This is a genomic window from Streptomyces sp. NPDC046465 (genome assembly GCF_040646035.1).
Taxonomy (GTDB): Bacteria; Actinomycetota; Actinomycetes; order Streptomycetales; family Streptomycetaceae; genus Streptomyces.
Genome location: NZ_JBEYZK010000022.1, coordinates 57,672 through 112,477 on the forward strand (window position 1 = coordinate 57,672; position 54,806 = coordinate 112,477).

At 69.6% G+C, this 54,806-nt stretch carries 56 protein-coding genes and 7 pseudogenes (2 of these 63 cut by a window edge); 38 read left to right on the forward strand and 25 right to left on the reverse strand.

Going from position 1 to position 54,806, the window contains the following annotated elements:
• Positions 1-966 carry the 5' portion of a helix-turn-helix domain-containing protein gene (locus ABZ953_RS30195; protein ID WP_361730308.1) on the reverse strand. 762 nt of this gene lie to the left of the window's left edge, so 966 of the gene's 1,728 nt are visible here — the first part of the coding sequence; it begins with the start codon at positions 964-966; its stop codon lies off the left edge, out of view.
• A gap of 388 nt (positions 967-1,354) precedes the next feature.
• On the opposite strand from ABZ953_RS30195, the gene dnaK reads away from it, so the two are divergent.
• The 9 genes from dnaK to ABZ953_RS30240 all read left to right on the forward strand — a co-directional run bounded on the left by dnaK (position 1,355) and on the right by ABZ953_RS30240 (position 11,801).
• The gene (dnaK, locus tag ABZ953_RS30200; RefSeq protein ID WP_361730310.1) at positions 1,355-3,253 is read left to right on the forward strand and encodes a molecular chaperone DnaK; all 1,899 of its coding nucleotides are present in this window, start codon (positions 1,355-1,357) and stop codon (positions 3,251-3,253) included.
• A 7-nt stretch (positions 3,254-3,260) separates the two neighbouring features.
• A complete protein-coding gene (gene grpE, locus ABZ953_RS30205; RefSeq protein WP_361730312.1) occupies positions 3,261-3,902 on the forward strand; it encodes a nucleotide exchange factor GrpE in 642 nt (213 codons plus the stop codon).
• A 6-nt stretch (positions 3,903-3,908) separates the two neighbouring features.
• Positions 3,909-4,886, forward strand: coding sequence for a J domain-containing protein (locus ABZ953_RS30210; RefSeq protein ID WP_361730314.1), 978 nt, complete (start codon positions 3,909-3,911; stop codon positions 4,884-4,886).
• A complete protein-coding gene (locus ABZ953_RS30215) occupies positions 4,883-5,293 on the forward strand; it encodes a chaperone modulator CbpM (protein ID WP_361730316.1) in 411 nt (136 codons plus the stop codon). The genes ABZ953_RS30210 and ABZ953_RS30215 overlap by 4 nt, the downstream gene beginning before the upstream one ends.
• Positions 5,284-7,923 (forward strand): ATP-dependent chaperone ClpB, encoded by a 2,640-nt coding sequence (gene clpB, locus ABZ953_RS30220; protein ID WP_361730319.1) that lies wholly within the window; start codon positions 5,284-5,286, stop codon positions 7,921-7,923. Before ABZ953_RS30215 ends, clpB begins: the two co-directional genes overlap by 10 nt.
• On the forward strand, positions 7,920-8,366 hold the full coding sequence (gene trxA / locus ABZ953_RS30225) for a thioredoxin (RefSeq protein ID WP_361730322.1): 447 nt from the start codon (positions 7,920-7,922) through the stop codon (positions 8,364-8,366). Before clpB ends, trxA begins: the two co-directional genes overlap by 4 nt.
• Positions 8,367-8,394: 28 nt before the next feature.
• Entirely contained in the window at positions 8,395-8,658 is a 264-nt protein-coding gene (locus ABZ953_RS30230) for a UBP-type zinc finger domain-containing protein (RefSeq protein WP_361730325.1), read from the forward strand.
• Complete coding sequence (locus ABZ953_RS30235; protein ID WP_361730328.1) at positions 8,658-10,379, forward strand: FAD-dependent oxidoreductase; 1,722 nt, start codon at positions 8,658-8,660, stop codon at positions 10,377-10,379. Before ABZ953_RS30230 ends, ABZ953_RS30235 begins: the two co-directional genes overlap by 1 nt.
• A 300-nt stretch (positions 10,380-10,679) precedes the next feature.
• Positions 10,680-11,801, forward strand: coding sequence for a hypothetical protein (locus ABZ953_RS30240; protein WP_361730331.1), 1,122 nt, complete (start codon positions 10,680-10,682; stop codon positions 11,799-11,801).
• 672 nt (positions 11,802-12,473) lie between these two features.
• Here the strand turns inward: ABZ953_RS30240 and ABZ953_RS30245 are convergent.
• Both ABZ953_RS30245 and ABZ953_RS30250 read right to left on the reverse strand, forming a co-directional pair.
• A pseudogene (locus ABZ953_RS30245) lies at positions 12,474-12,719 on the reverse strand (IS701 family transposase); the annotation flags it as partial.
• A 116-nt stretch (positions 12,720-12,835) separates the two neighbouring features.
• A complete protein-coding gene (locus tag ABZ953_RS30250; protein WP_361730334.1) occupies positions 12,836-13,333 on the reverse strand; it encodes a hypothetical protein in 498 nt (165 codons plus the stop codon).
• 770 nt (positions 13,334-14,103) lie between these two features.
• Between ABZ953_RS30250 and ABZ953_RS30255 the strand changes: the two genes are divergently transcribed.
• Positions 14,104-15,645, forward strand: coding sequence for an MFS transporter (locus tag ABZ953_RS30255; protein ID WP_361730337.1), 1,542 nt, complete (start codon positions 14,104-14,106; stop codon positions 15,643-15,645).
• Positions 15,646-15,869: 224 nt separating this feature from the next.
• Here ABZ953_RS30255 and ABZ953_RS30260 read toward each other — a convergent pair whose 3' ends face one another.
• The 5 genes from ABZ953_RS30260 to ABZ953_RS30280 are packed head-to-tail and all read right to left on the reverse strand — an operon-like array spanning position 15,870 to position 21,301.
• Positions 15,870-16,598, reverse strand: coding sequence for a response regulator transcription factor (locus ABZ953_RS30260; RefSeq protein ID WP_361730340.1), 729 nt, complete (start codon positions 16,596-16,598; stop codon positions 15,870-15,872).
• A gap of 28 nt (positions 16,599-16,626) precedes the next feature.
• Positions 16,627-19,269, reverse strand: coding sequence for an ABC transporter permease (locus ABZ953_RS30265; RefSeq protein ID WP_361730342.1), 2,643 nt, complete (start codon positions 19,267-19,269; stop codon positions 16,627-16,629).
• Positions 19,266-19,952, reverse strand: a complete 687-nt coding sequence (locus ABZ953_RS30270) for an ATP-binding cassette domain-containing protein (protein ID WP_361730345.1) — start codon at positions 19,950-19,952, stop codon at positions 19,266-19,268. Before ABZ953_RS30270 ends, ABZ953_RS30265 begins: the two co-directional genes overlap by 4 nt.
• Entirely contained in the window at positions 19,939-20,652 is a 714-nt protein-coding gene (locus tag ABZ953_RS30275) for an ABC transporter ATP-binding protein (protein WP_361730348.1), read from the reverse strand. The genes ABZ953_RS30270 and ABZ953_RS30275 overlap by 14 nt, the downstream gene beginning before the upstream one ends.
• A gap of 4 nt (positions 20,653-20,656) precedes the next feature.
• Entirely contained in the window at positions 20,657-21,301 is a 645-nt protein-coding gene (locus ABZ953_RS30280) for a hypothetical protein (protein ID WP_361730351.1), read from the reverse strand.
• 170 nt (positions 21,302-21,471) lie between these two features.
• Between ABZ953_RS30280 and ABZ953_RS30285 the strand changes: the two genes are divergently transcribed.
• Entirely contained in the window at positions 21,472-22,800 is a 1,329-nt protein-coding gene (locus ABZ953_RS30285; protein WP_361730354.1) for a HAMP domain-containing sensor histidine kinase, read from the forward strand.
• Here ABZ953_RS30285 and ABZ953_RS30290 read toward each other — a convergent pair.
• The 4 genes and pseudogenes from ABZ953_RS30290 to ABZ953_RS30305 form a co-directional block, all read right to left on the reverse strand.
• Positions 22,766-23,662 (reverse strand): M48 family metalloprotease, encoded by an 897-nt coding sequence (locus tag ABZ953_RS30290; protein ID WP_361730357.1) that lies wholly within the window; start codon positions 23,660-23,662, stop codon positions 22,766-22,768. The genes ABZ953_RS30285 and ABZ953_RS30290 overlap by 35 nt on opposite strands.
• Positions 23,659-24,042, reverse strand: coding sequence for a BlaI/MecI/CopY family transcriptional regulator (locus ABZ953_RS30295; RefSeq protein WP_361730360.1), 384 nt, complete (start codon positions 24,040-24,042; stop codon positions 23,659-23,661). Before ABZ953_RS30295 ends, ABZ953_RS30290 begins: the two co-directional genes overlap by 4 nt.
• A gap of 4 nt (positions 24,043-24,046) precedes the next feature.
• The gene (locus tag ABZ953_RS30300) at positions 24,047-24,211 is read right to left on the reverse strand and encodes a hypothetical protein (protein ID WP_361730563.1); all 165 of its coding nucleotides are present in this window, start codon (positions 24,209-24,211) and stop codon (positions 24,047-24,049) included.
• Between the two features lie 118 nt (positions 24,212-24,329).
• Positions 24,330-25,001 (reverse strand): annotated as a pseudogene (locus ABZ953_RS30305) (glycosyltransferase); the annotation flags it as partial.
• A 434-nt stretch (positions 25,002-25,435) separates the two neighbouring features.
• On the opposite strand from ABZ953_RS30305, the gene ABZ953_RS30310 reads away from it, so the two are divergent.
• Positions 25,436-26,845 carry a hypothetical protein gene (locus ABZ953_RS30310; protein ID WP_361730549.1) on the forward strand — a complete coding sequence of 470 codons (1,410 nt, stop codon included), beginning with the start codon at positions 25,436-25,438 and terminating at the stop codon, positions 26,843-26,845.
• A gap of 3 nt (positions 26,846-26,848) precedes the next feature.
• On the opposite strand, the gene ABZ953_RS30315 is transcribed toward ABZ953_RS30310, so the two are convergent.
• The gene (locus ABZ953_RS30315; protein ID WP_361730362.1) at positions 26,849-27,925 is read right to left on the reverse strand and encodes a sodium-dependent transporter; all 1,077 of its coding nucleotides are present in this window, start codon (positions 27,923-27,925) and stop codon (positions 26,849-26,851) included.
• A gap of 274 nt (positions 27,926-28,199) precedes the next feature.
• Here ABZ953_RS30315 and ABZ953_RS30320 point away from each other — a divergent pair, with 274 nt between their 5' ends.
• Positions 28,200-29,063, forward strand: coding sequence for a hypothetical protein (locus ABZ953_RS30320; protein WP_361730365.1), 864 nt, complete (start codon positions 28,200-28,202; stop codon positions 29,061-29,063).
• Positions 29,064-29,279: 216 nt separating this feature from the next.
• Positions 29,280-29,474 carry a hypothetical protein gene (locus ABZ953_RS30325; protein WP_361730367.1) on the forward strand — a complete coding sequence of 65 codons (195 nt, stop codon included), beginning with the start codon at positions 29,280-29,282 and terminating at the stop codon, positions 29,472-29,474.
• Here ABZ953_RS30325 and ABZ953_RS30330 read toward each other — a convergent pair.
• Genes ABZ953_RS30330 through ABZ953_RS30350 form a run of 5 tightly spaced genes read right to left on the reverse strand, consistent with a single transcriptional unit; the run spans position 29,455 to position 33,554 of the window.
• Positions 29,455-30,828 carry a HAMP domain-containing sensor histidine kinase gene (locus tag ABZ953_RS30330; RefSeq protein ID WP_361730370.1) on the reverse strand — a complete coding sequence of 458 codons (1,374 nt, stop codon included), beginning with the start codon at positions 30,826-30,828 and terminating at the stop codon, positions 29,455-29,457. The genes ABZ953_RS30325 and ABZ953_RS30330 overlap by 20 nt on opposite strands.
• Positions 30,825-31,496: a response regulator transcription factor gene (locus tag ABZ953_RS30335; protein ID WP_361730372.1), complete on the reverse strand. Its 672-nt coding sequence runs from the start codon at positions 31,494-31,496 to the stop codon at positions 30,825-30,827. Before ABZ953_RS30335 ends, ABZ953_RS30330 begins: the two co-directional genes overlap by 4 nt.
• Complete coding sequence (locus ABZ953_RS30340; RefSeq protein ID WP_361730375.1) at positions 31,450-32,244, reverse strand: phosphatase PAP2 family protein; 795 nt, start codon at positions 32,242-32,244, stop codon at positions 31,450-31,452. The genes ABZ953_RS30335 and ABZ953_RS30340 overlap by 47 nt, the downstream gene beginning before the upstream one ends.
• 21 nt (positions 32,245-32,265) lie before the next feature.
• Complete coding sequence (locus tag ABZ953_RS30345; RefSeq protein WP_361730378.1) at positions 32,266-32,880, reverse strand: phosphatase PAP2 family protein; 615 nt, start codon at positions 32,878-32,880, stop codon at positions 32,266-32,268.
• Positions 32,877-33,554, reverse strand: a complete 678-nt coding sequence (locus ABZ953_RS30350; protein ID WP_361730381.1) for a DedA family protein — start codon at positions 33,552-33,554, stop codon at positions 32,877-32,879. The genes ABZ953_RS30345 and ABZ953_RS30350 overlap by 4 nt, the downstream gene beginning before the upstream one ends.
• Before the next feature lie 130 nt (positions 33,555-33,684).
• Here ABZ953_RS30350 and ABZ953_RS30355 point away from each other — a divergent pair, with 130 nt between their 5' ends.
• Complete coding sequence (locus ABZ953_RS30355; RefSeq protein ID WP_361730384.1) at positions 33,685-34,056, forward strand: BlaI/MecI/CopY family transcriptional regulator; 372 nt, start codon at positions 33,685-33,687, stop codon at positions 34,054-34,056.
• Positions 34,053-34,994, forward strand: coding sequence for a M56 family metallopeptidase (locus ABZ953_RS30360; protein WP_361730387.1), 942 nt, complete (start codon positions 34,053-34,055; stop codon positions 34,992-34,994). The genes ABZ953_RS30355 and ABZ953_RS30360 overlap by 4 nt, the downstream gene beginning before the upstream one ends.
• A 585-nt stretch (positions 34,995-35,579) precedes the next feature.
• On the opposite strand, the gene ABZ953_RS30365 is transcribed toward ABZ953_RS30360, so the two are convergent.
• Positions 35,580-36,455, reverse strand: coding sequence for a LysR family transcriptional regulator (locus tag ABZ953_RS30365; RefSeq protein WP_361730390.1), 876 nt, complete (start codon positions 36,453-36,455; stop codon positions 35,580-35,582).
• 94 nt (positions 36,456-36,549) lie between these two features.
• On the opposite strand from ABZ953_RS30365, the gene ABZ953_RS30370 reads away from it, so the two are divergent.
• The 5 genes from ABZ953_RS30370 to ABZ953_RS30390 all read left to right on the forward strand — a co-directional run bounded on the left by ABZ953_RS30370 (position 36,550) and on the right by ABZ953_RS30390 (position 39,052).
• Positions 36,550-36,867: a hypothetical protein gene (locus ABZ953_RS30370; protein WP_328328241.1), complete on the forward strand. Its 318-nt coding sequence runs from the start codon at positions 36,550-36,552 to the stop codon at positions 36,865-36,867.
• Positions 36,864-37,628, forward strand: coding sequence for an SDR family oxidoreductase (locus ABZ953_RS30375; protein ID WP_361730394.1), 765 nt, complete (start codon positions 36,864-36,866; stop codon positions 37,626-37,628). The genes ABZ953_RS30370 and ABZ953_RS30375 overlap by 4 nt, the downstream gene beginning before the upstream one ends.
• 150 nt (positions 37,629-37,778) lie before the next feature.
• Positions 37,779-37,925: a hypothetical protein gene (locus ABZ953_RS30380; RefSeq protein WP_361730397.1), complete on the forward strand. Its 147-nt coding sequence runs from the start codon at positions 37,779-37,781 to the stop codon at positions 37,923-37,925.
• Complete coding sequence (locus ABZ953_RS30385; RefSeq protein ID WP_361730552.1) at positions 37,919-38,395, forward strand: amidohydrolase family protein; 477 nt, start codon at positions 37,919-37,921, stop codon at positions 38,393-38,395. Before ABZ953_RS30380 ends, ABZ953_RS30385 begins: the two co-directional genes overlap by 7 nt.
• Positions 38,396-38,608: 213 nt before the next feature.
• Positions 38,609-39,052 (forward strand): hypothetical protein, encoded by a 444-nt coding sequence (locus ABZ953_RS30390; RefSeq protein ID WP_361730400.1) that lies wholly within the window; start codon positions 38,609-38,611, stop codon positions 39,050-39,052.
• Between the two features lie 894 nt (positions 39,053-39,946).
• Here ABZ953_RS30390 and ABZ953_RS30395 read toward each other — a convergent pair.
• Positions 39,947-40,605, reverse strand: a pseudogene (locus tag ABZ953_RS30395) (transposase).
• Between the two features lie 172 nt (positions 40,606-40,777).
• Here ABZ953_RS30395 and ABZ953_RS30400 point away from each other — a divergent pair.
• From ABZ953_RS30400 to ABZ953_RS30420, 5 genes and pseudogenes are all read left to right on the forward strand, one after another.
• A complete protein-coding gene (locus ABZ953_RS30400) occupies positions 40,778-41,626 on the forward strand; it encodes an oxidoreductase (protein WP_361730403.1) in 849 nt (282 codons plus the stop codon).
• Positions 41,626-42,240, forward strand: a complete 615-nt coding sequence (locus tag ABZ953_RS30405) for a TetR/AcrR family transcriptional regulator (RefSeq protein WP_361730406.1) — start codon at positions 41,626-41,628, stop codon at positions 42,238-42,240. Before ABZ953_RS30400 ends, ABZ953_RS30405 begins: the two co-directional genes overlap by 1 nt.
• Positions 42,241-42,536: 296 nt before the next feature.
• Positions 42,537-42,862, forward strand: a pseudogene (locus tag ABZ953_RS30410) (transposase domain-containing protein).
• A 26-nt stretch (positions 42,863-42,888) separates the two neighbouring features.
• Complete coding sequence (locus ABZ953_RS30415) at positions 42,889-43,164, forward strand: hypothetical protein (protein WP_361730409.1); 276 nt, start codon at positions 42,889-42,891, stop codon at positions 43,162-43,164.
• Between the two features lie 151 nt (positions 43,165-43,315).
• A pseudogene (locus tag ABZ953_RS30420) lies at positions 43,316-43,450 on the forward strand (DDE endonuclease); the annotation flags it as partial.
• Positions 43,451-43,626: 176 nt separating this feature from the next.
• Here the strand turns inward: ABZ953_RS30420 and ABZ953_RS30425 are convergent.
• The gene (locus tag ABZ953_RS30425) at positions 43,627-43,965 is read right to left on the reverse strand and encodes a MerR family transcriptional regulator (RefSeq protein WP_361730411.1); all 339 of its coding nucleotides are present in this window, start codon (positions 43,963-43,965) and stop codon (positions 43,627-43,629) included.
• Positions 43,966-44,973: 1,008 nt separating this feature from the next.
• On the opposite strand from ABZ953_RS30425, the gene ABZ953_RS30430 reads away from it, so the two are divergent.
• The 6 genes from ABZ953_RS30430 (at position 44,974) to ABZ953_RS30455 (ending at position 49,182) form a co-directional block, all read left to right on the forward strand.
• On the forward strand, positions 44,974-45,183 hold the full coding sequence (locus ABZ953_RS30430; RefSeq protein ID WP_361730414.1) for an ATP-binding protein: 210 nt from the start codon (positions 44,974-44,976) through the stop codon (positions 45,181-45,183).
• A gap of 257 nt (positions 45,184-45,440) precedes the next feature.
• On the forward strand, positions 45,441-45,719 hold the full coding sequence (locus ABZ953_RS30435; RefSeq protein WP_361730417.1) for a hypothetical protein: 279 nt from the start codon (positions 45,441-45,443) through the stop codon (positions 45,717-45,719).
• A 1,163-nt stretch (positions 45,720-46,882) separates the two neighbouring features.
• Positions 46,883-47,257: a DUF3662 domain-containing protein gene (locus ABZ953_RS30440; protein ID WP_361730420.1), complete on the forward strand. Its 375-nt coding sequence runs from the start codon at positions 46,883-46,885 to the stop codon at positions 47,255-47,257.
• A 198-nt stretch (positions 47,258-47,455) separates the two neighbouring features.
• A complete protein-coding gene (locus ABZ953_RS30445) occupies positions 47,456-47,626 on the forward strand; it encodes a hypothetical protein (RefSeq protein WP_361730423.1) in 171 nt (56 codons plus the stop codon).
• A gap of 166 nt (positions 47,627-47,792) precedes the next feature.
• On the forward strand, positions 47,793-48,380 hold the full coding sequence (locus ABZ953_RS30450) for an ANTAR domain-containing protein (protein WP_361730426.1): 588 nt from the start codon (positions 47,793-47,795) through the stop codon (positions 48,378-48,380).
• A 52-nt stretch (positions 48,381-48,432) separates the two neighbouring features.
• On the forward strand, positions 48,433-49,182 hold the full coding sequence (locus tag ABZ953_RS30455) for an ANTAR domain-containing protein (RefSeq protein WP_361730429.1): 750 nt from the start codon (positions 48,433-48,435) through the stop codon (positions 49,180-49,182).
• Between the two features lie 29 nt (positions 49,183-49,211).
• Here ABZ953_RS30455 and ABZ953_RS30460 read toward each other — a convergent pair.
• Positions 49,212-49,364, reverse strand: a pseudogene (locus ABZ953_RS30460) (ATP-binding protein); the annotation flags it as partial.
• 254 nt (positions 49,365-49,618) lie between these two features.
• Positions 49,619-49,765 (reverse strand): hypothetical protein, encoded by a 147-nt coding sequence (locus tag ABZ953_RS30465; RefSeq protein WP_361730565.1) that lies wholly within the window; start codon positions 49,763-49,765, stop codon positions 49,619-49,621.
• Here ABZ953_RS30465 and ABZ953_RS30470 point away from each other — a divergent pair.
• The 5 genes and pseudogenes from ABZ953_RS30470 to ABZ953_RS30490 all read left to right on the forward strand — a co-directional run bounded on the left by ABZ953_RS30470 (position 49,715) and on the right by ABZ953_RS30490 (position 53,322).
• A complete protein-coding gene (locus ABZ953_RS30470) occupies positions 49,715-50,359 on the forward strand; it encodes a hemolysin III family protein (RefSeq protein WP_361730432.1) in 645 nt (214 codons plus the stop codon). The two genes, ABZ953_RS30465 and ABZ953_RS30470, sit on opposite strands and share 51 nt — an antisense overlap.
• Positions 50,360-50,718: 359 nt before the next feature.
• Entirely contained in the window at positions 50,719-50,922 is a 204-nt protein-coding gene (locus ABZ953_RS30475) for a cold-shock protein (RefSeq protein ID WP_361730435.1), read from the forward strand.
• A 194-nt stretch (positions 50,923-51,116) separates the two neighbouring features.
• Positions 51,117-52,598: a DEAD/DEAH box helicase gene (locus ABZ953_RS30480; RefSeq protein ID WP_361730438.1), complete on the forward strand. Its 1,482-nt coding sequence runs from the start codon at positions 51,117-51,119 to the stop codon at positions 52,596-52,598.
• Positions 52,599-52,688: 90 nt separating this feature from the next.
• Positions 52,689-52,946: pseudogene (locus ABZ953_RS30485) on the forward strand (CBS domain-containing protein); the annotation flags it as partial.
• A gap of 64 nt (positions 52,947-53,010) precedes the next feature.
• Positions 53,011-53,322 carry an SCO5918 family protein gene (locus tag ABZ953_RS30490; protein ID WP_361730441.1) on the forward strand — a complete coding sequence of 104 codons (312 nt, stop codon included), beginning with the start codon at positions 53,011-53,013 and terminating at the stop codon, positions 53,320-53,322.
• A gap of 119 nt (positions 53,323-53,441) precedes the next feature.
• Here the strand turns inward: ABZ953_RS30490 and ABZ953_RS30495 are convergent, their stop codons facing one another.
• Together ABZ953_RS30495 and ABZ953_RS30500 are read right to left on the reverse strand one after the other, a co-directional pair.
• Positions 53,442-53,582 (reverse strand): hypothetical protein, encoded by a 141-nt coding sequence (locus ABZ953_RS30495; protein WP_361730568.1) that lies wholly within the window; start codon positions 53,580-53,582, stop codon positions 53,442-53,444.
• Between the two features lie 115 nt (positions 53,583-53,697).
• Positions 53,698-54,441 (reverse strand): SDR family oxidoreductase, encoded by a 744-nt coding sequence (locus ABZ953_RS30500; protein WP_361730555.1) that lies wholly within the window; start codon positions 54,439-54,441, stop codon positions 53,698-53,700.
• A 156-nt stretch (positions 54,442-54,597) separates the two neighbouring features.
• On the opposite strand from ABZ953_RS30500, the gene ABZ953_RS30505 reads away from it, so the two are divergent.
• Positions 54,598-54,806 carry the beginning of a LysR family transcriptional regulator gene (locus ABZ953_RS30505; protein WP_361730444.1) on the forward strand. It continues 736 nt past the right edge of the window, so only the first 209 of its 945 coding nucleotides appear in the window; its start codon is at positions 54,598-54,600; its stop codon lies off the right edge, out of view.

Here is a 54,806-nt window from a genome sequence, read left to right on the forward strand (position 1 = left end):
ATTGCGCAAGTGCGCCAGCTCCAGGGCGAGCAGCTTGGCGGCCTGTTCCAGCGCGAGCACGGTGTGCTCGTCTGCCGCGCCCTGGGGATCGAGCAGAGCCAGCATGCCCAGGATCTCGCCGTGCGGGCGGACCAGAGTGATCAGCCGGTCCTGGATCCGCGCCGGCCCGGCCTCCCGGGCGACGGCGTGCAGCAGGTCGTCCTGGCGCACGGGGTCCGGTTCTGGATAAGGGTCGGGTCGGCCGGGGCCGGTCCAGGACCTCAGCCGACCGAAGCGGTCCTCGACCAGTGCGGGGAGTCCGGTCAGCTCGTGCAGTGCGCGGGTGATGGCTTCCTCGCCGCTGCCCGCGGCGGCAACGTCGGCCATGAGTGCGTGAAGGGCCCGCTGGTACGCCAGCTCGGCCACGACGGCGATCAGCTGTCGCTGGAGGGCTGCGCGTTCCCCCCTGAGCCGGTCCAGCTCCAGGGCCTCCTTGCGTCGGCGACGGTGTGCGACCGCGACCGACAGCGCAGCGGCGGTGTGCCGGACGAGTGTGGCGAGCAGGGACCGGTGGGCTTCGGTGGGCCGGGAGCGGGACGTCACTACGAGGTAACCGTGGAGCCCCTCAAGTCCGCGCAGTGCCAGGGCCTGGCCCCGGGGCCAGCCGGGCACGGTCACAGAACCGTCCTGTCCGGCCAGCTCCCGCACCCTCCGGCCCACGGCCAGGGCATGATTCTTCCGGTTTCTCGGGCTGGGGACGAGGTCACCGTCCGCTTCGAGGTAACCGGCCTCGGCGCTGTACGGCCCGATGGCGGCTATGTGGTCCATGGCCAGGCGCAGGATCTCGCTTTCGTCCGGCGTGTCGAACAGGGTGCGGGACAGCAGCGTGAGTGCGTGGAGGGCATGGTCGGCGGGGGGCTGAGCAGGGCGGTGGGGCTCTCCGCGATCGGAGCGGCGGTACAGGTCGTGCGGCCGATTCCTGGCCATCGGATCACTCCCGAGCCCTCACAGGGCGAGACGAGCGGTGTTTCGGCCCCCCGCTCACGAACCACCCAGTACGTACGAAATATCCGCATTTACACACTAGTGCTCGCAGGGTGATCGGGCTCGTGCATTTCTGGCCGGTCAGGCTCAGGTGTGGGATCACGCGGTTCGCCATGCTGGGACGCGCTCGACGTCCTCCGCGTGCAAACCGGCACGAGGGACAGGGCGACACCGGAGCAGCATTGCAGGTCAGCTGCCGTGTCGAGACGTACCGTCCGGCTGTTCGGGCCTTGAACCGGCTCGGCAGCGGGCGACTCGCGGAGGTCCTGTCCGTACCTGAACGACATGAACCGGGAATCGGCGCAGGCCGCAGCACCGGGAGGAGATCCTCATGGCCAGGGCAGTAGGTATCGACCTGGGTACCACCAACTCGGTGATCGCCGTGTGGGAGGGCGGCGAGCCGTCCGTTGTGCCCAACACCGAGGGCAACCGGACGACGCCGTCCGTAGTCGCCTTCACCGACACCGGGGAGCGCCTGGTGGGCCAGATGGCCCGGCGCCAGGCGATCCTCAACCCCAAGGGCACCATCTACTCGGCCAAGCGATTCATCGGCCGGCACTTCGACGAGATCTCCGACGAGGCGAAAGCGGTGGCGTACGACGTCGTCGAGGGCGACGGCGGGGCGGCCCGCTTCGAGGTGCGCGACAAGCTGTACGCGCCTGAGGAGATCAGCGCACAGGTGCTGCGCAAGCTCACTGACGACGCCTCCAAGCAGCTGGGGGAGCGCGTCACGGAGGCGGTCATCACGGTGCCCGCCTACTTCAACGATGCCCAGCGCACCGCCACCAAGGATGCCGGTCGGATCGCGGGTCTGGAAGTGCTGCGGATCATCAACGAGCCGACGGCGGCCGCTCTGGCGTACGGCATGGACAAGAAGGAGCACGAGACCGTCCTCGTCTTCGACCTGGGCGGCGGCACGTTCGACGTGAGCATCCTCGATGTCGGCGACGGCGTGGTGGAGGTGCGCTCCACCGCCGGGGACAGCCATCTGGGCGGCGACGACTTCGACCGGCGCCTGGTGGACCATCTCGCGGACGGCTTCCAGAAGGAGAACGGCATCGACCTGCGGAACGACCCGCAGGCGCTGCAACGGCTGTTCGAGGCGGCGGAGAAGGCCAAGACCGAGCTCAGTTCGGTGACGCAGACGCAGGTCAGCCTGCCCTTCATCACCGCCGACGCCGCGGGCCCCAAACACCTCACCGACTCCGTCATGCGGTCCACATTCGAGCAGATCACCGGCGACCTCGTGGAACGGTGCCTGGAGCCGGTCAAGCAGGCGATGGCCGACGCCAAGGTCGGTGAGAGCGACATCGACGAGGTCATCCTCGTAGGCGGCTCCACCCGCATACCAGCGGTTCAGGCCCTGGTCCGCCGGCTGACCGGCGGCAAGGACCCCAACATGAGCGTCAACCCCGACGAGGTCGTGGCGCTGGGCGCCGCGATCCAGGCCGGGGTGCTCAAGGGCGAGGTCAAGGACGTCCTGCTGCTCGATGTCACGCCCCTGTCGCTGGGTGTCGAGACGCGCGGCGGAGTCATGACGAAGATCATCGAGCGGAACACGACCATCCCGGTGCGGCGTACCGAGACGTTCTCCACCGCCGAGGACAACCAGCCGGCCGTCGATGTGGTGGTCCTCCAGGGTGAGCGCGAGCGTGCTGCCGACAACCGGGTGCTCGGCCGGTTCCAGCTCACCGACATCCGGCCGGCGCCGCGAGGCGAACCCCAGATCGAGGTCACCTTCGACATCGACGCCAACGGCATCCTCAATGTCAAGGCGCGCGACGGGGACACCGGCAAGGAACAGGGCATCACCATCAGCGAAAGCTCCAACCTGGACCGCGGTGAGGTCGAGCGCATGGTCCAGGAGGCCGAACGAAACCAGGGCCAGGACCGGGAGCTCCGCGAGGCCGTCGACGCACGCAACGAGCTGGACGCCGTCGCGTACCAGGTCGAGAAGCGCCTGGCCGAACTGGGCGACGCGGCCCCCGCGCACGAGAAGGCACGCGCCGAGATGCTCGTCTCCGATGCCCGGGCGGCGGTCAAGGAAGAGGCAGGCGTGGAGCGTGTGCGGCCACTGGCCTCCGAACTCCAGCAGGTCCTCGCCGGACTGGCTGCCCAGCAGGGTGCCACCGCCACGGGAGACCCGGGCCAGGACACCGCCACCGGCGCTCCCCCGAGTGGCGGCAACGGTGATGACGATGTCATCGACGCCGAGTTCGACAAGAGCTGACGCCGCCATGTCCCTACACCCCCAAGAACCCGACCGGGCCACGCCGGCCGAACCGGCCCCGGAAGGCGCCGTACGTCCTCCCCGCGAGGACTCGCGTCAGCCCGGCCCGCCTCCTTGGCCGCAAACGGCAAACGACGCAACGGGCCCCGACGCCGTCGGCCCCACACCCGCCGTCGGCCCCACACCAGCCGTCGGCCCCGCACCCGCGCAGGACGAGGACACAGCCGCGATGCAGGAACTGGAGGACCGCTGGCGGCGCGCGCTCGCCGACCTCGACAACCTGCGCAAGCGTCACGCCAGGGAACTGGAGCGGGAGCGGAGGGTCGAGCGTTCCCGTACCGCTGCTGCCTTCCTGCCCGTCCTGGACAACCTCGAACTCGCCCTGTCCCACGCCGACGCCGATTCGGATGCGGTCGTGGAAGGCATCCGGGCAGTCCGCGACCAGGCGGTGAACGTCCTCGAACTGCTGGGCTACCCGCGGCACGCGGAGACCGGCGTCGCCTTCGACCCGGCCCGGCACGAGGTGGTCAGCGTGGTCGATGACCCCGGCGTCGAGCCGGGCACCGTCGTGCAGGTGCTGCGTCCGGGCTACGGCGACGGCGATCGGCAGCTCAGACCCGCCACGGTGACTGTCGCGAAGCGGGAGTGATCTGTCATGGCACGGGACCTCTACGAAGTGCTGGGAGTGTCGCGGACCGCGAGCCAGGACGAGATCCAGCAGGCCTATCGCAAGCTCGCCCGCAAACACCATCCCGACGTCAACAAGGACCCGGCGGCGGAGGAACGCTTCAAGGACCTCAACGAGGCATACAGCGTCCTGTCCGACCCGAAGACCCGGGCACGCTACGACCGCTTCGGCGAAGACTTCCGCAAGATCCCCGAAGACTTCGACGACCGGGTCGCGGCCGGAGCGGGCGGCGGATTCCATGGCCGGCGGACCGCAGGCGGGGGCGGCCCCCGCGTCCGGTACACCACCGGCTTCGGCGATGACTTCGCAGCCGAGGACGTGGACATCGAGGACCTGCTCGGCTCGCTCTTCGGCGCAGGCGCAGGCGCAGGCGCAGGCTCAGGCGCCCGCTCCGCAGGCGTACCAGGAGGCGACCAGGAGGCCGAACTGCCGCTCACCGTCGAGGAGGCCTACAAGGGCGGCCGCCGCACCGTCACACTCGCCGGGCCCACCGGGCAACCGCGGCGCTACGAGGTCGAGGTCCCGCCGGGCGTCACCGACGGGCAGCGGATCCGGCTGGCGGGCGAGGGCGGGCGAGGCAGTGGTGCCGCGCCCGCGGGCGACCTGCACCTGCGAGTGCGTATCCAGGCCCACCCCCGCTTCCGGCTGGACGGCCGCGACGTCCACGTGCAGCTGCCGGTCACCCCCTGGGAGGCGGCCTTGGGAGCGACCGTGCCGGTGCCCACCCCCGGCGGTGGCACAGCCAAGGTCACCGTGCCTGCCGGCTCGTCCAGCGGCCGGCGGCTGCGGCTGCGCGGCGAGGGCATGCCGAACCCGCGCGGTGCCAACGGCGACCTGTACGCCGAACTGCGCGTCATGGTGCCACCCACCCTTGGCGACCGGGAGCGCGAACTGTTCGAGGAGCTCGCCGCGACCTCCTCGTTCGACCCCAGGAGGACGCCATGAACGACCGACCCACAGGAGCGGCAGGCATCGGCCGGTCCAGTGCAGGCGACCGCCCGGTACAGCCGGTCACCTATGTCGCCGCCGCCTCGACAGCCGCCCGGTATGCGCTCGTTCCCGCAGCGAGGCTTTCCCTGGAGACCGTGGCCCGTCGATCGGGTCTCCATCCTGAGCTGGTCCGCCGGTTCGTCGCCCTCGGTCTTGTCGACGCCGAACGTGACGCCTCGGGCCACCTGGTTTTCGACCGCGATGCCCCAGCGGTACTTGCCCGCATCCAGCGGCTGCGCTCCGGGCTCTGCCTCAATTACGCATCCATCGGCCTGGTGCTCGACCTGCTCGACCGCATCAGTCTGCTCGAAGCCGCCCTGCGCGGCCGCGGCATGAGGAGTGACACACCCCCATGGACATGAACCGTCTCACACAGAAATCCCAGGAAGCCCTCCAGGAGGCCCAGTCCGCGGCCGGCCGCATGGGGCAGACCGAAGTGGACGGAGAACACCTCCTGCTCGCACTCCTCGATCAGGAGGACGGTCTGATCCCACGGCTGCTGCAAACGGCCGGAACCGAGCCGAAGGAACTGCTTGCGGCCGTGCGCGAGGAACTCTCCCGCCGCCCGAAGGTCACCGGCCCCGGTGCGGCACCCGGCCAGGTCTTCGTCACTCAGCGCCTCTCCGGCCTGCTCGACGCCGCTGAGCGGGAGGCCAAACGCCTCAAGGACGAGTACGTGTCCGTGGAGCACCTCCTGCTCGCCCTGGCTGAAGAGGGGACCTCAACAGCCGCCGGGCGACTGCTCAACCAGGCCGGGATCACGAAAGACTCGTTCCTGGGCGCGCTCACCCAGGTCCGCGGCAACCAGCGCGTCACCTCCGCCAACCCCGAAGTGGCCTACGAGGCTCTGGAGAAGTACGGCCGCGATCTCGTCGCCGAAGCCAAGGAAGGCAGGCTCGACCCGGTCATCGGCCGGGACGCCGAGATCCGCCGCGTCACCCAGATCCTGAGCCGCAAAACCAAGAACAACCCCGTCCTCATCGGCGACCCCGGCGTCGGCAAGACCGCCATCATCGAGGGCCTCGCCCAGCGCATCGTCCGCGGCGACGTCCCCGAAGGACTCCGCGACAAGATCGTTTTCGCCCTCGACATGGGATCCCTGGTCGCCGGCGCCAAGTACCGAGGCGAGTTCGAGGAACGGCTCAAGGCCGTGCTCAGCGAAGTCAAGGCCGCACAAGGCGGCATCCTGCTCTTCGTCGACGAACTGCACACCGTCGTCGGTGCGGGCGCCGCCGAAGGGGCCATGGACGCGGGGAACATGCTCAAGCCGATGCTCGCCCGCGGCGAACTCCACATGATCGGCGCCACCACACTCGACGAGTACCGCAAACACATCGAGAAGGACGCAGCCCTCGAACGACGATTCCAGCAGGTCCTGGTCGACGAGCCCAGCCTGGAGGACACCATCTCCATCCTGCGTGGACTGCGTGAGCGCCTGGAAGTCTTCCACGGCGTCAAGATCCAGGACACCGCGCTGGTCTCCGCCGCCACCCTCAGCCACCGCTACATCACCGATCGGTTCCTGCCCGACAAGGCCATCGACCTCGTCGACGAAGCGTGTGCCCGGCTGCGTACCGAGATCGACTCCATGCCCGCCGAACTCGACGAGATCACCCGCCGCGTCACCCGCCTGGAGATCGAGGAAGCCGCCCTCTCCAAAGAGACCGACCCCGCCAGCCAGACCCGCCTGGAGGAGCTGCGCAGGGAACTGGCCGACCTGCGCGGTGAAGCCGACGCCAAACACGCACAGTGGGAGGCCGAACGGCAGGCGATCCGGCGTGTGCAGGAACTGCGCCAGGAACTGGAGCAGGTCCGCCACGACGCGGAGGAGGCCGAACGCGCCTACGACCTCAACCGCGCCGCCGAACTCCGATACGGCCGCCTCCAGGACCTGGAGCGCCGACTCGCGGCGGAGGAGGAGCAGCTGGCCACCAGGCAGGGCCAGAACCGGTTGCTGCGCGAGGTGGTCACCGAAGAGGAGATCTCCGAGATCGTCGCCGCCTGGACCGGCATCCCGGTCGCCCGCCTCCAGGAGGGCGAACGCGACAAGCTGCTGCGCCTCGACGAGATCCTTCGCGAGCGCGTCGTCGGCCAGGACGAGGCCGTCCAGCTCGTCGCCGACGCCATCATCCGCGCCCGCTCCGGCATCCGCGACCCTCGCCGCCCCATCGGCTCCTTCATCTTCCTCGGCCCCACCGGCGTAGGAAAGACCGAGCTGACCAAGACCCTCGCCCGGGCACTGTTCGACTCCGAGGAGAACATGGTCCGCCTCGACATGAGTGAGTACCAGGAGCGGCACACCGTCAGCAGGCTCATGGGCGCACCTCCCGGATACGTCGGTTACGAGGAAGGCGGCCAGCTCACCGAGGCCGTACGCCGCAAGCCGTACTCGGTCGTACTGTTCGACGAGATCGAGAAGGCACACAGCGACGTCTTCAACACCCTGCTGCAAATCCTCGATGACGGCCGCATCACCGATGCACAGGGCCGCACCGTCGACTTCCGCAACACCGTGATCATCATGACGTCCAACATCGGCTCCGAGCACCTCCTCGACGGCGCCACCGCCGAGGGCGAGCTCAAGCCTGACGCCCGCGCCCTGGTGATGGGCGAGCTGCGCGGACACTTCCGTCCGGAGTTCCTCAACCGCGTCGACGACATCGTGCTGTTCAAGCCGCTCGGCGAGCGGCAGATCGAACGCATCGTGGAGCTGCAGTTCGACGAACTGCGCCAGCGGCTCGCGGAACGCCGCATCGACGTAGAACTCACCGATGCGGCCCGAGAGCTGATCTCCCACCAGGGTTACGACCCGGTGTACGGGGCCCGGCCACTGCGGCGCTACATCTCCCACGAGGTCGAGACACTGGTCGGGCGCGCCCTTCTGCGCGGCGACGTCCAGGACGGCGGGACGGTCCGCGTCGACGCCGAACACGGAGAGCTGGTGGTCACCTACGACCGGCAGGAAGAGGCGCCGGAAGCGAGGGCGGCGTGAACACCCCCCGTACGACGACGGTGACCTGCCCGCACTGCGGGCGCGACAACCGCATTCCCGTCGCCGCCGAGGGACGCCCCAAATGCGGCCACTGCAAGCAGCCGCTGCCCTGGGTCGTCGATGCGAGTGACGACGACTTCGCCGAAGTCGCCGACAAGGCCGTTCAACCTGTCGTCGTCGACCTCTGGGCCACCTGGTGCGGCCCCTGCCGCATGGTCAGCCCCGCCCTCGAACAGGTCGCCCGCGACCTCGCCGGGCGGATCAAGCTCGTCAAGGTCGACATCGACAAGAACCCAGGACTCAGCCGGCGGTTCGAGGTCCAAGCAGTGCCCACGCTGCTGGTTCAGGACCAGGGCGAGACGATCGCCCGACAGGCCGGTGCGGCACCCGCGCCCGTCTTGCGTGAGTGGGTCGAGCAGGCCCTGAAAGGGACTTCCGCGTGATCGCCTGAGACCGCGAGAGGAGAACGTCATGGCCACGATTCCGGATCCGCACCTGGCAATGGTGCGGCCAGTGACGCCGCGTACCCCGCAGGGCTGCGAGGAGTGCCTCAAGGAGCATTCCCCCTGGGTTCACCTGCGGCTCTGCCTCACCTGCGGGCACGTCGGCTGCTGCGACTCCTCACCCCTCAAACACGCCCGACGGCACGCGGGCAGCGCCGGTCACCCCATCGTGCAGTCCTTCCAACCGGGAGAGGACTGGCGCTGGTGCTACGTCCACGAGGCCATGGTCTGATGAGTGCCGCCCAGCACAAGAAGGGTGCGGTCCACGAGACACCGGACCGATACGGGGCATTCCCACGCCTGACACCGGAACAGCTCCAGGACCTGACCGCGCACGGTGAGCGCCGCAGGACCACGGAAGGTGAGGTGCTGTACCGCGAGGGCGAGCCGTTCCGGGAGTTCCTCGCCATCCTCAGCGGGACCGTCGAGATCCTTCAGGACCACGGCACGCCCGAAGAGCGCACGGTGGCGGTACACGGGCCCGGCAGGTTCCTGGGTGAACTGGGGATGCTGGAAGGGCAGGCAGCGTTCGACACCGCCGTGGTGCGTGAGGCGGGCGAGATCCTGGCGGTACCGGTGGAGCGCCAACGCGCCCTGGTCGGCCGCGACCCCGTACTGGGTGACCTGATCCTCCGCGCTTGCCTGGGCCGACGGTATCTGCTCATCGGCCTCGGCGCAGGCTTCCGCATCCTGGGCTCGTGCTATTCGCGGGACACACTGCGGCTGCGTGAGTTCGCTGCCCGCAACCGGCTTCCCCACCGCTGGCTGGATCTGGAAAGGGACAAGGAGGCTGAGGCGCTGCTGCGTCGCTTCTCCATCCGCCCCGAGGAAACTCCGGTGGTCCTGTGGAAGGGCGAGCGGGTGCTGCGCAATCCGAGCAACGCCGAACTCGCCAGGCTCATCGGGCTGCCCGCCCCCACGCCGAAGGCCGCGCAGTGCGACGTGCTGGTGGTCGGCGCCGGCCCGGCGGGACTCGCCGCCGCCGTGTACGGCGCCTCCGACGGCCTCACTACGGTCTCCGTCGATGCTGTGGCCACTGGGGGCCAGGCCGGCACCTCGTCACGCATCGAGAACTACCTCGGCTTCCCGTCGGGCATCTCCGGAGGCGAGCTCATCGAACGCGCGGTGCTCCAGGCCCACAAATTCGGTGCCCGCCTCATGGTGCCGGCCCAGGTCAACAAGCTCATCCCGCAGGATGACGAGTACGTAGTCGCCTTCACCGACGGGTCCCAGATCCGGGCCGGTGCCGTCGTACTCGCCTCAGGTGTCTGGTACCGCAGGCTCGAGGTGCCCGGCATCGACCGGCTGGAAGGCATCAGTGTCTACTACGCGGCGACCGTGCACGAGGCCAGTCTCTGCCAGGCGGACCCGGTCGCCGTGGTCGGCGGGGGCAACTCCGCTGGACAGGCGGCGCTGTTCCTGGCCCATCACGCATCCAGAGTTCACCTCCTCGTCCGGGGCAGCGACCTCAACGCGGACATGTCGCGTTACCTGGTGGACCAGGTGGAACGGCACCCGAAGATCGAGGTACTTCTCCACACCGAGGTCCGAGGCGTTTCCGGGAAGGAGAAGCTGGAGTCGCTGAGCGTCGAGCACAACGCAAACGGTGAGCGCCGCGCGCTGCGGGCCGCCGCGCTGTTCGTATTCATCGGGGCCCGCCCGTGCACGGAATGGCTGAGGGGCGTGCTCGCCCTGGACGAGAAGGGCTTCGTCCTGACGGGGGCGGATGCCCGGGCTGCTGCCGAGACGACGCGGTGGGACTCGCTCGGCCGTGGTCCATTGCTGCTGGAAACCAGCCTCCCCGGGGTCTTCGCAGCCGGCGACGTCAGGAGTGGCTCGGTCAAACGAGTCGCCTCGGCCACCGGTGAAGGTGCCATGGCGATCCGCCTCGTGCACGAGCACCGGGAAAAGGCCGGCAACCTGGTCCGCCCCGAAGGGCGCCTCGGCCGGTGACAGGCCGGTCTGTGGCCCGGCGCTGATTTGTCTCCGCCGGACTCTCCAGGTGGGCGGTTCAGCAACCAGCACAACAGGTGCGAATGACGCCATCCGCGGTGCCGGGCAGATGATCAGCCGACCGGTGCGGAGTACCCGAGCGAAGTCTGCCCGTAAGGGGTGCGGCTGCGGGGCGGAACGCCGCCGTGGCGAACACGCCGCCGTGCACACGGGACAGCGTGTCGTCGAAGCGTCGACTTTGCCCGGGGGCATCCTGTGAGCCCTTGTCATCGCGGAGACAGCCGGCCAGAAGGGTCCACCATGCAAGCGTCGTCCCAAAGCGTGATGGTCGTGGCTCTCCTGGCGGATCCGGACGCACCGACCGAGATTGCGAAGCGCATGGCTCGGGCCCTTCCTGCCCGGCTCGCCGACAAGTCCGGCCAGGGGCAACGGTTCCACCTCGAAGTGATCAGTGAGCCCTTCACCTCAGGGACCGAGGACCCGCCCACTTTGATGCGCCGGATCATTGACCGTGGCAGTGCGGAGAATTGGGACATCGTCGTCGCCCTCACCGACCTTCCGTTGTACTCACACGGCCGCAAGCTCGTCGCGACCATGAGCCACGAACACGGGTTGCTCTTGTTGTCACTGCCTTCGCTGGGGGGCTTCCGGCTACAGACGAGGGCCCGCCGGGCCGTGGAAGAAGCCGTGCTTGGCTTGGCGGGCGCGCAGCCCGCCGGGCCTGAGGGGCCTCCACGAAGCCAGCCGCATCTGGAATCCGTCGATGGACGTCTCACACCCCTTCATCCGAGCCCGGTCGGCAAGGAGGAGAGCGCTGATCTCCGCTACGTCATCAGCGGGCCGCGCGGCCATCTACGGGTACTCCTCGGTATGGTTCGCGCCAACCGGCCGTGGCGGTTGGTGCCGGGCCTTTCGAAAGCCCTGGCGGCCGCACTCGCCACGGGAGCCGTCGCCACTGTGAACTCCACCGTCTGGAGCTTGGCCGAATCTCTGAGCGTGCCACGTCTCGTCATCGCCACGGTCGGGTCCGTCGCGCTCATGATCGGCTGGCTGATCGTAGACGCGCAGCTTTGGCATCGCTCAGCACAGCGCTCGCCGGAGGCGAGGCAGAGGGCGAGACTCTACAACGGCTCGACTGTCCTGACCGTGGGTATCGGGGTGCTCGTCTGCTACGTGGGCTTGATGGTCATCAACTTTGTGTGGGCGCTGTTCATCCTCAACGACCAAGTGTTCGCTTCCATGACACGAAATCCGTTGACCACAACGGACTACTGGACGTTGTCATGGTTCGTGGCTTCGACTGCCACAGTGGGTGGCGCGCTGGGATCAGGCTTGGAGAGCGACGAAGCAATCCGAGCGGCCGCCTACTCCAAGCGCGAACAGGAACGTCGCCACATGCTCCAAGACGAGCACGACGGCTAGCTGTATGAGGATGCACAGGAGCCGATGGCGATGGACTACGGCGCATCACGCCCGTCTCGTCTTCGTGGGGCTGTGATGAGCGTGACGTGATGGTGCGGTCGGCGACCACAGTGAAGGAGGGCGGATCGGTTGTTCCGTGGGCGATCGGCTCGTCGACTTTCCGGACGATCGCATGGCCAAGATCAATGAGCTGCTGACCGGTTTCGAGGCAGGCTGGCGTCGCCGCCCCAGAACGTTCAGGCGGGAAGGGAGGTGGCTCACGCGGTGACTCCGGGGCTGGTTGCGCGGCTCTACCTCCCCGACGTTGTCGATCTCCTAGTACTCCAGCCGTAGATCGTGATCTTGCTGATTTGGTCGCGGCGGATGGTGGCCGGGGGCGAGCGCCTGGCGGACGGCCTTGTCGGCGGCGGTGCGGAGGTGGTTGGCGAGGGTCTTGCCGGCGGCTTCGGCGGTGGCGACGCCTTCCTTGGTGTTCTCCGAGATCATGTCGCGCTGGAACTCCAGCACCCCGGCGAGCATGGAGCTCATGGCACTGCGCGCACCGGCGCCCCCGTCCGGCCATACCTCCACCGTAGGCCGGGACGGTGGTCTCGGCGGCGGAACGAAGACGACGTTTGGTCTTCGCGGCTGAGCGGCTGCCTGCCGTCGGTAGTGCGCGAGGTCGCGGGCGGGGCTGATGAGCGCGGCGAACAGGTGCTGAACCTCGTTGCCGGGCAGGGGGATCAGGCCGTCGGGCGCGGGATGGTCGCAGCGTTCGGCGGCCGCGGTGACGGCCGGGAAGGCGTGGGCGAGCATCGCGAGGGTGACCCAGCGGTGCCAGGAAGTCCATCGGCGGACCTGGTGCTCGTCCAGGCCCGCCAGCCCTTGCCGCCGCTGGAAGGACTCCTCGACCGTCCAGCGACGTCCGGCCGCCCGCACCGGCTCGGGCCCACCAGCTTCCGACAAGGCCCGCCCGCTACACCCGCAGGAACGAAGTGGCACGACTGATCGGGAAGTTGAAGATCAACCGGGCAGTTGCCACGAGGTTCAAGCAGTCACGTGGTGATGTCAAGCATGTAGTTATTGGTGATGACGAACGTCACCAGGTTCGTCCCCGTACCGAACGTGCCGGTCCCGGAGTCCCGTGCTTGGCCGCTGGCGCCGCGTTCGGTGGCGTTGCCGGATGCCGCGGTGGTGTCCCGGTCGAAGCGGCGGTCGATCGTGAACTGGAGGGCTTGTCCCGTGTCCGTCCGCTTGAGGCTGTCAGTGGTCCTCGTCTCGAAAAAGAGACCACCGCTGCCCGTCACCGAGCCGGAGATGGTCAGCTGGGCCGGGAAGGACTCGTCCGGCGTCGCACAACGGAAGTTGCCGGCGCTCTTACCGTCGACGGCGCCGTTGACGGGGTGGACGTTCACGTTGATCGAGCCGGCGCAATTGAAGGTCGCCAGTGGCCCGCGGGCGGCGTCGGCGATGGCAACCGGTGCCATGGCGGACGCGGTCAGGAGCAGGGTCGCCATAGAGGCGGTAACGGCGACGGCTTGACGTGGACGCATGACGCGCTCCTTCGCTCAAGGGATGGGGTGGTACGTCACCCGACCTCCCCGGTCGCACGCGCAGGACACATCCCAACCCTCCAATCACCCGAGCGAGCGATCGTATTCCCGCCAGGGCCAAGACCGACCGTGCCCCAGATCCTCACTGACTCGTCAGACACGCCCTAGGACGCACGGCCGTTGCGCGAGCATGCGCGGCACAGGCGTGTCCACGAACCACCGCATGCGCAGGGCCCGGCGGGGCCGGAGGGCCGCTTGCCCGCGACGAACCCCGCCGGGCCCCCACCCCCCGGGCAGCCTGTTCCACGCCTGTGCGAACCACCCAGCTGCCATGGCCGGGTCACCGCCTGGATGCGCCGGTTCGGCCGCTCGGCCGATCGGCGCGGATGGCCGAGGGAAGGGCTGACCTGCGTCTCGGCCGAAAGGGCCATTGGCGCCGAGGCGAACATGAGGCTATGGTTATTTGCGTACGTTAGATCGCATACCGGATGTGCCTTAGTTCCGTCCGGTCTCTGGGCCTCGCGCCCTAGAAAAGAGTGTTTTGATGACCCCGGCCCGCGCCGAGCGAGCCTCGCTGCGCACCGTGTAAGCATCCCCTCTGCTTTCGCCGCGCTATCTGCGCGCGCCTGCCGGATGCCATTACCGGTGCCCCAGTCCATACCCCGCGCCCGCTTCCTCGTGAAGGCGTGGTGCGCCCGTGTGGGCTCTCGCTCGTCGAGGCCGCTCGGCCTGCTTGCTGTCATGTTGACGCCTCAGCAAGGAGCACCCGCGTGTCCATCAACAACGCCTCTACACCCAACAACACCTCCACCACCAACAAAGCGGATCCCAACCGCTGGTGGGGCCTGGTCTTCATCGCCCTGGCCCAACTCATGGTCGTCCTCGACGCGACGGTCGTGAACATCGCCCTCCCGTCCGCCCAGGCCGACCTCGGCATGTCCGACGGCAACCGGCAATGGGTGATCACCGCCTACACGCTGGCCTTCGGCGGACTGCTGCTGCTCGGCGGCCGCATGGCGGACCTGATCGGCCGCAAACGGGCCCTCCTCATCGGCCTGGTCGGCTTCGCCGCCGCCTCCGCGCTCGGCGGCGCGGCCACCAGCTCCGGCACGCTGTTCGCGGCCCGCGCCCTGCAGGGCGTGTTCGCCGCGCTCCTCGCGCCGTCCGCACTCGCGCTCCTGACGACGACCTTCACGGACCCCAAGGAACGCGGCAAAGCCTTCGGCGTCTTCGGCGCGATCGGGGCCGGCGGCAGCGCGATCGGCCTGATCGGCGGCGGCCTGCTCACCGAGTACCTGAACTGGCGCTGGTGCCTGTACGTGAACATCCCCATCGCCGCGATCGCGGTGGCCGGGGCTCTGAAGTTCCTGCACGACAAGGCGGGCCACCGCGCCTCCAGGCTCGACGTGCCCGGCGTACTGCTCGGCTGCGGCGGAATCGTCGCGATCGTCTACGGCTGCAGCGAGGCGGAACAGCGAGGCTGGAGCGACGGCCTGGTCCTCGGCCTGCTCGTGGGCGGCGCGGTGCTGCTCGCGGCCTTCGTGTGGTGGCAGGCCAGGGCCGAACACCCCCTGCTGCCCCTGCGCATCCTCAAGGACCGCAACCGCGCCGGCTGCTTCCTGACGATGAGCCTCGCGGCCATGGGCATGTTCGCGCTGTTCCTGTTCCTGACGTACTACATGCAGGGCATCCTCGGCTATTCACCGGTCAAGACCGGCCTGGCGTTCCTGCCGCTGACCATCATGGTCATCATCGGCTCCACCCAGATCGCCGCCCGCCTGCTGCACCACACCGCACCGCGCAACCTGCTGGTGCCCGGCGCGCTTCTCATGGCGGGCGGTATGTACGTCCTGACCCACCTGACAGTGGAGTCCGAGTACGCCACCCACGTCCTGCCCGCACTGCTGCTCATGGGCCTCGGCATGGGCCTCACCTTCATGCCGGTCTTCGCCACCGCCACGGTCGGCGTCGCACCGAAGGACGCGGGCGTGACCTCCGCGACGGTCAACACCTCCCAGCAGGTGGGCGGTTCGATCGGCACAGCCCTGCTCAACACCCTGGCAACCACCTCGGCGGCGACGTACATCACGTCCCGTCAGACCGGCCGCCCGGCCTCCGACCAGGCCAAGCAGTTCACCGAACACGGCCAGGTCCACGGCTACACCGCGGCCTACTGGTGGGCAGTCGGCCTCACCCTCCTGGCCGCACTGGTCGCGGGCCTCATGGTCACAGCCAAGGCACCTAAGCACCAGACCCCGACCGAGACCGAGGTCGAAGCAGAGGTCGAAGCGGGCGCCGTCGCACCACACTGACCGAAAGAGAGGTACCGACCTATCCGAGGGCGGCGGGCACAGGACGGTGCCCGCCGCTCCCGGCTGTGGTCCACCCCGGAGCGCAGGACGGTCTTCCGCATACCGAAAGGAGCTATCGAGCCTGGGCGAGACGGTACGTGCCCGCGGCCGGATGCCGACCCACTGAATTCGGCGTAGTCAGCCTTCCTCTTGACATTCAACTTAGTCGCCGCAGGCAGTTGTCTTCAGTTTTGCTCCAGCCGATAGCCGTGTCCGCGCAGTGTGGTGATGTGCGGCAGCCGGGCCGAGCCCGCGGTGGAGTCGGCGGCGTCGAGGAGCCGGCGGCGCAGCGCGGCCATCGTGACATCGAGCGTTTTGGTGGAGCCGAACCAATTCTCGTCCCAGACCTCGGCCATCAGCGTCTCGCGGGATACGGCGTCCCCTTGGTGCCGGGCAAGGAGGGCGAGGAGTTCGAACTCTTTGGGGCGCAGGGCGATTTCGTGCTCATGCAGGGTGCAGCGGCGGGCGGTGATGTCGAGGACGAGATCACCGAGGTGGCGGGGCTGTTCGGACACTGTGGTGGGGGTGCGGCGGCGCAAGTGTGCGCGGAGGCGGGCGAGCAGGACGCTCATGGTGAAGGGCTTGACGAGGTAGTCGTCGGCTCCGGCGTCGAGGCCCGCGATGATGTCGATGTCTTCGGTGCGGGCGGTGAGGACGACGATGAGCAGGCCCGGGTGGCGGGCGCGCAGGGTGCGGGCGACGTCGAGGCCGTCCATGTCGGGCAGGCCCAGGTCCAGGAGCAGGACGTCGTACGTCGACTCTGCTGCCTCGGTGAGGGCGGCGGTGCCGGTGCGGATCCAGGTGGGGGTGTATCCGGTGCCGTGCAGTCCGGTTTCGAGGTGGCGGCCGATGGTGTCGTCGTCCTCGACGACCAGGATGCGGGCGGCGCTCGGGGCGGCTGCGGGTGGGCGCATGGTAGGCAGCGTAGGTGTGGGGCCGGGGTCACAGGTCGCGTAGTTCCTCGACGGCGGGTCGCGAGGTGCGGCGCACCGCGCCCAGGGCCGCGGCGAGCACGGCTGCCAGGGCCGTGCAGGTGGTGAGCGCCAGGTAGGCGCCGGGGATCGACAGCGTGGCGGGTGGTGGGTCGAAGACGCCGGTGAGGACCTTGACCAGCATTTCCGACAGGGGCAAGGCGATCAGGGCGCCGCCGCCGAGTCCGGCCACGGCAAGGAGGGCGGCTTCGGTGAGAACCATGCCGCGCAGGTGGCGGGGTGTGGCGCCGAGCACGCCGGCGATGGCGAAGGTGCGGCGGCGTTCGGCGAGTCCGAGGGCGAGGACCAGGCCGCCCGCCCCGGCGGCCAGGAGCACCGCGAAGGCCAGCTCGATGCGGGTGAGTCCGGAGAGGTCGACGGAGGTCAGGCTGGTGCCGACGGCGCCCCGGGTCTGAGTGAGGTCGGTGACGGTGGCCGCCGTTCCCAGCCGGTGGCGCAGTCGCGTGGCGATGTGTTGCTGGTGGGTGCCGCCGGTGTCGAGGAGGAACGCGCCGATGGTGTCGCTGCCCGTCGCGCGGGCGATGTATGAGGCGTTGGCGACGAAGAAGCTGTCCTTGGGCGCGGTGGGGAACTCCTTGGCGATGCCCGCGTAGTGGAACGGGACCGTGCGCAGTGTCTTGGTGCGGGCGTCTTGGATGCGGAGGTTGATCCTGTCGCCGGGGTTGAGCTGGAAGTCGCTCACGGTCTCGGCGCTGACCAGCAACGCATCGGGGCGGCGGGCGAGTTGGGACATCAGGGCCTGGGCCGTGCCGCCCGCGAAGTAGGCGTCCTGGAGCGAGGTGGCGGAGGCGATGGTGTCGGGGCGGACGCCGTAGAGGTCTTGGAGGTCGGAGCCGACGTAGGCGAACCGGTGCTGTAGCGGCTCGACGTGCCGTACGCCAGAGACCTTCAGGGACGCCGCCGTACTGGGTGGTATGTGTGCGCCGGGGGGTTCGGTGACGGTGACGTCGGCGCCGTTGGTGAGGCGGGCGTCGACCTCGGCCTGCTGCTGGTACGTCGCGTTGAACGTGGCGGTGGACACGGCGAAGGAGACAGCGAGGGCCAGCAGCACGACCGAGCGGGCCAGCGGGCGCCTGCGGCGGGAGAGGACGGCGGCCGTGGTGCCCGCGAGGTGCGCGGTGAGCGGGCGCGACAGGTGTGCCAGGGCGCGACGGCCGTGAGCGAGTGCGAGCAGTGTGAGGCGCCACAGCAGCAGCGCGGCTCCGGCCCACAGCAGGGCGGGGCCAAGGAACGCCCAGTACGACACGGAGATGTTCGGCACGCCCTCGGGGGCGAGGACGAGCGCGTACTGGTTGGTGGCGGAGGCCCGGAAGATGAGCCAAGAGCCGAGCAGGAGGAGCACGTCGAGGCCGCAGCGCTGCCACCAGGAGGCACGGGGGCGTAGACCTGGTGTGCGGCGGGTGTCGGCGATCGTGACCGCGCGCAGATCGCGCAACGCCAGAACGAGGACGGTGCCCGCCGCGACGCCTGCGCCGAGCACGAAGGCCAGGGCGTACCAGACGGCCCAGGTGCCCGCCTCCGCTTCGAATGAGGCGGAACCGAATGCGAGTCGGCCCGTGAGCGCCGCGACGCCGAGTCCGGTGAGCGCGCCGGTGAGGCCCACGAGGGCCGCTTCGAGTCCGGCGAGCGTGGTGATCTGGCGGGGCCGCAGTCCGCGCAGCCGCAGCAACCCCTGTTCCTGGCGGCGTCGTTCGCCGCCGGAGGACGCCACGGCCGCTGTCAGGGCGGCCGCGAGGGCGGCGCCGGGCGTGCCGAGGAACAGGAAGAGGATCTGGGCGTACAGCGCGTCCTGGCGGGCCGCGTCGAGGGCGGCGCCGACGTTGTCGCCGACCAGCGCGCCGCCCGCGGCATGGGCCTCCAGGTTGCGTGCGGCGCGGCCGTCGGCGGTGAACGCGGCGGCCGGGTCGGCGGGCAGGTGTGCGTCGCGGGCGACGTGGATCTGGGTGGTGGCCGGGGTGCCCCGGGTGAGGTCGGCGAAGGTGGCGGCAGGCAGCAGCACCACGTTGTCCGGGGGTGCGACGGGCTGGGACTGGCTGGGCGCGCCGACCTTTTGGAACAGGGAGTCCGCCTGGGGCAGGTCGATCACGCCCGCCACGCGGACCTGCTGGACGCGGTTGCCGGTCAGCCGGATGCCGATGGTGTCGCCGGGGGCGGCGTGCAGGTTCGACGCGGTCTGCTGGGCGAGCAGCACGCCGGAGGAGCGGCCGGTGAGGGTGCGGATCTCGCCGGGGAACAGGCTGCGGTAGCCATTCGGCAGTCCCACGACCATGCCGGGTCCGGTGGTCTGCGTACTGCCCTGGACGTGGGCCGTGAGGCCGCGGCTGTGGGCGAAACCGACGGGGAGCGCGGCCCGTACGCCAGGGGCGCGGCGCACCTGGTGCAGGATCGCGTGCGGGTCGGCGCCGGGCTGCGCCTCGACCTGCCAGTCCACGGCGACGGAGCGCAGCGCACGCCCGGTCATGGTCGCCTTCGAGGCGGTGAGGAAGGAGCCGAGGGAGGCGACGAGGGCGACGGCGAGCGCGATACCCGTGGCGGCGGCGAGGAGTCGTCCGATGCGGTGGCGGGCCAGGCCGCCCGCCCACGTCGTGATCATGAGGTCTCCGGGGCGAGGAGGCGGCCGTCGTGCATGACGCGCCGGGTGGCGAGGCGGGCGGCGACCGCCGGATCGTGGGTGGTGATGACGAGGGCCGCGCCCGTGATGTCGGCCGCGGCGATCAGGGCGTCCAGGACGTGCGCGCCGGTGCGGTGGTCGAGGCGCCCGGTGGGCTCGTCCGCCAGGATCAGGCGCGGCGCCTGCGCCAACACCCGTGCCGTGGCGACACGTTGGGCCTGGCCGCCGGAGATCTCCTCGGGCAGGCGCGGCGCGAGGTCGGCGGCGGAGACCAGCGCGAGCGCCGCCGTGGCGCTGCGGCGGGCGTCCTCTTCCGGCAGGCCGGTCAGTATCAGGGGCAACGCGGTGTTCTCGACGACGTCGAGCGCGGGGATCAGGCTCTCGCCCTGGAAGACGAGCCCGATGCCGCCCGGAGTGCGGGGCCCGGTCAGGGCGGGCCAGCTCACCGTGCCCGCGGTGGGACGTTCGAGTCCGGCGAGCAGGTGCAGCAGCGACGACTTGCCCGAACCGGAAGGGCCGACGATCGCGAGCCGGTCACCGGCCCTTATCCGCAAGGTGGCCCCGTGCACGGCGACCACGGCCCGCGCGCCGCGCCCGAAGGTCAGTGCCGCGTCCTGGCAGACCACGAGCCAGGCGCTAGGCGCCGCCGCCTCATGCGCCGACATCGTGGACGTCCCTCATGCTCTCGTCGTCGCGCAGCCTGCCGTCGTCCAGACAGAGCACCCGGTCGGCGACCCGCACCGCCGCGGTGCTGTGCGTGACGAGGAGTACCGCGCAGCCGTACTCGGCTCGGTCGCGCAGCATGTGCAGGACCAACTGCTCAGTACCACCGTCGAGTTCGCCGGTCGGTTCGTCGGCCAAAAGTACGGCGGGGTCGTTGGCCAGGGCGACGGCGAGCCCGGCGCGCGCCAGTTCACCGCCGGAGAGCTCCCGGGGCAGCGCCCGCGCGCGCGAGGCGAGGCCCACCTGGTCGAGGAGCGCGTCGGCGCGGGTGGCGGGACGGCCGCGCACAGCGCGCTGTGCCAGCCGGATGTTGTCGCGCACGCTCAAGTGCGCCAGCAGATTGCGGGTCTGCAGCAGGACGCCGATGTGCCGGGCCCGCAGCCGGGCCCGCTCGGCCTCGGGCCGGTGGCTGATCCGCGTGCCCGTCACCCTCACCTCGCCGCCGGAGGGTTCCTCCAGCCCGGCCAGGCAGGCCAGCAGGGTCGACTTGCCCGACCCGGACGGGCCGATGACGGCGACCGTCTCGCCGCGCCGCGCGCGCAGCGAGACCCCGCGCAGCGCGAGCGTCTCCTCCTCGCCGGACCGGAAGAAGCGGTACAACTCGCGGGCGGCGAGGGCGTCGTCGTGCGACCGCGCGGACATGAGCTCACCGCCAGGCGAACGAGTCGCTGATGGTGCGCCAGGGATCCACGTTGTCGGCCTTGACCGGCCCCGACAGCGTCAGGTCCACCTCGTGGCCCTGACGCTGGAAGGCGTACCGCTCGAACGCGTCGCGCACCACCTTTCCGGTGACCGGGTCCGCGGCGGAGTCGCCCTGATAGGTCAGCAGGAGCACTCGGCCCGCTTTCCGGTCCACTTGCGACACCTTCGGCCGAGCGAACTTCGCCACCTGGCCGTGTAGTAGGGGGATGACCTGGTGGGTGACGGAGTTGACGGTGGGCGGGCTCGTCACGTTCGCCGGGGAGATCTGCACGCGATTGAGCTTGTCGGTGAAGACGGTGGTGCCGCCCTTGTCGGTGCGGGCCCAGCCCTCGGGGACCTTGAGGATGAAGCCGCCGCCAGGCGGGTGGTAGGCGACGAACGCCTGGTTGTCGGGGATGTCGCCCGGCGGGTTCGACTCGGTGGGTACGGTGCCCGAGGAGGGCCGCTGCGGCGTGTGTGTGCCCGAAGAAGAGTCGTGGGCAGAGCCTCCTCCGTTGCCGGACCCGGACCCTGAACAGCCGGCCGTCGTCACCGCCGAGGCGAGCAGCAGTCCGGCCACGGCCCATGTGCGTACGCGGATCGGTGTCATGGCCACTGCCCTCCAAGGGGTCGCGTCCGCATCGGACGAGGGTGATGCCGTCGACTGCCACCGACGTTAGGAGCCGCCCGGTCAACGCCCGGCACAAGGAGGGTTAGACGACGGCAAAAGCGCGTGCCCGTCCCGGGCTGCCCTGCTCAGCGGACCGCATCATGAAGGGCATGAGACAGCGCGTGCTGCGAGTGGCCCTCACCGCCGTCCTCGTCGCCCTCGTCCTGCTGGCGATCCCGCTCGCGCTCGCCATCAGGTCCTCCCTCTACGCGGATCAGCGCGACGCTCTGGAACGGTCGGCGCTCGCCGCCGCCGTCCGGGTCAATACCGGCTACGCGGGCGGCGACCCGGTGGAGCTGCCCGTGGCGCGGGCCGGGGAACGGCTCGGCCTGTACGACCCGGAGCGGCGGCTGCGTGCGGGCGCCGGACCACGGCAGGGCGACACCGCGGTACGCCGGGCACTCGGCGGCGTGGTGGCGCGGGCCGACGCCGACGGGGAACTCGTCGTCGCCGTCCCCGTCTCGCACGACGAGAAGGTCATCGGGGTGGTCCGCGCCTCCTCGGCGAGCAGTGCCGTACGTGACCGGGTGCTGGTCGGCTGGGCGGCTCTCGCCGGGGCCGTGGTCCTGGCCCTGACCCTCGCCGTCCTGGTGGCCAGGCGTCAGGCGCGCCTGCTCGCCGCCCCGTTGGAGGACCTCTCGCGGCACTGCCGTGCTGTCACCGCGGGCGACCTGAGCGCACGGGCGGCTCCCAGCGCGATCGCCGAGGTCGACCAGGTGGCCCGCACGCACAACGACATGCTGCACAGCCTGACCGAACTCCTGCGCAGGGAACGGGACTTCACGGCGAACGCCTCCCATCAGCTGCGCACTCCGCTCACCGGCCTCCAGCTCATCCTGGAGTCGGCGCTTGAACAGAGTGCGCCGCGGCAGCGTCGCGCGCTCGGGGACGCCCTGGCCGCGACGCAGCGGTTGCACCACACGGTGGATGAGGTGCTGCGGCTGGCCGCGTCGGGGCGTCGCACGGGCGCCGCCACGGCTCCCGACTGGCCGCTCTCCCGGCTCCTGCGGGAGACCGAGGAGCGCTGGCACGGGCTGTTCGCCGACGACGGCCGGCGTCTGGAATGCGACACGCGAGGAGTGCCGGACGATGTACGGATCCCGGGCGGCCCCGTCACCGAAATCCTGGCTGTTCTCCTGGACAACGCCCGGACCCACGGCCGCGGTACGGTCCGCGTCGCCGTGCGGGACCTCGACGACGCACTCGCTCTCGATGTGGCGGACGAGGGCGCAGCCACCCTCGATGACGTGTCGCCCGCACCCGCGGGTGCCGGGGGTCCGGGTATCGGTCTGGCACTCGCCCGGGAGCTGGCGCTCTCGCTGGGCGGCAGACTCGCTCTGGCCGGCACTGAGCCCACCACTTTCACCCTGCTCCTCCCGGCGGGCCGGCGTGCGGAGGGCTCATTCAGCAGGTCAGGGCGCGCGCCAGAAGCTCCATGAAGTCGCTGGTGGCGTCGGCGGCGCCCAGGGCGGCGAAGGCGCCGAGCGCGAGGACCGCCGCGCCGATGGCGCGGAGATCCGGCGGCGGTGATGTCCGCAGGGCGGCGATGCGCCGGGTCACGGTGTGGTCGGTGAAGGCCAGGCGGTCGGCGGGGCGCCTGTTGTGGGCCGTGAGGGCGGCTCGGGCGAGGGCGCGGGCGGTGGTGTCCCGGTCGCCGACGCTGTGTGCGGCGTGCTCGTCCGCCCAGCGTTCGATGAGGAAGGTGACTGTCGTATGCAGCGGTCTCAGCAGGGGGTTGGCCGCGGCGGCGAGGGCGGTGCCTGCCGACAGGAGTGCGTGGTGGTGGGTGAGGTGGGCGCGTTCGTGGGCCAGCAGGACGCGGCGCTCGGCGGGTTGCAGGGCGCTGAGCATCGCGGTGCTGGCGAGGATGCGGCCCGGAGTGCCGGGGATGGCGAAGGCTTCGGCAACGGGTGAGTCGATGACGATGAGTTCGCCGCCGGACGGATGGCCCTCGCACAGCCGGCGCAGGGTGCGCCGCAGCGTGAGCTGGGCGCGCAGAACCCGGTGGAGGCGGTACGCGGCGACGGCAAGAGCCAGGGCGGCGGCGTAAGCCACTGCCTCGGGGACCGGCTCGGCGAGGTGCCGCCCGTCCGCGCGGGCGTGTGCCTCGACGGGCGGGGCCTCGGTGATCAGGGTGGCCGACAGCAGCAGGAGCGCCCAGGTGGTGGATACCGCGGAGAGGACGGCGGCGAGGGTGAGGGCGCGGGTGGCGGTGGCGGGTGCCAGGTGTTTGCCGATGGCCGGGCTGACCGCGGCGAGCAGCGCGGACAGGACGAGGGGAACGTACACATTGATCCTCATGGGCGGCTCCCGTCGAGGAAATCGCGCAGGGCACGCTCTTCGTCCGGGCTGAGCCCGGTGACGAACTGCTGGAGCGCGGCGATGGGGTCCGGGCCGCGGTCCAGGGCCTGGTGCATGGCCTCGGCGGTGCTGTCGGCGGCGTTCTTCGCCGGGCGGTAGGCGCCACGGCGGCCGTGGGCGTCGCGGACGACCAGGCCCTTGTCGTACAGGCGCCGGAGAATGGTGTGCACCGTGTTGTAGGCGAGGCCGCCGTCGAGCTCGGCCTGGACCTCGCCCGGTGTCAGGGCCGCCTCGGTGGCCCACAGGGTGGCAAGGACCTCGCTCTCCAGCTCACCAGAGTTGCGCCGTTCGGGTCTGTCGCGGGGAACCATGCCTGCCATAACCTCACCTTACGGTGTGTAGGGTCCCCCGTCCGTGGTCGCTGCGGGAGTGCTCGCGGCCCGGCCGTGCTGCCAGTTCGGCGATGAGTTCTTCCCATTGGGCGCGGATACGGTCCGGCCGGTAGCGCAGGGCGGAGTTGGCCGCGTGCTCGCCCAGCTTCTTCCGCATCTCGGGGCGTTCGATCAGGGTGGTGATGGCCTTGGTGAGGGCTGTGGTGTCGCCTGGGTTGATGAGGAGCCCGTCGCCGCCCGTGATGATTTCGCGGGGCCCGTGTGGTGGCGAGTTCGGCCTCCAAGTGCGGCGTACTGCCCATGAGATACACGTGGTTGTACAGATGCAGCTCGTGGATGAGGGCACGCAGGCGGTCGCGCTCGGGGCCCGACCCGTAGATCCTCAACCGCCAGTCGGGATGGGCCTCGGCGATGGGTGCGAAGGCTGCGATGAGGGTGTCGAAGCCCTTGGCCTTCACCAGGCGTCCGGCGCTCAGGACGAGCGGCCGGTCGAGAGCTGAGCGCGCGGGTGAGCCGTCCGGGAGCGGGTTGGGGATGCGGACGACGCGGGGGCCGTCGCCGCCCAGTTGGGCGTCGTAGGCCCGCTGGTCCGCCTCCGTCAGGACGGTCAGGGCGTCGAGCCGCCGGTACCAGAATCCGATCTGCTGGGCCAGAGCCGGCTTGTGGTGGTCGTAGTGCAGGTGCTCCTGGCCGATGCCGATGACGGACGCCGGTGTGAAGCGGGCCGAGAGCAGATTGAGGGCGGGCCGGGTGGTGATGGGGACACCGCCGTCCAGGGAGCGCAGATAGCGGACGAGGCGCCGGTCCGTGAGTCTGCTGAAGCGGTGGTACTTCACCTCGGCGGCGGGCACCAGTTCGCTGGGGCGACCGGCCAGCCACCCTTCGACACGGCGGCGCGGCCAGTGCGCGGTGACGGTCGTGGCATCCACCAGAGCCCGCAGCCGCACCCGCCCGTGCAGGGCGAAGACGGGGGCCCTCGAATCGACTGCCGGACCGGTGGGTGGGCAGGCGCAATTCGCCGTCGGCGCCCCGGACTTCCAGCAGGAGGTCGGCGTGCTCTGTCTCGGCCCCGGCGAGCGTCAGCCGCAGAAGGATCTGCCCGTCTCGCGGCCAGACCTCCTCGACCTCCGCGTGACGAGGGCCGGACGCGTGGGGCACCGCATGCGGGCGCTCTTCATGCATCGCCGCCTCCGAATTCGTTCTCCCCAACAGACCCTACGACTTGTAGGGTGCTAGAAACCCTACAGCCTGTAGGGCGAGGGGGTGGGCAGGAGTGAGGACTGCAATCACCGGCGCGGTGTTCTCCCGTCCGGAACGGCACGCGGCAGCCGCATCGGACTCCGTGGACCGGGCGGGGCCCTTGAGTCAAGGGCTCATATGGGTGGTGGGCGCGTTCATCGCATGCCAACTGCTCCTCGTAGGAACCGGGTTGGGGCTCGGGTGGGATGAGACGGTCTACGTCAGCCAGGTCAGTCCGCAGGCGCCGGCCGCCTACTTCAGCGCGCCTCGCGCCCGCGGCGTCTCGCTGCTGGTGGCCCCGGTCGCCTCCTGGTCCACGTCCACGGCGCTGCTGCGGATGTACCTGGCGTTGCTGTCCGGGCTCGGCCTGTACCTCGCGCTGCGGGCCTGGCGCGGTGTTCTCCCGGCGCGGGTACTCATCTTGGCCGCCGCCCTGTTCGTCTCGCTGTGGGTGACGGTCTTCTACGGACCGCAGGCGATGCCCAACTACTGGGTCGCCATCGGCGCGTTGGCGACCGTGGGCTGTTTCCTGCGGGCACGGCACGACCTCCGTGAGCACCGGCGGACCGGGGCGGTGTGGGGCATGGCGGCGGGCGCGGCGCTGATGGCGCTGATGCGCCCGACGGATGCGGTCTGGGTGTGCCTGCCGTTGTGCGCCGCGTTGATCTGCGTGCCCCGCTGGCGTTCATGGCGCCTCCTCGCGGTGCTGGCCGCGGGGCTTGGGGCGGGGGCCGCGGAGTGGATCGTCGAGGCGTACCTCCACTACGGCGGCCTGACGGCCCGGCTGACCGCGGCGTCCCGGATCCAGGGCGGCCTCGGCCGGCACCTCGCGGTGGACGACCAACTGCGCAGTCTGGGCGGGCGCACGCTCTGCCGACCGTGCGCCGGGCCCATGCCCGATGTGGCCACGGTCGCCTGGTGGTTCGCGATTCCCTTGCTCGCGGCGCTCGCCGTGGCCGTCGCGGTCAGCAGGCGGCGGGCGGCGGCAACGGTCCTGCCGCTTGCTTGCGCCGGGTCGGCCGCGGTGCCCTACCTGTTCCTCATCGGCTACGCGGCGCCCCGTTTCCTGTTGCCCGCCTACGCGTTGCTCGCCGTGCCGGTCGGGGACGCACTCAGCCACCTGATCACCAAGGTGGGCGGCCGCCGACGGCCGGTCGTCGTGACACTGGTGGCTCTCGGTCTGGCCTGTCATCTGGCCGTGCAGTACGCGGTATTGGAGAACGTCGTGGACCGGGACGATGCCGCACACCGGGCCTACGCCGGAGCCGCAGCCGAACTGCACCATCTCGGCGTACGTCCGCCGTGCCTGCTCACCGGCCATGAGGCCATTCCGATCGCCTACTACGCGGGATGCGCCTCCGCCCACACACACGGGCACAACGCCAACACGACGCACACGGCCATCGTGCGCGCCGCGCGCCATGCCCCCGTCGCCGCGCTCGCCGCACGCGGGGACCACCCGCCTGCCTATGCCCGGCACTGGAGCATGTACAGGCTGGGGTCGCTGACGGCTTTCATCGCCGAGACATCGCTGCACGCTGGTCCTTCCTGAGCATCAGGTTGCGGCTGGGCAAGGGGGACGGCGACCGCGCGTACGCACGACCTGGTTCGCGGCGGTCTTCTGCAGCAGTCCATAGGCCAGGACCGGAAGCAGCAGATGCGGCTTGTCGGGCAGCGTGGTCGTCAGCAGGACCGCGCTCGCGCTGCTGTTGTTCATGCCGCAGGCCAGGGTCAGCGAGGACGCGGCGGGGGCGTCCAGTCGCAGCGTGCGCGCCGCGACGCGGCCCACGGCGAAGGACAGCGCGCACACCACGGCGGCCACCACCAGGGCCGCGAGGAGCAGCAGCGGGCGCGGGTGGGCGAAAAAGGAGGCCAGGGCACCGCTGGCGTTGGCGTAGGTCAGGATGAGGGAGCCGAGGAGGGCCGTCGGTACGACGCCGGTCAGGAGGTGGCGCAGCCACGGCGCGGGCAGGGCGAGGCGGCACAGAAGGCCCGCGCCGCACGGCAGCACCACCCCGATGAGGGCGAAGCCGCTGCTCAGGGAGTGCCCGGCCGTGGTGAGGCTGTGGGCGTAGCCGCCGCTGAGCAGCGGGGCGAGCACCTGGAGGGTGACCGGGACGGTGAGCGGGCTGAGGAGGGTGGAGGCAAGGACCAGGCCGACCATCGTCGGCTGGTCGCCCTGGCCCTTGCCGGTCCAGACGGTGGCACCGGCCGCGACCGGCATCGCCACGATCAGGATCATCGCGGTGACCAGACCGCTGCCGCCGTCGGTGTCGGGCGTACGCCGCAGCAGGAACGCGACGAACGGCACGATCAGCAGAGGAGCGGCCAGGTGCAGGGCGAGACCGGCGAGCAGCGCGCGGGGGCGGCGCAGCAGGCACCCGAGCGCCCGTACGGGGACCTGGAGCCCGGCCGCGTACAGCACGAGGCCGAGCAGTAACGGCGTGATGTGGAGCGGCAGTTGGCCGTGCGGGCCGAGCGGGTGGGGGTGGCGCAGCCACTGGCCCGGCAGCGGCAGGAGGGTGGCGAGAAGATAGGCGAGGACCACGGCCCGGCCGAGCCGTTGGCGCAACCATGCGGTGGCGCGGTCACCGAGGGGCGAAGGGGCGGGCGGGCTGGGCGGGGTGGTCATGGCGGTGCTCTTCCGTCGTCGGGTCAGCGGGCGGACGGAGCGTCGCTATGGCAGGAAGTGCGGGGCACGAAACGGCAGGAAGTGCGGGGCACGGGACGGCAGGAAGTGCGGGGCACGAAACGGCAGGAAGTGCGGGACACGAGACGGCAGGAAGTGCGGGGCACGGGACGTGAGTGCGCATGACAGTCATGTTCCACCGGCCGCTCGCGTCGGGCGCGAGATGCCGCACGGCAGTCAGGATGCGTTCAGGTTCCCGCTGGCACGGTCGCTCCCCATGACATACGAAACGTCCGAGACCGGCGAGGTCTCAGCCACCCCATCGGCCACCGCGCCCTCCGCGCCCTCCGCACCCCCTGCCCCCGGCCACCGGCCGCGCTGGAACAAGGTCCCCGAAGTCACCGCGTACTTCTGGGTGATCAAGGTCCTGTGCACCACGGTCGGGGAGACCGCGGCCGATCTGCTGAACGAGAACCTGGGCCTGGGGCTGACCAGGGTTTCCTTGCTGATGAGCGTGCTGCTGGTAGCCGCGCTCGTCCTCCAGTTCCGCACGACCGCCTACCGGCCCGGCGCGTACTGGCTGGCCGTGGCGCTGATCAGCGTCGTCGGCACCCTGATCAGCGACAACCTCACCGACAACATGGGCGTGCCGCTGACCACGAGCACCACGGTGTTCGCGCTCGGCCTCGTGGTCGTCTTCGCCGTCTGGTACGGACGTGAGCGCACCCTGTCCATCCACAGCATCGACACTGTTGGTCGCGAGGCGTACTACTGGCTGGCGGTGCTGTTCACGTTCGCCCTCGGCACGGCCGCCGGTGATCTGCTCGCCGAGCGCATGGACTTGGGCTACTGGCTGTCCGCGATCCTCTTCGCCGTGGCCATCGCGACCGTCGCGGTGGCCCACTTCGCTCTGGGCCTGAACGCCGTGTGGAGCTTCTGGATCGCCTACGTCCTGACCCGCCCGCTGGGCGCCTCGGCGGGCGACTACCTCTCCCAGCCGACCGGTGACGGCGGCCTCGGCCTCGGCACCGTGGTCACCAGCGTGCTGTTCCTCTCGGTGATCCTCGGCCTGGTGGTGTTCCTGACGGTGACACGCAGGGATGTCACCGAGGCGGAGCGGCGGACCGTGCGAGCGCATTGAGGATGGGGCGGCAGCCGTTCAGGAAGCGTTCAGGCCGTCGCTGACACTGTCATCCGCGCGGCCTGCCGCGGCGGACCGCGCTGCTCGTGCACCAGCACCGTGGGGTGCCCGGCATCGAGACCGGGCATCCCACGCTGTGTCCGAACAGGAGTCTCTGGCCTTGGACGAATCCACCACCCTCGGCGAGACCGCGGGTGACCTCTTTCCGGCACCACGATGTCCGACTCAGCTCCGGCCTCGGCTACGCGGGCCACCGCCGGAGACTTCCTCATCAAGTCGGTCGCCAAGGGCGGCCTCGACCTCGGCACGGCAGGCTCCTCGGCCGTACTCCTCGCGATCCTCCTCGGCCTCATGGGCTGGGCCCGGCTGCGCGAAGGGCGCACCGCCGAGGTCAGCCGGGTGGCAACGTGACGACGAACCGGGCGCCGGGCGCGTACCCGGCGTCGTACGTCACCTCCCCTCCGGCGGAGCGGGCCAGGCGCCGTGCGAGCGGCAGGCCCAGGCCCGCTCCGCCATGGCCGTCGGCCGGGTCGGCGCGGCGGCCGGGCGTGAAGAGCTGTCCGGTGAACTGTGCGGGTACGCCCGGCCCGTCATCGGTGACCTCGATACGCACGTGGCCCGGTTCCCGGGCGGTGCGGACGACGACGTGGGCGCGGGCGTAGCGCAGGGCGTTGGCGAGCAGCGGGCTGACGACGCGTTCGAGCAGTGCCGGGGTGACACCGACCCGCTGGTGGGGCCCTTCTCCCACGACCGAGATCGTCAAATGATCAGGTGTGCAGGTGTGGTGGGTGAGTCGGCGCAGTGCGGCCAGGGTGTCGGACATGCCGGTGGTGGGGGAGGCGGCGTTGCCGCGGGCCTCGTCGAGGAGGGTGTCGCAGATGGTGTGCATGGACTGTGCGGCGTCGTGGATCGCCTCGTGCCCGGCGTGGAGCTGATCCGGGGTGCGGGGGCGGGCGCGCAGCCAGTCCAGTTCGGCGACGATCCGGCTCAGCGGGGTGCGCAGCTCGTGCGAGAGTTCGCCGGTCAGCTGCTGCTCATGGCGCAGCAGTGCGCGGATGCGGTCCAGGAGGAAGTCCAATGAGCCGCCGAGACGGGCGAGTTCGGCAGCCCGGCCGGTGTCCGTGAAGCGTTCGTCGGAGGTCACCGCGCTCCACTGGGCGGCCTGTTCGGTCATGGTGTGCACGGGACGCAGGGCCCGCTCGATGGCCAGCCGCGTAAGGGCGTACGTGCAGCCGAGCATGACCACGTCGAGGGCGAGCGAGCCGAGCAGCAGGGTGTCGGCCGAACTCCGGTAGGGCGAGAGGTCCAGGGCCGTGACGACGGTGGTCGGGCGGTCGGCGTGGGCCACGGGCTCGGCGCAGAGCCGGACGGTGCCGTGGCCTTCGACGGTGGCACAGCGCCGTCCGCCGCCTGTGGCGAGTCGGGCGGCGATGTGGGTGACCTCGGGGGTGGTGGACGGGGGTTGTTCGAGCGGCCGGGTGCCGTCGTAGATCCATACGTTGGCGTCCAGGAGCTGGTCGCCCGGTGTCTCCAGGACGCGTACGGGCGAGCGGCTGGTGTCGATGGTGGTGGTGACGGCGGCGGCGCGGGTGCGCAGCTCGTCGTCGGCCTGGCGCTGCAGGTGCTGGCGGACGACGGCGTTGAAGACGACGGTGAGCAGCACCATGACGAGCGCGGCCGTGGTCAGGGCGACCAGGGAGAGCCGCCCGCGCAGCGTGCGCGGCACGAGTCGTGAACCGATACTCGGGACGGAACGGATGCTCATGACAGGCGGTGGCCGATCCCGCGGGCCGTGCCGATCGTCAGGGCGCTGCCCGCGGCGCGCAGCTTGCGGCGCAGCCGGGTCAGGTACTGGTCGAGGGTGTTGTCGCTGACGTGGGCTCCCTCGGGCCAGCCCGCACGGACCAGCTCCCGTCGGGGCACCAGGTCGCCGGACGCGGCCAGGAGCGCGGCCAGGAGGCGGAACTCGGTGGGCGTCAGGTCGACGGGGAGACCGTGCACGGTGCAGCGGTGCCGAACCGGATCCAGGACGAGATCCCCGGTCGCGGGCCTGGGATCCGTACCGTCCGGTCTGGCGCGGCGGATCGCGGCGCGCAGGCGAGCGGCGAGTTCGACGAGATGGAAGGGCTTGGGCAGATAGTCGTCGCCGCCCGCGGCGAACCCGGCGAGCCGGTCGGTGAGGCGGTGATGGGCCGTCAGGAAGACGACGGGGGAGCGGAATCCGTTCGCACGCATCGCCTGGCACACATCTCGCCCATCCGCGTCGGGCAGCCCGACATCCAGCACGGCCGCCGCGAGCCCGTCGGCGGACAGCCGCAGGGCGGTGGCACCGTCGGGAGCGGACACGGTGTCGAAGTCCTCCTCCCGCAGCCCGCGCACCATGACGTCACGCAGGGCGTGATCGTCCTCCACGATCAGGATCTTGTGGCGCATGGTCCTCCAACGAGCCTGTAGTGGTGCGGGTGGTGCCCTCGACGAAACGATCGGGCAGCCACCAGACCGCCGCGCACAGGCACAGGCCGAGCCAGCCCGCGCTGAACAGCCAGCCTCCGACGACATCGGTGAGCCAGTGCACGCCCAGATAGATGCGGGTCAGGCCGACCAGCACGCCCCAGCAGCCGACTGCCACGGCAAGGGGTGTCCGGCCGCGCGGGGCACGCACCACAAGGGCGATGGCCAGCAGCCCGGCGGCTAGAGCCGCCGTCGTGGTGTGGCCCGAGGGGAAAGAGAAGCTGGACGCGTGAGTTCGCCAGTCCATGTGCGGCGGGCGCCGCCGGTCGACCAGCGCCATCACGCCGTACCGCATGGCCTGCCCCGAAGCGAGGCAGCCGACGGCGAGGGCGGCACCGACCAGCCGGCGCCGGACGGTGCGGCCCACGACGATCCCGGCCAACGCGGCGAGCGCGTACGGAATGACGCCCGTCCCGGTCGCGGTGAGCCCGCGCGCCAGAGCGATGGCGGAAGCGGGCCGGTGGCCGACTGACCAGGAGAGCGCCTGGCCGTCCCAGGTGAGCGGGGCGCCGTCATGGCCGATCACCACCATGGTCAGGACGCCGAACGCCACCCAGGCACCGAGGCCCGCACTCCACGCCAGGTCGGCGACGTAGCGCCGGAGCGCACGATTCTCCGCCACATCGCTGGTCCCGTCTCCCACCGTGTTCCCCTCCACGTCCCCAGCCATGGGTCACGCCCCAACCATGGGTCACGCCACCAACAGCACGCGCAGCCGCGTCGCGGTCAGCCGCCGGGCCAGAGCCGTGGGCCACCGGCGCACCACGCACATCAGCAGCGCGCCGACGACGGCACCCACCAGGAGCCCCGCCGCCGCGTCGTGCGGATAGTGCGCACCGACCCAGACCCGGGACGCGGCCATCGCACACGCCGCAACGACCGCGACCACCCCGAGCCGCCGCGAGACGAACAGCAGCGCCACGGCTGCGGCGGCCGCGATCGCCGCGTGATTGCTGGGAAAGGACCAGTCGCCCGGAGCCGGGCACGACTCCAAGGTGGCGACGTGCAGCCGCCGGCACGGCCGGTCCTCCCGCACCAGCACCTTCACCACGTCGTTCAGCGCGTACGCCGCGACCACCACCACCGGCACCGAGAGCGCCGCGACCGCAGCCGTGGGACTCGCCCGCCGCGCCCGCCACCAAGCCGCGACCATCAGCACGGCGAACACCGCGAGCCCGTACGTCGACCAGGTGGATACCGCGCCGTCCAGCCACCCGGGAGCCTGGTCGGCCAGGCGCGTCACCTCACGATAGGCGGATCCGTCGACCGTCGATCCGTCGAAGGCGAGTGCCGTACGCGGGATCATCCGCGCGCCTCCTTCGCCTTGGCACTGCGGCGCGAGCGCAGCAGTTCGGTGGCGAGCGGGAGCAGCGACACCATGACGATCACGGCGACGAGGGGCAGCAGGTACCGGTCCACGTTCGGGATCGAGGAGCCGAGCCCGTACCCGGCGAGGGTGAGCCCCAGGCTCCACACCAGACCGCCCACCACCTGCCACAACGTGAACGTCCGCGCGGGCACGCGCAGCGCCCCGGCCAGCGGATTGAGCACAGTGCGCACCACCGGTACGAACCGTGCCAGGACGATCGCCTTGGCATGTCCGTACCGCTCCAGAAGCTCCTCGGCGCGCTGTGCTCCCTCGTGCAGCCGCGCCGACCTGCCGCGGGCGAGCAGCGCGCCGCCTGCCCGGCGCCCCAGCAGATACCCGCACTGCGCCCCCGCGAGCGCGCCGACGGCCGCGGCGACGAGCAGCGGCGCCAGGGAGAGCTGAACGCCGCGCCCCGACCCGCCGCCCGTGCACAGCAGTCCCGCCGTGAACAGCAGCGAGTCGCCGGGCAGGAAGAACCCGATCAGCAGCCCCGTCTCGGCGAACATCACCACACCGACACCCAGCACCCCGAACGCGGCCAGGAGCGAATGGGCGTCCAACACGTTCACGGCGAGCTGCGACGATGGAGAGAATGCAAGCAGTGCGGTCATCGGCGAGAGCCCTTCGCCTCGGCGACGCAGCCGATGCCCCGGCAGGGCTTCCGGCTCACGACAGCTGGTGACTACAATTCTGTAGACGGTCTACTGCACTGTAGACGATGGCGGGGTGAGGATCGTTCCCATGACCGAAGCGATGGACGAACGCAGACCGGCCGGCGAGCTGGAAGCCGCCGTGATGGCCGCCCTGTGGGCCGCGGACGCGCCGCGCACGCCGAGCCAGGTCCAGGGCGACCTCGCCTCCGACCTCGCCCGCACCACCGTGACCACGATCCTGTCCCGCCTCTACGAGAAGGGCATCGTCGACCGCACCCGCCAAGGGCGCGGCTACGCCTACTTCCCCGTGCAGGACGCCGCGGGGCTGACCGCCCGCCGGATGCACACCGAACTCGACCGCGACACCGACCGCGAAACCGTACTGGCCCGCTTCGTCGCCCAGCTCGACCCCGACGACGAAGAGGTGCTGCGCCGGCTCCTGGAAGCCGACGACACGTGACGGCGCTGCTCCTGGCCCTAATCCTCGTACCGCTGCTGCTCCCGTTCGCGGCGCCGCCGCTGGCCCGGCGCGTCCTCGACCGCCTGCCGCCGACGCACGCCCTCTCGATTCTCACCGCCACCGCGCTGGCCCTCGCCGCGTCCTGCGCCGCCGCCCTCGGCACCCTCGTCCTGACCGGACTGCTCAAGCTCCCGCCCCTCGCGGCGCTCGGTGAGCTCATCCACCCGCTGCGCACGCCATCGGACCTGCTGATGCTGCCCGCCGCCACGCTGGCCAGCGGCGCGCTCGCACTCACTGTCTGCACGCTCGGCCGTTCCGCGCTACGTCAGATCGGAGCTTTCCGCACTGCCCGGACCCAGGCGGGCCGCCGTCCCGCCGCCGGTGATCTGTGTGTCATCGAATCCCCCCACGCCGACGCGTATGCCCTGCCCGGCCGCCCGCACCGCATCGTCGTCACCACCGCCATGCTGCGCACCCTCAACGCGGCCGAGCGCGAAGCCCTGTTCGCGCACGAACGCGCCCACAACCGCGCGGGCCATCACTACTTCCTCGCCGCGGCCGAACTCTGCGCCCACTGCCACCCCGCCCTGCGCACGCTGCGCACCGACATCCGCTTCGCCGCCGAGCGCGTCGCCGACGAAGCCGCCGCAAGTGCGGTCGGCGACCGCCGCCTCACCGCCCGTGCCATCGCCCGCGCCGCGCTGGCCGGCCACGCCGCGCCCTCCACACGCCCGGACTTCGCCCCCGCGGCGACCACCGGCCCGGTACCTCGCCGGGTCACCGCACTGCTCAGCCCCGCCCACGGCCGCCCACGCGCCGCGCCCTGGATCGCCCTGGCCCTGGCCGCCGGCATGGCACTGTCGGCCGGGACCACCACGGCCGCCGTGCTCGGCGTTCACCACCAAGTCGAAGTCGCCCAGGGCGAGGAACATGACTGACCAGGGTCACCAGCCGCATCAGCCCCGGCCATCGGCCCCGGCTGCGCGAAGACCTCCAACAGCCGAGCTGGCGCGGCGGCCCACACAGGTCTTGCCGCGGTCCGCTGGTTCTATTCCTCGGTGATGGACCGGGGTGGGGGCTGTAGTCCTCGGGGGCGCGGGGCGCGGGGCGCGGGGCGTGGGGCGTGGGGCGCGGGGCGCGGCGGGGCCGGCTGCGGCGTAGAACTGGAAGATGGCAGAGCGCAGTTCAGGGTGGTCTGTGAGGTCGACGGCGTCGACGTCCAGGGCGTTGCCGATGAGGCAGGCCGAACAGTCGATGGGCCAGGTCGGCTTGTGTGACGGCGGTGAGCCGGGCCGGACTGAAGTCGGAGACGGAGACGTGGTGGACCGGGCCGGCTTCACGGTGTGCCTTCTCTGCGGCCAGGGCTTCGATGAGCTGGGCGGGCCAGGGCGTCTGGGCGCGGGGAGGTTCGGGTTGGCCGGAGCGATGGGCACCCCACACGGCCCGATTGTCGACCGCGCGGGCCTTGGCGGAGCGGTCGGCGCGCTGTTGGAGGTCGGGGACGGCGGCGCTCCGACACCGGTTCACACGTCGGCTGCCGCAGCCGGCGCGTCACTCGCCTCGAGAGCCGCCCGGATGAAGGCGGCCACGAGGGGCCGCCGGTCGGTCTGCGACCAGGCGATGACGAGCTGGCTGCTCGGCGCGTCGACCACCGGGATGTACACCAGGGCCGGGTGCGCGGGCTGGGCGAGCGAGCACGGAAGTACAGCGATGGTGCGCCCCAGCTGGATCAGCTGGACCATCTGCGTGACATCGGTGATCTCCGGCCCGTCGGCTCCCTCAGGGGCACCCGTCCAGTCGACCCCCTTCCAGCGTGGCAGTGTCTCGTGCTCCAGGTCCGCCATGGTCAGCTCCGGGCGCGACGCGAGGCGGTGGTCCCGCGGGAGGATCGCCACGCGTCCCTCCACGGAGAGCGTCTCGTGATCCAGCCCGGACAGATCGTCGAACGGCGCGTACAGCAGCGCCATGTCGGCACGCCCGTCGCGTACGTAGTCAGCGCGATCGGTGGCGCCACCGAAGACGATGTCCACCTGGCGCGCTTCAGGCCGGCGGGAGTAGGCGGCCAGAATGCTCGACAGAAGACCGGCTTCCCAGCCGGGCTTGATCACCAGGCGGAGAGGGGCGTGCCGATCGCCGGCCCGGCGCGTTTTCTCTGCCGCGGCGCTGACCGCGTTCAGGGCGTGCCGACCGTGATGCAGCAGTGCCTTGCCGGCCGGTGTCAGCGTGACGTGACGACTGGAACGCTCCAGCAACTGGACCCCCAGCCCTGACTCGAGCCGCCGGATCGCCTTCGACAGCGTCGGCTGGGCGATCGCCAGGCGCGACGCGGCCCGGCCGAAGTGCAGTTCCTCGGCCACAGTCACGAAGTACTCCAACTCCCGCGTTTCCAGATCAGCCACGTTCGCAGGCTATCACTTTATCCATTCCTTTCAGCTATGGAACGAGAGCCGGGATGCCTTGGACGCGACAGGGAAATGCCTGTTCAATGGGGCGATGATTCAGCACACAATGATCGTTTCGTTCGACAATTCAATTCCTGAAAGCGATCTGGACGCCTACCTCAAGGACGTCGAGAACCTCATGCTGGGGTCCGGCCACGTCCAGGCGTTCTCGGCCGGGCGCCACATCCGCGTCCCCGGCGACGACCACGCCCCGGTGTTCATCTCCACCGCCGTCGTGCAGCTCGGCCTCGCCGACATCGACGCCCTCAACGCGACCTTCGCCATGCCCGAGGCTGTCGGGCTCATCCGCCGCTGGCAGGCCCGCTACCCGTACAAGGCGGTATGGGTCAACCACGAGCCGCTGGCATGAGCAGCCGCACGGGCAAGGCCGGCCCGGTCACCGGCGCAGGCAGCGGGATCGGGCGCGCCGGCGCGCCCGAGTTCGCCCGGCGCGGGGCCGCCGTCGGCGTCCTCGACCTCGACGCGCGCAGCGCCGAGGAAACCGCGACACTGATCGCCAAGGAGGGCGGCACCGCCGAGCCGATCGGCCTCGACATCAGTGACGAGCGGTCCGCGCAGCGGGCAGTCGCACACCTTGAGGAGATGTTCGGCGGGCTCGACTTCGCGTTCAACAACGCCGGTATCCCTTCCACGAATCGGGAACTCACACTCACCGAGATACCGGCCGAGGACTGGGACCATGTCCTGCGGGTCAACCTGACCGGCACGTTCCTGTGCATGAAGTACGAGCTGCCCGCGCTCCAGCGGCGCGGCGGCGGCGCGATCGTCAACACCGCCTCCAACGGCGGCCTGTCCGCGATTGCGCACGCTCCGGCCTACGTCGCGAGCAAGCACGGCGTCGTCGGTCTGTCCAAGGCCGCCGCCATCGACTACGCGCCGGACGGTATCCGCGTCAACGCCCTGTGCCCGGGGCTGACCCGGACCGCCACGTTCGACGCCGTCGCCGATATGGCAGGCCCCGGCATGGCGGCCCAGCAGGCCGCCGCCACGCCGCTGGGGCGGCTGGCCGCCCCGGAGGAAGCAGCGGCCGCAGCCGTGTGGCTGTGTTCCCCCGAGGCGTCTTACATCACCGGCATCGCCCTGTCGGTCGACGGCGGCCGACGCGCCTGACAACTGCCGTCAGAGGAGGGTTTGGCAACCGCCAGCTGCCAACCCTCCCCTGGCCGAGATCGTGCGCCGGCACCCCACTCGGTTCGCCGGCCTCGGCACCGTCCCCCCCCGCAGGCCCCTGAACAGGCCGCCGAGGAGATCGAGCGGATCATGGGGCCGCTCGGCCTCAACGGCATCATGATCAACTCACACACCGAGGGGCGATACCTCGACGACGACCGGTTCGCTCCGCTAATGGCGGCCGCAGAAGCGCACCGGGCCCCATCTACCTCCACCCGCGCGTGCCCAGCATGCTGAACCAGTACTCCGAGTACGGCCTCTCCGGCGCCATCTGGGGTTACGCCGCCGAAGCCGGGCTGCACGCAATGCGCCTCATCCTCAGCGGCACGCTGGACCGCTACCCCCACCTGACCTTCGTTCTGGGCCACCTCGGCGAAGGCATCCCGTACTACCTCGCGCGCATACACAACCGGCACGCGTACGCCTCGAAGATCGCAGGCGCCGCCACTGCGATGCGCACGCTGGAGCACACTCCCAGCGAGTACTTCCAGCGCAACTTCGTCATCACCACCAGCGGTGTCGACGACCCCAACGCCCTGGAATTCGCTCTGGGCGCCGGGGGCGAGGGCAACGTCATGTTCGCCGTCGACAGCCCCTACGAGGACACCGTGGCTGCCGTCGAGTTCCTCAAGACGGCACCCGTCACCGACACCCAGCGCGCCAACATCAGCCACCGCACCGCCGAACGCGTCTTCGGACTGCACTGAACGCCTTGGCATCGAAGACGGGCGGTCTGAATCCGGTCCGGCCTTGCCGCAGACGGCGGCCGATCTGAGGCGGAGCTCACCTGAGGCCAGGAGGTTCCACCGGGGGGGCGAAGGATAGAGGACGGAGAGCGAGTTGTCTTAGCATCGACTGCCCCAGTGATCACGGCCCGGGGTAGCGTCGTTGGGGAAGTGACGCGAGTGAGGGGAGGCCACGTGGCGTTGGTCCATCGCGAGGAGTTCCCGGTCCTGGTTGAACGGTACTTGCTCTGGTTGCAGGATGCCGAAGAGGACATCATCGACGACTGGCCTGAGGGTGAGCGAGGGTTGGTTGTGGGAGAGCACGGGCGGGTGGACATCAGGTCGGGCGGTCACACCCATACGGCCGCGTTCACGGTCGAAGTCCGGGACTCACCGCCCGAGCTGGATCGGAGTGTGCCGTGGGAGGCGACGGGGGAAGCGGAGCTGGACTCTGCCTCGGGGCATCTGCGGTTCCACACGGCCGGCGGTCCGGACGAGTTCGGGATCGATCTTGGCGTCGCGGGCCGGCGGTGGCGGCTGCGGGCTCATGTAGTGGGGCAGGAAGCAGTCACTTCCCTCGCCCAACAGGGCGTGCCGGAAGGGGTGGAGCGGTTCCTGCTGCAGTTCTGGCCGGTGTGATGCTCCTGTGGGCGGACGCCGTCCGCCCACAGGAGCATCAGGTCGGGACACCTTGATGATGAATCCGTCGTCGGGCCCATCGATAATGCGGTTCTCGGCGTAGAAGCCGCTCATGATATTTCCGCCCCGTTGTCTTTCTGGGGGATGGGGCGAGGGGGGCGCTGCCTGCCGGGCCGGGCCGCTGGACATAGGCAGCGGCGCGGTCGCGGACGGAGTCTTCGACTTCAGTGCCCACAGGCCGGCGGGCCCAAGGGTCTCCAGGGCGGCATGAGGCTGCGTCAGTGCCGCCGTGCTCGCCGAAGTGGCACGTGACGCGGTGGCGTGCTCCGTAAGGCCCTCGATCGTCGGCGGAGGGGCACCGGCCGGGCCGATGGTGGTGACGACCTTCATCTCCGGGGCAGGCTCCTCGAGTGCCGGGAGGAGGCCGGAAGCGTTCGAAGTCGAACACCACGTGATCATTTAGTCGAAAGCGATGTCAACGTCCTTCCAGGGCGGTGCATTGCAATCGGGGTACTGGAGGTCACCCAGGGTGGACGACAACGTTGAAGCCGACGCGATGCCAGTGGCAAGCCGACTACGCAGGTTGAACTCACCAACCCAGATACCGGTAAGCCCGCCAAAATATGGCGTGGTGGTATCCGAGTACGTGACGTCTGGCGGAAGGCGGAGGTGACTCTTACTGAGCTTGAACTCGTGGAGTCATCGGGGTGATGGAGCCGGTTATGGCGAGGCGTCCGTCGATCAGATCGCTGCGGTACTTGATCGTGCGCAGATCGTGCGCAGATCGTGCGCAGACCGTGCCTGACGGTCTGGACCAGGTGGTCGGAGCTAAGGGCTGTCCCGTAAGTGATCTTCCAAGGCGTTCGGGGCACAGCTCACCAACTCTGGGGCTCTCTATCCGGTGAGGGTGAGGTTGTGAAGGCGGGCGATGCCGAGCATGGCGTGATGGACGCCGCCGCCTTCGAGGCGGCAGTCGCGAAGGTTCTTCCAGCTCTTCATGCGTGCGAAGACGTGCTCAACGCGAGCCCTGATCCGCTTGTGTGCTCGATTGTGTTGCTCCTTCCAGGAGGGCAGTTCCTCGCCCGGGCGGCGGCGGTGTGAGATGACCAGGCCGGTGCCCTGATGGCCGCCGTCGGCAATCGTCATTGTGTTCCCGACGACGGCTTTGGTACCGGACTCCTCCCGGCCTCGGGAGTCATGCCGGTTACCCGACACGGGCCGACCGACGACTAAGACCCGGCGGGTGTCGGCGTCGATCACGACTTGACGGGCCGTGGAGTATCGATAGTTCTTCGACTGCTCGGCCACCGAGTGGTCGCGGGTGGCACGAGGGTGCCGTCGCGGCGCCAGCTGGCGCATGGTCAAGTTTGTGCGCCAGTACGCCGTGACCAGCAGGACGCGATCCTCCAGCGGCAGACTCCAGGGTCGGCCGCGCGGTCGATCTGCGGCTTGGTCACGTCGCACTGCGGCTGCCAACTTGCCGAAGCAGCGCGGGCTCAGCCCGTATAGGGCCCAATCCAGAACGGCACCGATGCCGTGAACACTCCACCCACGCCGTGATCGTTTCAGCCGAGGCGAGCGGGTCGGTGGGGGCCGGATCGACCTCGGCCGAGCATGGTGACGTCGGGGCGGCAGAATCAACGTCACGTAGATTAAATTCGACGCAGTGTAGACTTTCCGGGTGAGGGACAGCCCAGCTCCTCGTGAGACCTCTCTGGAGGAACAGTGCAGCAGCAGAAGTGGCTCATCACCGGCGTCAGCACGGGCCTCGGCCGCGCCTTCGCCCAGGCCGCCCTGGCCGCCGGGCACACCGTCGTCGGGACGGTCCGCTCCGAGGAGGACCTGCGGGCCTTCGAAGGGCTGAAATCCGGGTACGCTCACGGCCGCATCCTGGATGTGACTGACGGTGAGGCCGTCTCGAGTGTGGTCGCGGAGGTGGAGCAGAGCGTCGGTCCTTTGGATGTCGTCGTCGCCAACGCCGGCTACGGCCTGGAGGGCACCTTCGAGGAAACCCCGCTGGCCGAAGTGCGGCGGCAGTTCGAGGTCAACGTATTCGGGGCAGTGGCCACCCTGCAGGCAGCACTGCCCCATATGCGCCAGCGCCGCCGCGGACACCTGATGGCCGTCACCTCCATGGGCGGGCTCATGGCCGTGCCCGGCATGTCCGCCTACTGCGGCAGCAAGTTCGCCCTGGAAGGCATCCTGGAAGCACTGGGCAAGGAGGTCGCACAGTTCGGGATCCACGTAACAGCGATCGAGCCCGGCTCCTTCCGCACCGACTGGGCCGGACGGTCCATGACGCGCGCCGTGCAGTCCATCGACGACTACGACGAACTGTTCACCCCCATCCGGGAAGCGCGGCAGAAGGCCAGCGGGAACCAGCTGGGCAACCCGGCCAAGGCCGGGGACGCCGTCGTGCACATCGCGTCGGTCGACCAGCCCCCGGCCCACCTCGTCCTCGGCTCGGACGCGCTGCGACTGGTCACCGCCGCGCGCACGGCCGTGGACGAGGACATCCGCGCATGGGAGCCCCTCTCCCGTACGACCGACTTCGCTGGGGGCGCTCAGCTCTGATGCCCAGCCACCACCCCGCGCGGAGCCGGCGCACCACCGAACGCAAGGGCGATGTCCGCGAGCGGGCCATTCTGGACGCCTGCGAAGCTCTGCTGGCGCAGAAGGGCTACGACGCCATGACCGTCGGTGACATCGCCCAGGGCGCCGGTATCACACGCGGCGCCCTGTACTTCTACTTCGGCTCCAAGCAAGAAGTGGTCACGGCGCTCGTGGCCCGGACCGTCGAGCACCTGTGGGAGCGGTCCCGGGCCACCGCACAGGCCGACGAGCCGCGCCGGGCCATCGCAGCAGCCATGCAGCGCACGGCTGAGCTGTGGAACGAGCACGGCTTGGTCATGCGCACGGCTATCGACCTGTCGTTGACCGTGCCGGAGATCGGCGAGCTGTGGAGCCACACGGCAGACTTGTTCATCACCGCCATCACCGCCGTCATGGAACGAGCCGGCATCCAGGCCGGCACCGGACCAGAGCAAGCGTCGGCGATGGCACGCGCCCTGTGCTGGATGATCGAGCGGACCTTCTACCACGCCTCGCAGGAATCCCACGAGGAGTTGCAAAAGGCATCGTCGACCTGTGAACACATCTGGCTGATCAGCGCCGGCCTGATCACCTGAAGCATCTGGCGTGGACGGTGCGACGCGAAACCAAACCCCGTGACTCCGAGGCGCACCGTCCAGGCACTTCGCCAGCGGGAATCCCGCGAGACGCACCGTCCTCTCCCAGCCCGATCAACGGGAGTTGGCGTCCACAACTCCCCTGTATGAGCCTTCCGGATCAGGTTGCGAGACCTGGAAGGTCACTTACGGGACAGCCCTTAGGCAATGCTGCTGACTTTGGGTCGGCTGTCTCGTTGAACTTGTGTGGCTGGTATGCGGGTTGGTGACGGGTTGTGGACCGGACCAGGCTGGGCGTGCTGACGAAGGTCTCTCCACCGGAGTTGATCGACGAGGTCATTACTGAGACGAGGCGGCGCGAGGTCCGGCGGCGGCTTCCGGCTCGGGTGGTGGTCTACTTCGTACTGGCGAGTGTCTGTTCCGGCAGGTCAGCTATGAGGAGGTCGCACGGCCGCTGTCTGAAGGGTTGCCGCGGGGACGGTGGGAAGTTCCCCGCACGGCGGCGATCAGCCGGGCCCGCGCCCGTCTGGTCCCGTGCCCCTCAAGTCGTTGTTTAACCGGGTGTGCAATCCGGTTGCCGAATCGGACACGGGTGGAGCGTGGTAGCGCCGGTGGCGTCTGATCGCCATTGACGGAACCGCGCTTGAGGTGCCGGATACCGCGGCGAACGCCGAGTTCTTCGGTAGCTCGGTCTCCGACCGCGAATCCGCGGCGTTCCCACAGGTGCGCACCGTCGTCATGGCGGAATGCGGGACACATGCGGTGTTCGGCTTGGCGATGGGGCCGTTTCCGGTGAGCGAGGTCGCGCTGGTGGGACAGCTATGGGAACGGCTGGAGCCGGGCATGCTGGTGCTGGCCGGCCGGAACCTTCCCGCCTTCCCGCGCTGGCGTGCGGCTATCGCCAATGGTGCGGATCTGCTGTGACGGGTGAAGAGCGACGCGGTGCTGCCGATGTGCAGGCAGTTGGGCGACGGCCCCTGTCTGTCCCAGATTTCGCGTCCGCCGACTACTACCAGTGTGCGCATCCCCAGGACGTACGGGGCCTCGAGCACACCCCGGTCAGCAGCATTGCTCCTACGCACCCGACCTCAACCCGGTCGAAGGCATCTGGTTCATCCTGCGCCGCACCACCCTGGCCAACCGTGCTTTTGCCGAACCTGTCGACCTCATCGCCGCCATCCGGCGGGGCTTGCGACAGCTTCAATACCGTCTTAACGCTTGGGTTGGCCAAACAGCGGGTGACTGCCTTGTGGTGTCCACAGGCTCTGGGGCTGCGTCTGTGTGGTCGGCCTTTTTGGTGAAAATTTCTGGCAACGAAGGTACTGCGGTGATCGTGTCGTCCGCTGGGAACCGGCCGATCCCCTCGGCGAGGCGCCCCAAGTCCGCTCAGGCCGCGGCTGTCGGCTTCGAAGGTCGGGCAGCGGCATGGTGTTCGGCGTTGATGCGCTGGGCCTCTTCGAGCTGGTCTTCGAGGATGACGATGCGGCAGGCCGCCTCGATGGGGGTGCCCTGGTCGACGAGTTCGCGAGCGCGGGCCGCGATGCGCAGCTGGTAGCGGGAGTAACGGCGGTGGCCGCCGGCGGAGCGCAGCGGAGTGATCAGACGGTGCTCGCCGATCGCGCGGAGGAAGTTCTGTGTGGTGCCGAGCATGTCGGCGGCCCGCCCCATGGTGTAGGCGGGGTAGTCATCGTCATCAAGTCGGCCGTAGGAGTCGTCTGCGGTCATCGCACCTCTTTCGTGGAACGCGTGGAGGGGCCCGGGAGAGCATGTGGCTCCCGGGCCCCGAAGGAACTGCTACACCATCTGCCGGCCCTGGTACTGCGCCGGCCTTCTGTTTCCGCCTACCGACCTGAGCTTCGTCGGGAGTGCGGGGATCGCGGATGCGTGACCGGAGACCACCTCACTATCGATGTCCTGCGGTACCCGGACTCGCGTGGCGTCCGGGCGATCCCGATGATGCTTGGCTCCTCCGTTCTTCCCTCTGGTGGCAACTGCTTACCAAGCGGGGGCTGCGTACTGCTGATACTGCGAACTGCGGGTCTTTCCTCTACTGCGAACCGCTTGTACTGCTGTGGCCTTTACCGGCGCCACTTCCGGCAGCCAGCCCCGTCGCCCATCCTGCGTCCGCTCTGGCTTAGAACCCCACTGCCGAACCTCCCGGTGCGCGCGCCCGCAGCCGACGCCTTCACCGAGGTGCTGCTCATTACTTCGCTGCTGGGTACTGCAACCACTGCGGTACTGCTCACGGCGGCCCCTGATGACTGCGGGCCACCCGGTCCGGTCGTCAGTCCCGTCGCCGTCCTGCAACAACCCTGGCTTCGGAACTCCACCACCGCACCGTCCTGCGCACTGCAACTACGGGTACTGCTGCCTGGCAGTTCGTCTCTGCCGGGCCCTGCGGTCTCTCTGGGGTACGAGAGAAACCATAACCACACCAGCATCCAATGTCTACTCCGGCCAGCGCAGATTTTCGCGGGACCGTTAGAGAGGTAATCGATCCGGGACAGGAGTGGCGCGCAGTGGGACACGCCCGGTTGACCCCCGCAGTGCGGGGCACAAGCACTGAACGGGAAGGGGTGGACGCTCCGGAGACCAGGTGATCCCGATGGACACACCGATGAGCGCCGACGTCACTGTCGGCCGGTCCGGGGCCTGCCCCGTCGGCGCCGTCATTGCGCCAGGCTCTTCCTCGACGGTCTCGCCCGCCCTCTCGCTGTCGAGGCCGTGCAATCCGTGGTCCTGGTTGTATCAGAGCTCGTCACCAACGCCCTGCTCTGCGGCGGCTTCCATGCCCTGGCGCTGACCCCGTACCCGGACAGCATCGAGGTCGCCGTGCGGGAGCCTGGCCCGCACTCCCCGCGGATGCGCACCCCCGACCTCTACGGCGGCACCGGAGGCTTCGGCCGGCCCGCGGTCAACCGCTCGCACGAGCCACCGCCGTGACCCGCCAGGAAGCCGGCGGGAAGGCCATGAGTGCCCTCCTGCCCGAAAGCAGGACCGGGGCACCGTTACCAAAGGGGCCCAGGTGTCGAGGCGGCTGCGCGACCGCTTCCGCTTCGCCGAAGAGCCAGAGTCGCATGGCGCCGAGGAGCAGGATCCAGCGACATGCGATCCGGACAGCCCGCTGGGGGCGCCGGCAGGGGGAGCGAGAGATCACGAGTGAGCACGTCGCGGTCCTGAACATTGGGGGCATCCTCCTGGTGACCGTTCCGGCGAACCTGGAGGAGACGGCGGTGGTCTCCCTTCAGGAAGACCTGTCCGCCCGCATCCTCGAAACTGACGCACACGGTGTTGTCATCGACGTCACGGCCGCGGAGGTCATCGACACCTTCGTCGCCCGCAGGCTCTCCGTGATCGCATCCGTCGCGAACCTGCTCGTCGCCCGCCCGTCCTGGTGGTCTCCGAACTCGTCACCAACGCCCTGCGTCACGGCGGCGGCCGGTACGCGCTGGAACTGTCCGCCGCCCACGACATGGTGACCGCCGCAGTCAGCGATTCGAACCCGGCATCCCCGCGCGAGGTGACGGTGCTCGTCGGGCTGTTCATGCGCGTACACCCCACCTTGATCGATTGTGCCGCTTGTGCCGTGACGCCCCGCCTGCCCGGACCCGGCCGCCCTCAGACCCCAGAGCGTGCTTCGGTGCAACTTTTGAGCACTGTTGGTGCCAGAGCTTCACTGTCAGTCCACGCAGAAAACCTGTCATGGCGGAGGTAGACATGTGGAGGTTGCTAGGGCTAGTGTCTTGTCCGTAGCCAAGAGATCGAGCAGGCCCGGCAGAGATGAACTGCCGGGAAGCAGTATTCGTAAGTGCAGGTCGGTGCGGTGGTGGAGTTCCGGAGCCAGGGTTGTTGCAGGACGGCGACGGGACTGACGACCGGACCGGGTGGCCCGCAGTCATCAGGGGCCGCCACAGCAGTACCGCAGGGCACGCAAGTGCAGTCGGCAGTTCTAGTGGTCCCTCGGTAAAGGCGTCAGGCTGCGGCGCGCGTACCGGGAAGTTCGGCAGTGGGGTTCTAAGCCAGAGCAGATGCAGGAGAGGCGACGGGGCTGGCTGCCGAAGAGAGTGGCGCTTTTCAAGGCCACCAGCGCAAAGAGCAGTATCAGCAGTTCGCAGTACCCGCACACAGTTGATTCAGAGGGAAGAACGGAGGAGTTGAGGCGCCATCAGGATCGCCCGGGCGGAAATCTTGAGCCTGGGTACCGCAGGACATCGATAGGTAGGTGGTCTCCGGTCACGCAATTCGCGATCCCCGTACCCCGCCCACATCTCGGGCGGCCATGCGGACACAGGAGGCCGGCGCAGAACCAGGGCCGGCAGATGGTGTAGCAGTTCCTTCGGGGCCCCGGTGCCATATGCACCGGGGCCCCTCCAACGTGCGCCACAACGGGGCGGTCGGCGGCAGGAAGCCAATCCGCGAGTTCACTGATCGCAGCCAGCAAAGCCCTGTCGCCCCCAGCAACCTCTCTGGTCCTCGCTCGACACCTCTGCCGACCCGCCGATGCCTCAGCGCACGCCTGTGGTAAGCGAGTTGTCAACCGGTGACGTATATACGGACTTGAGTGCTGCCAGGCCGTGATCAACCTCTGCAAAGCACCCGTACGGGCGAGCCTGCTTCGGGCGCCCTTGGGCAGTCGAGCTTGATGGGACTCATCCACACCGTCGAACAAGCAATAGAACGATGGACCTCCGCATTGTGGGCTCCCTTGATTCCCACCCCACGGCATCCCACAGAGGTAGTGGCCATACTCCAGCGGGAGTGCGACGATCACGCCCTGATCCTGGACCGGGAACGCGTCTTGGTGCCGAATGCCTTCGTCATCGAGTTGCCGGCCGAAAGCCACAGCCGACTCACCGCGCACTCCGCCGAGGTCTCGCGCCAGCTGGTGAACCACGTGTGTCGTCACGCAGCCGAGCACCGGTACACCTTCGCAGGGCCTGTCTCAGTCGCGCTACGACCATCCAACAGCGAGTCAGTGGGCCGTTTCCAAATCCGTAGCCAGATCGCCCCACACTGACCGGCGGCGGCGCGGGAGAGCCCCTCGGCAGCCAAACCGTAGTGGGCCTGCCGCACTGCGATCGTCCTGCGCATCTGGCGATCACGCCGTGCTGACCGGCGGACACGGCCAGCCGACGCATCGACAGCCCCGGGAGATAGGCGACTGGATGGGCCCGTTCGGCACCCATCCGATGCCGGACGTTCGGTGCGCGCCCTGGTGGAGATCTTCGCCAACCGGCAGACGGGCACCGCGTCGCCGCCGGTTCTGCTGCGCGAGGCGATCGTGCAGGCGGTGTCGCGTCCTCGTGATCGTGGTCGGCTGGTGCTGGACCTGTCCGCCCTCAACTCCTGCGCCAACGGCCGCGAAGCACTCATCACACGGCCGTGATCACCGCTCTGCCTGCTGTCCACGGCGTCGCCGCGCCGCCTCATCCGTCCCCGTACTGGGAAGTCCCGTTCTTCTCCCGTCACCCACCGGGGCTGCCACTAGGCTGAAACGGAGTGGTCAGCACCCGCCGCGCCGCACGACGGGCACCCGGGAAGGCGTTGAGCATATGGGATCCACCGTGGGACAACTCCTGGGCACACTGCGTGCGATGGCCGGGGCGGACGAGGAACAGCGCAGGCAATGGGCGATCACCTGTCCGCACGGCCTGGGGCTGGGCGGGATAGCTCTCACGGTAGATCAGGAACTCGTGTGGTTCAGCGATGAGACCAGTGCACGGCTGGAGGACCTGCAGTTCCTCCTGGGGCAGGGCCCGGCTCTGCACGGCCAGAACCCGACCGACGTGCGCATCGGCGCCGCGCAAGTGGGATCACTGACCGGCTACCGGCACACGGCCGGTCCGCTCACCCCCCGGCAGGCCACGGAGGGCTGGCTGGTCGCCGACATCCTGGCCGAGCACATCCTTGGCCGCTGGCCGGGAGCATCCGATCCGAGCAACGGCCCAGGCACCGCGGAGGCGGTGGAGCTGCACCGGGCCGAGGTCCACGAGGCCACCGGTGTCCTCAGCCATCGCCTCGGCGTCGCGCTGCCCGAGGCCCTGGATCGGCTGCGCGCCCGAGTCCATGCCTCGGCCCAGTCCCTGACGGAGACCGCCCGCGCCGTGATCCGCCAGGAACTGCCCCAAGACGTCCCATGAAACCGGTCACCCCGCTGACCACCGACCGTGCGGGAGGCCAAGGAGTACCGCCATGAGCAGGCAACAACACATCACCCGCACCTTCTTGGAGCTGGCCGACACCCTGGTCGAGGACTTCGACGTCATCGACTTCCTGCACCAGATGACTTTGCGCTGCCAGGAACTCCTCGACATCACCGACGCCGGCGTCTTCCTCGCCCACCCTCCACCCCACCTGCACAGCCCCGCACCCTGCGACCCCGGCCCCACGCTGCAGGACCTGCTGAACACCGCTTGCCAGCAGGGCCCGGCGCTGGACGCCGTCTCCACCCAGCGGCCGGTCACCCTGCGCAGCGGGGACGACGCGGCCTCACGCTGGCCCCAGTTCGCCGCCGATCTCCAGCGCGCCGGCTACACACAGGCCATCGCCGTCCCCATGCGGTTACGCCAGGACATCGTGGGCAGCCTGCTCCTCCTGCATACCGGCCCCCGCACGCTGGACGCCGAAGACTTCGCCCTCGCCCAGGCCCTGGCCAGCGCCGCCACCATCGGGCTGCTCCACGCCCGCACCATCACCCACCAGCACACCGTCAACGGACAACTCCACACCGCCCTGCACAGCCGCATCATGATCGAACAGGCCAAGGGCCTCCTTGCCGCCCGCCAGAACATCACCCTCAACCACGCCTTCGACGCCCTGCGCCACCACGCCCGCAGCCACCGCACCCTGCTCAGCGACGTCGCCCGAGACGTCATCGACGGCGAGTTCACCCCCGTGATCCCACCCGCACGGCCACGAGCGCACCCCACGGACGCCGAGTAACCCCCTCATCCCGCCCCCGCAGACGCAAGCAGCATGAGCAGGTACGGGCCCGGCGCGTACTTATGCACGTTCGTCACCAGCTCGCTGACCACCAACTGCACCACGCCCATCGCACGGTCCGACACCGGAATCCCGTGAACGGCCTGCACCTCAGTCAAGAACAACCGGGTCGCATGCCGGATCGCAAATCACCTCGCGTCTTTGGGGCTGCTCATGGTGGCGAAGGCGCCCGAGAGGGGCAGGCCGCCGTCGCCACCTGCGCGGGCGCCCTGCCCATCGGCCACCCGGTCACCGGGGCGGGTGTACGAGGTCAACGGGGATTCCAAAGATCGGCTCGTAACATGAACGCATGATTTCCAGTGACGCCCATAAGTCTGGAGGAGGGCAGGGAGCAATGCCCCGTGACCCCGCTGAGGCCGAATGTGTGCGCGTCGCCTCACAGCGTGGAGAACACCGTGAAGTCGGGCTGTCCGACGGACCGCAAGGTGATGGTGCGGGTGAAGACGGTCCGGTTGCCGCTCTGTTGGAGCAGGTGGCCGACCTGGTCGAGCCGATCAAGCCGAAGTTGCGGGGCTGGCTCCATGCGGGAATGGTCCCGACCGCGCTGATCGCGGGGATCGTGCTCATCTGCCTGGCAGGTACCCCGCAGGCGGCCTGGGCCTGCGCCGTGTACGCGGTCACCGCCTTGATGCTGTTCGCGACGAGCGCCGTGTACCACCGGGGCACCTGGGGGCCGCTCGGCGAGGCCCTTCTGCGACGTCTGGACCACGCCAACATTTTCCTGATCATCGCTGGCACCTGTACGCCACTGGCCGTGCTTCTCCTGCCGCCGGAGCAGAGGTCCGTGCTGCTGTGGATCGTATGGGTGGGCGCGGTGGCCGGCATCGCGTTCCGGGTCCTGTGGGTCGGCGCCCCGCGCTGGCTGTACACCCCGTGCTACCTGGCCCTGGGATGGGCACCGGTGCGCTACCTGCCCGACTTCCTGCACAACGGCGGAGCAGCCGTACTCACCCTGATCGTGGCCGGCGGGCTCCTCTACAGCGCGGGCGCCGTCGTCTACGCCCTCAAGCGCCCTGACCCCTCACCCCGCTGGTTCGGCTTCCACGAGGTGTTCCACGCCCTGACCGTGGCAGCCTTCACCGCGCACTACATCGCCATCCTCCTCGCCATCCACTGACGCACTGACCAGGCCAGATCTGCATCGAATGCGGCCTACAGCACCCGGTTTTTTGAAACGCCGCATCCCGGGTGGGCAATATCTATGACCGCGCGATGAGGGTTTAACGCGCAGTGCGGGGAGTGTTTGTGGGGCAACCAATAGAGTGGCATTATTTTCCGTACGCGGGCTGCTACCTCATGCTACTGTCGATCTCAGTTGCAGTTTTGGTTCCCAAAAACCTCAAGCTCCTTCGCCGAATATTACGGCGCCTGGAAGCCTTTTCGTATTGCCGGTCTTTCCGGTCGGGGCATCATCGCGGCGACCCGGTATCCGCGCATCGCGGATACCGGCGTACTGCCCCCAGAAGGAGATACAACGTGGCGTCAGGCACCGTGAAGTGGTTCAACGCGGCCAAGGGTTTCGGCTTCATCGAGCAGGACGGTGGGGGCGCCGACGTGTTCGCCCACTTCTCGAACATTGCCGCCCAGGGCTTCCGCGAGCTGTTGGAGGGCCAGAAGGTCATCTTCGACATCGCGCCGAGCCAGAAGGGCCCGACGGCAGAGAACATCGCTCTCGCCTGACGCTGACGCGCACTTCGTAGCTGGGTCCCGCATCCCTCGGGGTGCGGGACCCAGCTACGGATATTTCCCGCACCGGGTCACCGCAGGCCGTATTTCTTTCCGCGCATTTCATTCGGTTCGTTCTTGCGTTTCCTCGCGCTGTATTTTTCGCTGCGGGAATTCCTTGATACGCGCCGTATCAAGGAAGGTTCTCTATGAACCCCACACGTACGAACGACCGCTCTGCCCGCCCCCGCCGGACCGAGAACCCCGGGTTCGGTGCCGGTTCGAGGCGGGGCGCCCGCTTCGGCTCACCCGCCGCAGGCCGCTCGGGCGGCCGGCGCCCGGCCGCGGTCCAAGGTGAGCTCGCCCTGCCGAAGTCCACCACTCCCGCGCTGCCCGCGGTCGAGGCGTTCGCCGACCTCGACATGCCCACCGAGCTGCTGGCCGCGCTGAGCGCGCAGGGCGTCAGCGTGCCGTTCCCGATCCAGGGCGCGACGCTGCCCAACAGCCTTGCGGGCCGCGATGTCCTGGGACGGGGGCGCACCGGCTCCGGCAAGACCCTTGCCTTCGGCCTGGCCCTGCTGGCCCGCACCGCCGGACAGCGCGCCGAGCCCCGCCAGCCGCTGGCCCTGGTCCTCGTGCCGACCCGTGAGCTTGCCCAGCAGGTCACCGACGCGCTCGCCCCCTACGCCCGCTCGGTGAAGCTGCGCCTGGCCACCGTCGTCGGCGGGATGCCGATCGGCCGACAGGCCAACGCCCTGCGCGGCGGGGCCGAGGTCGTCGTGGCGACGCCCGGCCGTCTGAAGGACCTCATCGACCGCGGCGACTGCCGGTTGAACCAGGTCGGCATCGCCGTCCTGGACGAGGCCGACCAGATGGCCGACATGGGCTTCATGCCGCAGGTCACCGCGCTCCTCGACCAGGTGCGCCCCGAGGGCCAGCGGATGCTCTTCTCCGCCACGCTCGACCGCAACGTGGACCTGCTGGTCCGCCGCTACCTCACCGACCCCGTCGTCCACTCCGTCGACCCCTCCCGGGGCGCGGTCACCACGATGGAACACCACGTGCTGCACGTCCACGGCGCCGACAAGCAGCGCACCACCACCGAGATCGCGGCCCGCGACGGCCGGGTAATCATGTTCCTGGACACCAAGCACGCCGTCGACCGGCTCACCCAGGACCTGCTGAACAGCGGCGTGCGGGCCGCCGCCCTGCACGGCGGCAAATCACAGCACCAACGCACCAGGACCCTGGCCCAGTTCAAGACCGGACACGTCACCGTGCTGGTCGCCACGAACGTCGCCGCCCGCGGCATCCACGTCGACGACCTCGACCTCGTCGTCAACATCGACCCGCCGACCGACCACAAGGACTACCTCCACCGCGGTGGCCGCACGGCACGCGCCGGTGAGTCCGGCAGCGTCGTTACCCTGGTGACGCCGGGCCAGCGCCGCGACATGAACCGCCTCATGACCGCCGCCGGCATCGTGCCCCAGACCACCCAGGTCCGCTCCGGCGAGGAGGCACTCAGCCGGATCACCGGCGCGCAGGCCCCCTCCGGTATCCCGGTCACGATCACCGCGCCGATGGCCGAGCGACGCAAGCGCAGCGCCGCCTCACGCGGCCGACGCAGCCCCGCCTCGGCTGCCCGGCGCACGACAGCGCGGCAGACCTCGTTCGGCGCGGCGGCCTAGAAACTTCGTGGTCAGGAAACTGACCCACCACTGCAGGAGGCATCTTTTGACGTGGATTCAGATGCCGCCCGGCTCGTCACACGCCACCTTCGTACCCTCCTGGTCGGCGACGGCGGCGGCCTGTGCACCGGGCTTCTCACCGAGGCCCAGCTCACCGCGGCCCGTGACAATTCCGCATGCACCGACCGGGTCCAACTGCGTGACATCCTCGGCGACCACGGCCCGTTCACCTCTCCGGTGACCACCATGGCCGAAGCCCAGCACGCGATGCGTCACAGCCGGCTCGCTGCCCTGCCGGTGGTCGACGAACACGGCAGTGCTCTGGGCACCCTCGCCCTCGCCCGCTGAACCACCCCAACCGGCTCAACCGCGGCAGAAACATCCCCCTTCGGTCTTCTCCCTGTGAGGCATCATGCGCTGTGTCATTGCCCGCTTCCCGTTCGACCTCACCAAGAGCGGTGTCCTGGAGTCGATGAAGGGCATCAAGCCCGAGCAGGCCCTCGGCGAGACCGTCATCATCGGCCGCCGTACCTACCCCCTCAAGCAGGTCGGTCAGATCGTCACACGCCAAGACCGCCGCGACTTCAGCGCCGGCGAAGTCCTGCGGGCCATGACCCAGCTCGGCTTCACCTGCCGCGGCCTCCCCCAACCCGCCGCGCCCGCGCGCGTTCTCAACCCGATGCAAAAGGCTTCCGCGATGCTCGGCGCCGCTGCGGCAGCCTGACCGAGGGGCAAGCGCGCCACCAGCGATACAGCGATGAGGGTCCGACCGGGGTACGCCCATCGGACCCTCACGGCGTACCGAGGCATTCCCGGTGGGCCAGTGGTCGGTGGGTCAGCGGATCAGTGGTCGGCATAGCTGAAGTCGCCGATGGTCCAGGCGCTGACATCCTCGATGGCCACTCGGTACATCCCGCCCGTCTCCGGGTTCCCCACCGAGCCCCGCAGAATCCGCGCCACATGGACATGCAGATGCCTGGGCATCCCACGCGACTGTTGACGTGTCGGCTCGTTGGTCTGGTTGTGGCGAGGCGGCAGTCGCGGCCATGGGTCGTGTCGGCTGGACTGCGGTCGCTCATCGAGCCGCTGTTGACCGCAGTCACAATTGGGAACCGCCGCCGTCCACGGCGAGTTCGGCGCCAGTGGTGAAGGTGGCGTCGAAGGCGAGGAAGGCGACTGCCTTGGCGATCTCGTCGGGGGTGCCCACACGCAGCATGGGGATGACCGCGGCCATCTGTGCCTTCGTCTGTTCCACCGCTTCCGGGGGCATCGTTTTCTCCAGGATCCCGGTGTCGATCGGGCCGGGGCTGACCGCGTTGACGCGGATCTTCTTCGGCAGCAGCTCGCGGGCCAGGCTGCGGGTCATCGAGCGCAGCGCCGCCTTGCTCGCCGCGTATGCGCTGAGCTCGGGAAGGCCCAGCACATTCACGACCGAGGTGGTGAACACCACGCCGCTGCCCTCGGCCAGCAGCGGGACGAGTTTCTGCACCGTGAAGTACGGGCCCTTGGTGTTGATCGTCAGCAACTCGTCGAGGAGTTCCTCGCTTGTCGCCTCGAATGGTGCGAATCCGTTCACACCGGCGTTGGCGAACAGGGCATCGACCGTACCGAACTCGGCTTTCACACGGTCGGCCAGCGCGTCGATGTCGGGCAACGACGACGCGTCGCTGCGCAGCGCACTCGCGTTGTCGCCGAGCTGGTCGCGGGCGGCATCCAGTGCGGCCTGCTTACGCCCGGTGATGAGCACCCGTGCCCCTTCGCCCACCAGGAGCTGTGCGGTGGCCAGGCCCAACCCGCTGCTGCCTCCTGTGATCACGACGTTCTTGCCCTCGTACTTGCCCACGGTGGACATCCTCTGTTCCAGGAATCGGCTTGCGGATCATGTCCCCGAGGCGGTCTCGGAGGGACAGCATTGAGTCAACAGCCATCTGCGGTAGGGCGTCCAAGACCTGTTTCGTGCCCCGTCATGCAGGATCGGCATCACGAGTAGGGTGTCTGCATGTCCGATGGAGTTTCGCCCACTCCGGCGCTCGATCCCGGCCTTGACCTCGACTTGCGGCTGGTGCGGTACTTCACGGTCGTCGCCGAGCATCTGCACTTCGCCCGGGCGGCGGCGGCGCTGCACGTGGCCCAGCCCTCCCTGAGCCGTCAGATCAAGCGGTTGGAGGACGCCCTCGGCGTGCGCCTGCTGGAGCGCACCACCCAGGG

Coding starts and splice junctions, on each gene's coding strand:
- ABZ953_RS30300 (WP_361730563.1), bottom strand. CDS start 24,211: ATGCGGAAGAAGCTGGGCGAGCACGCGGCCAACTCCGCCCTGCGCTAC.
- ABZ953_RS30425 (WP_361730411.1), bottom strand. CDS start 43,965: ATGACCGCAGACGACTCCTACGGCCGACTTGATGACGATGACTACCCC.
- ABZ953_RS30235 (WP_361730328.1), top strand. CDS start 8,658: ATGAGTGCCGCCCAGCACAAGAAGGGTGCGGTCCACGAGACACCGGAC.
- ABZ953_RS30215 (WP_361730316.1), top strand. CDS start 4,883: ATGAACGACCGACCCACAGGAGCGGCAGGCATCGGCCGGTCCAGTGCA.
- ABZ953_RS30450 (WP_361730426.1), top strand. CDS start 47,793: ATGGGATCCACCGTGGGACAACTCCTGGGCACACTGCGTGCGATGGCC.
- ABZ953_RS30375 (WP_361730394.1), top strand. CDS start 36,864: ATGAGCAGCCGCACGGGCAAGGCCGGCCCGGTCACCGGCGCAGGCAGC.
- ABZ953_RS30370 (WP_328328241.1), top strand. CDS start 36,550: ATGATTCAGCACACAATGATCGTTTCGTTCGACAATTCAATTCCTGAA.
- ABZ953_RS30405 (WP_361730406.1), top strand. CDS start 41,626: ATGCCCAGCCACCACCCCGCGCGGAGCCGGCGCACCACCGAACGCAAG.
- ABZ953_RS30495 (WP_361730568.1), bottom strand. CDS start 53,582: ATGCCCAGGCATCTGCATGTCCATGTGGCGCGGATTCTGCGGGGCTCG.
- ABZ953_RS30320 (WP_361730365.1), top strand. CDS start 28,200: ATGACATACGAAACGTCCGAGACCGGCGAGGTCTCAGCCACCCCATCG.
- ABZ953_RS30285 (WP_361730354.1), top strand. CDS start 21,472: ATGAGACAGCGCGTGCTGCGAGTGGCCCTCACCGCCGTCCTCGTCGCC.
- ABZ953_RS30345 (WP_361730378.1), bottom strand. CDS start 32,880: ATGATCCCGCGTACGGCACTCGCCTTCGACGGATCGACGGTCGACGGA.
- ABZ953_RS30480 (WP_361730438.1), top strand. CDS start 51,117: ATGAACCCCACACGTACGAACGACCGCTCTGCCCGCCCCCGCCGGACC.
- ABZ953_RS30280 (WP_361730351.1), bottom strand. CDS start 21,301: ATGACACCGATCCGCGTACGCACATGGGCCGTGGCCGGACTGCTGCTC.
- ABZ953_RS30265 (WP_361730342.1), bottom strand. CDS start 19,269: ATGATCACGACGTGGGCGGGCGGCCTGGCCCGCCACCGCATCGGACGA.
- dnaK (WP_361730310.1), top strand. CDS start 1,355: ATGGCCAGGGCAGTAGGTATCGACCTGGGTACCACCAACTCGGTGATC.
- ABZ953_RS30335 (WP_361730372.1), bottom strand. CDS start 31,496: ATGCGCCACAAGATCCTGATCGTGGAGGACGATCACGCCCTGCGTGAC.
- ABZ953_RS30260 (WP_361730340.1), bottom strand. CDS start 16,598: ATGCGCCCACCCGCAGCCGCCCCGAGCGCCGCCCGCATCCTGGTCGTC.
- ABZ953_RS30490 (WP_361730441.1), top strand. CDS start 53,011: ATGCGCTGTGTCATTGCCCGCTTCCCGTTCGACCTCACCAAGAGCGGT.
- ABZ953_RS30440 (WP_361730420.1), top strand. CDS start 46,883: ATGGGACTCATCCACACCGTCGAACAAGCAATAGAACGATGGACCTCC.
- ABZ953_RS30250 (WP_361730334.1), bottom strand. CDS start 13,333: ATGCGTCCACGTCAAGCCGTCGCCGTTACCGCCTCTATGGCGACCCTG.
- ABZ953_RS30455 (WP_361730429.1), top strand. CDS start 48,433: ATGAGCAGGCAACAACACATCACCCGCACCTTCTTGGAGCTGGCCGAC.
- ABZ953_RS30270 (WP_361730345.1), bottom strand. CDS start 19,952: ATGTCGGCGCATGAGGCGGCGGCGCCTAGCGCCTGGCTCGTGGTCTGC.
- grpE (WP_361730312.1), top strand. CDS start 3,261: ATGTCCCTACACCCCCAAGAACCCGACCGGGCCACGCCGGCCGAACCG.
- ABZ953_RS30210 (WP_361730314.1), top strand. CDS start 3,909: ATGGCACGGGACCTCTACGAAGTGCTGGGAGTGTCGCGGACCGCGAGC.
- clpB (WP_361730319.1), top strand. CDS start 5,284: ATGGACATGAACCGTCTCACACAGAAATCCCAGGAAGCCCTCCAGGAG.
- ABZ953_RS30355 (WP_361730384.1), top strand. CDS start 33,685: ATGACCGAAGCGATGGACGAACGCAGACCGGCCGGCGAGCTGGAAGCC.
- ABZ953_RS30465 (WP_361730565.1), bottom strand. CDS start 49,765: ATGGAGCCAGCCCCGCAACTTCGGCTTGATCGGCTCGACCAGGTCGGC.
- ABZ953_RS30325 (WP_361730367.1), top strand. CDS start 29,280: ATGTCCGACTCAGCTCCGGCCTCGGCTACGCGGGCCACCGCCGGAGAC.
- ABZ953_RS30230 (WP_361730325.1), top strand. CDS start 8,395: ATGGCCACGATTCCGGATCCGCACCTGGCAATGGTGCGGCCAGTGACG.
- ABZ953_RS30290 (WP_361730357.1), bottom strand. CDS start 23,662: ATGAGGATCAATGTGTACGTTCCCCTCGTCCTGTCCGCGCTGCTCGCC.
- ABZ953_RS30275 (WP_361730348.1), bottom strand. CDS start 20,652: ATGTCCGCGCGGTCGCACGACGACGCCCTCGCCGCCCGCGAGTTGTAC.
- ABZ953_RS30385 (WP_361730552.1), top strand. CDS start 37,919: ATGCTGAACCAGTACTCCGAGTACGGCCTCTCCGGCGCCATCTGGGGT.
- ABZ953_RS30330 (WP_361730370.1), bottom strand. CDS start 30,828: ATGAGCATCCGTTCCGTCCCGAGTATCGGTTCACGACTCGTGCCGCGC.
- ABZ953_RS30295 (WP_361730360.1), bottom strand. CDS start 24,042: ATGGCAGGCATGGTTCCCCGCGACAGACCCGAACGGCGCAACTCTGGT.
- ABZ953_RS30240 (WP_361730331.1), top strand. CDS start 10,680: ATGCAAGCGTCGTCCCAAAGCGTGATGGTCGTGGCTCTCCTGGCGGAT.
- ABZ953_RS30315 (WP_361730362.1), bottom strand. CDS start 27,925: ATGACCACCCCGCCCAGCCCGCCCGCCCCTTCGCCCCTCGGTGACCGC.
- ABZ953_RS30340 (WP_361730375.1), bottom strand. CDS start 32,244: ATGGCTGGGGACGTGGAGGGGAACACGGTGGGAGACGGGACCAGCGAT.
- ABZ953_RS30350 (WP_361730381.1), bottom strand. CDS start 33,554: ATGACCGCACTGCTTGCATTCTCTCCATCGTCGCAGCTCGCCGTGAAC.
- ABZ953_RS30380 (WP_361730397.1), top strand. CDS start 37,779: ATGGGGCCGCTCGGCCTCAACGGCATCATGATCAACTCACACACCGAG.